The sequence below is a fragment of the Lutaonella thermophila genome (genome assembly GCF_055387725.1).
In genome coordinates, this window is sequence record NZ_AP043783.1 from 1,482,705 (window position 1) to 1,540,375 (window position 57,671).

53 protein-coding genes, 3 tRNA genes, 1 other RNA gene and 1 pseudogene (2 of these 58 cut by a window edge) are annotated in these 57,671 nt (G+C 34.0%); 31 read left to right on the forward strand and 27 right to left on the reverse strand.

The genetic code is table 11. The features are described from left to right. A protein-coding gene (cmk, locus tag ACZ5CF_RS06990) for a (d)CMP kinase (protein WP_464578485.1) crosses the window boundary here: on the forward strand, positions 1–696 show its 3' portion. Its footprint begins 3 nt before the window's first position; 696 of the gene's 699 nt are visible here — the last part of the coding sequence; the start codon falls outside the window, past its left edge; the stop codon is at positions 694–696. A gap of 35 nt (positions 697–731) precedes the next feature. On the opposite strand, the gene ACZ5CF_RS06995 is transcribed toward cmk, so the two are convergent. Further along, the gene (locus tag ACZ5CF_RS06995; protein WP_464578487.1) at positions 732–1,109 is read right to left on the reverse strand and encodes a LysM peptidoglycan-binding domain-containing protein; all 378 of its coding nucleotides are present in this window, start codon (positions 1,107–1,109) and stop codon (positions 732–734) included. Between the two features lie 368 nt (positions 1,110–1,477). On the opposite strand from ACZ5CF_RS06995, the gene rpsA reads away from it, so the two are divergent. From rpsA to ACZ5CF_RS07040, 9 genes are all read left to right on the forward strand, one after another. Next, a complete protein-coding gene (rpsA, locus tag ACZ5CF_RS07000; RefSeq protein ID WP_464580842.1) occupies positions 1,478–3,304 on the forward strand; it encodes a 30S ribosomal protein S1 in 1,827 nt (608 codons plus the stop codon). A gap of 149 nt (positions 3,305–3,453) precedes the next feature. Next, positions 3,454–3,993: a bifunctional pyr operon transcriptional regulator/uracil phosphoribosyltransferase PyrR gene (pyrR, locus tag ACZ5CF_RS07005; protein WP_464578488.1), complete on the forward strand. Its 540-nt coding sequence runs from the start codon at positions 3,454–3,456 to the stop codon at positions 3,991–3,993. Between the two features lie 48 nt (positions 3,994–4,041). Next, positions 4,042–4,971, forward strand: a complete 930-nt coding sequence (locus ACZ5CF_RS07010) for an aspartate carbamoyltransferase catalytic subunit (protein WP_464578489.1) — start codon at positions 4,042–4,044, stop codon at positions 4,969–4,971. Positions 4,972–4,974: 3 nt separating this feature from the next. After that, a complete protein-coding gene (locus ACZ5CF_RS07015) occupies positions 4,975–5,307 on the forward strand; it encodes a ribonuclease Z (RefSeq protein WP_464578490.1) in 333 nt (110 codons plus the stop codon). A gap of 30 nt (positions 5,308–5,337) precedes the next feature. Next, complete coding sequence (locus tag ACZ5CF_RS07020) at positions 5,338–6,243, forward strand: ribonuclease Z (protein ID WP_464578492.1); 906 nt, start codon at positions 5,338–5,340, stop codon at positions 6,241–6,243. A 66-nt stretch (positions 6,244–6,309) separates the two neighbouring features. Continuing rightward, positions 6,310–6,957, forward strand: coding sequence for a pyridoxamine 5'-phosphate oxidase (gene pdxH / locus ACZ5CF_RS07025; protein WP_464578493.1), 648 nt, complete (start codon positions 6,310–6,312; stop codon positions 6,955–6,957). A 1-nt stretch (position 6,958) separates the two neighbouring features. Beyond that, complete coding sequence (locus tag ACZ5CF_RS07030; RefSeq protein ID WP_464578495.1) at positions 6,959–7,444, forward strand: SixA phosphatase family protein; 486 nt, start codon at positions 6,959–6,961, stop codon at positions 7,442–7,444. Further along, complete coding sequence (gene ppk1 / locus ACZ5CF_RS07035; protein ID WP_464578497.1) at positions 7,445–9,571, forward strand: polyphosphate kinase 1; 2,127 nt, start codon at positions 7,445–7,447, stop codon at positions 9,569–9,571. Between the two features lie 24 nt (positions 9,572–9,595). Then, positions 9,596–10,504: a Ppx/GppA phosphatase family protein gene (locus ACZ5CF_RS07040; protein WP_464578498.1), complete on the forward strand. Its 909-nt coding sequence runs from the start codon at positions 9,596–9,598 to the stop codon at positions 10,502–10,504. Between the two features lie 4 nt (positions 10,505–10,508). Here ACZ5CF_RS07040 and ACZ5CF_RS07045 read toward each other — a convergent pair whose 3' ends face one another. From ACZ5CF_RS07045 to ACZ5CF_RS07055, 3 genes and pseudogenes are all read right to left on the reverse strand, one after another. Then, on the reverse strand, positions 10,509–11,090 hold the full coding sequence (locus tag ACZ5CF_RS07045; RefSeq protein WP_464578499.1) for a MiaE family protein: 582 nt from the start codon (positions 11,088–11,090) through the stop codon (positions 10,509–10,511). A 24-nt stretch (positions 11,091–11,114) separates the two neighbouring features. Further along, positions 11,115–11,663 (reverse strand): DUF1697 domain-containing protein, encoded by a 549-nt coding sequence (locus ACZ5CF_RS07050; protein WP_464578501.1) that lies wholly within the window; start codon positions 11,661–11,663, stop codon positions 11,115–11,117. A 1-nt stretch (position 11,664) separates the two neighbouring features. Further along, a pseudogene (locus ACZ5CF_RS07055) lies at positions 11,665–13,477 on the reverse strand (DNA polymerase III subunit gamma/tau). Between the two features lie 233 nt (positions 13,478–13,710). Here ACZ5CF_RS07055 and rnpB point away from each other — a divergent pair. Then, positions 13,711–14,003, forward strand: an RNA gene (rnpB, locus tag ACZ5CF_RS07060) — RNase P RNA component class A. Here rnpB and ACZ5CF_RS07065 read toward each other — a convergent pair. From ACZ5CF_RS07065 to ACZ5CF_RS07075, 3 genes are read right to left on the reverse strand one after another with little or no spacing between them, the layout of a single operon-like run. Next, a complete protein-coding gene (locus ACZ5CF_RS07065; RefSeq protein ID WP_464578502.1) occupies positions 14,001–14,543 on the reverse strand; it encodes an RsmD family RNA methyltransferase in 543 nt (180 codons plus the stop codon). The two genes, rnpB and ACZ5CF_RS07065, sit on opposite strands and share 3 nt — an antisense overlap. Beyond that, on the reverse strand, positions 14,543–15,373 hold the full coding sequence (locus ACZ5CF_RS07070; protein ID WP_464578503.1) for a DUF3822 family protein: 831 nt from the start codon (positions 15,371–15,373) through the stop codon (positions 14,543–14,545). Before ACZ5CF_RS07070 ends, ACZ5CF_RS07065 begins: the two co-directional genes overlap by 1 nt. After that, the gene (locus ACZ5CF_RS07075; protein ID WP_464578504.1) at positions 15,348–16,001 is read right to left on the reverse strand and encodes a hypothetical protein; all 654 of its coding nucleotides are present in this window, start codon (positions 15,999–16,001) and stop codon (positions 15,348–15,350) included. The genes ACZ5CF_RS07070 and ACZ5CF_RS07075 overlap by 26 nt, the downstream gene beginning before the upstream one ends. Positions 16,002–16,122: 121 nt before the next feature. Here ACZ5CF_RS07075 and ACZ5CF_RS07080 point away from each other — a divergent pair, with 121 nt between their 5' ends. The 7 genes from ACZ5CF_RS07080 (at position 16,123) to ACZ5CF_RS07110 (ending at position 21,939) form a co-directional block, all read left to right on the forward strand. Beyond that, complete coding sequence (locus ACZ5CF_RS07080; RefSeq protein WP_464578506.1) at positions 16,123–17,547, forward strand: ATP-dependent DNA helicase; 1,425 nt, start codon at positions 16,123–16,125, stop codon at positions 17,545–17,547. A gap of 88 nt (positions 17,548–17,635) precedes the next feature. After that, entirely contained in the window at positions 17,636–18,202 is a 567-nt protein-coding gene (locus tag ACZ5CF_RS07085; protein WP_464578508.1) for a DUF4126 domain-containing protein, read from the forward strand. 47 nt (positions 18,203–18,249) lie between these two features. Next, positions 18,250–18,978: a 3-deoxy-manno-octulosonate cytidylyltransferase gene (gene kdsB / locus ACZ5CF_RS07090; RefSeq protein WP_464578510.1), complete on the forward strand. Its 729-nt coding sequence runs from the start codon at positions 18,250–18,252 to the stop codon at positions 18,976–18,978. Continuing rightward, positions 18,969–19,667 (forward strand): HAD family hydrolase, encoded by a 699-nt coding sequence (locus tag ACZ5CF_RS07095; protein ID WP_464578511.1) that lies wholly within the window; start codon positions 18,969–18,971, stop codon positions 19,665–19,667. Before kdsB ends, ACZ5CF_RS07095 begins: the two co-directional genes overlap by 10 nt. Beyond that, on the forward strand, positions 19,664–20,329 hold the full coding sequence (locus ACZ5CF_RS07100) for a CatA-like O-acetyltransferase (RefSeq protein ID WP_464578513.1): 666 nt from the start codon (positions 19,664–19,666) through the stop codon (positions 20,327–20,329). Before ACZ5CF_RS07095 ends, ACZ5CF_RS07100 begins: the two co-directional genes overlap by 4 nt. Then, positions 20,319–21,398: an iron-containing alcohol dehydrogenase family protein gene (locus ACZ5CF_RS07105; RefSeq protein ID WP_464578514.1), complete on the forward strand. Its 1,080-nt coding sequence runs from the start codon at positions 20,319–20,321 to the stop codon at positions 21,396–21,398. The genes ACZ5CF_RS07100 and ACZ5CF_RS07105 overlap by 11 nt, the downstream gene beginning before the upstream one ends. Before the next feature lies 1 nt (position 21,399). Next, complete coding sequence (locus ACZ5CF_RS07110; RefSeq protein ID WP_464578515.1) at positions 21,400–21,939, forward strand: 1-acyl-sn-glycerol-3-phosphate acyltransferase; 540 nt, start codon at positions 21,400–21,402, stop codon at positions 21,937–21,939. A 9-nt stretch (positions 21,940–21,948) separates the two neighbouring features. Here ACZ5CF_RS07110 and ACZ5CF_RS07115 read toward each other — a convergent pair whose 3' ends face one another. From ACZ5CF_RS07115 to gcvT, 5 genes are all read right to left on the reverse strand, one after another. Further along, positions 21,949–22,335 carry a hypothetical protein gene (locus ACZ5CF_RS07115; RefSeq protein WP_464578516.1) on the reverse strand — a complete coding sequence of 129 codons (387 nt, stop codon included), beginning with the start codon at positions 22,333–22,335 and terminating at the stop codon, positions 21,949–21,951. Positions 22,336–22,400: 65 nt separating this feature from the next. Then, complete coding sequence (locus ACZ5CF_RS07120; RefSeq protein ID WP_464578517.1) at positions 22,401–23,123, reverse strand: YebC/PmpR family DNA-binding transcriptional regulator; 723 nt, start codon at positions 23,121–23,123, stop codon at positions 22,401–22,403. A 76-nt stretch (positions 23,124–23,199) separates the two neighbouring features. After that, positions 23,200–23,484 (reverse strand): 4a-hydroxytetrahydrobiopterin dehydratase, encoded by a 285-nt coding sequence (locus tag ACZ5CF_RS07125; protein WP_464578518.1) that lies wholly within the window; start codon positions 23,482–23,484, stop codon positions 23,200–23,202. Positions 23,485–23,527: 43 nt separating this feature from the next. Next, positions 23,528–24,346: a sugar nucleotide-binding protein gene (locus ACZ5CF_RS07130; protein WP_464578519.1), complete on the reverse strand. Its 819-nt coding sequence runs from the start codon at positions 24,344–24,346 to the stop codon at positions 23,528–23,530. Positions 24,347–24,352: 6 nt separating this feature from the next. Continuing rightward, the gene (gene gcvT / locus ACZ5CF_RS07135) at positions 24,353–25,444 is read right to left on the reverse strand and encodes a glycine cleavage system aminomethyltransferase GcvT (protein WP_464578520.1); all 1,092 of its coding nucleotides are present in this window, start codon (positions 25,442–25,444) and stop codon (positions 24,353–24,355) included. A gap of 142 nt (positions 25,445–25,586) precedes the next feature. On the opposite strand from gcvT, the gene ACZ5CF_RS07140 reads away from it, so the two are divergent. Then, on the forward strand, positions 25,587–27,137 hold the full coding sequence (locus ACZ5CF_RS07140) for an NAD(P)H-hydrate dehydratase (RefSeq protein ID WP_464578521.1): 1,551 nt from the start codon (positions 25,587–25,589) through the stop codon (positions 27,135–27,137). Positions 27,138–27,221: 84 nt separating this feature from the next. After that, complete coding sequence (gene hutH / locus ACZ5CF_RS07145; protein WP_464578522.1) at positions 27,222–28,727, forward strand: histidine ammonia-lyase; 1,506 nt, start codon at positions 27,222–27,224, stop codon at positions 28,725–28,727. 11 nt (positions 28,728–28,738) lie between these two features. Here the strand turns inward: hutH and ACZ5CF_RS07150 are convergent, their stop codons facing one another. The 5 genes from ACZ5CF_RS07150 to ACZ5CF_RS07170 form a co-directional block, all read right to left on the reverse strand. After that, the gene (locus ACZ5CF_RS07150; RefSeq protein WP_464578523.1) at positions 28,739–29,137 is read right to left on the reverse strand and encodes a hypothetical protein; all 399 of its coding nucleotides are present in this window, start codon (positions 29,135–29,137) and stop codon (positions 28,739–28,741) included. Between the two features lie 59 nt (positions 29,138–29,196). After that, complete coding sequence (locus ACZ5CF_RS07155) at positions 29,197–29,340, reverse strand: hypothetical protein (RefSeq protein ID WP_464578524.1); 144 nt, start codon at positions 29,338–29,340, stop codon at positions 29,197–29,199. 361 nt (positions 29,341–29,701) lie between these two features. Continuing rightward, positions 29,702–30,115, reverse strand: coding sequence for an STAS/SEC14 domain-containing protein (locus ACZ5CF_RS07160; RefSeq protein WP_464578525.1), 414 nt, complete (start codon positions 30,113–30,115; stop codon positions 29,702–29,704). Between the two features lie 94 nt (positions 30,116–30,209). Continuing rightward, a complete protein-coding gene (gene rimK, locus ACZ5CF_RS07165; RefSeq protein WP_464578526.1) occupies positions 30,210–31,580 on the reverse strand; it encodes a 30S ribosomal protein S6--L-glutamate ligase in 1,371 nt (456 codons plus the stop codon). Between the two features lie 157 nt (positions 31,581–31,737). Next, entirely contained in the window at positions 31,738–34,284 is a 2,547-nt protein-coding gene (locus ACZ5CF_RS07170; RefSeq protein WP_464578527.1) for an ATP-dependent Clp protease ATP-binding subunit, read from the reverse strand. A gap of 262 nt (positions 34,285–34,546) precedes the next feature. On the opposite strand from ACZ5CF_RS07170, the gene gyrA reads away from it, so the two are divergent. Continuing rightward, positions 34,547–37,069: a DNA gyrase subunit A gene (gene gyrA, locus ACZ5CF_RS07175; protein ID WP_464578528.1), complete on the forward strand. Its 2,523-nt coding sequence runs from the start codon at positions 34,547–34,549 to the stop codon at positions 37,067–37,069. A gap of 29 nt (positions 37,070–37,098) precedes the next feature. Beyond that, on the forward strand, positions 37,099–38,361 hold the full coding sequence (locus tag ACZ5CF_RS07180) for a tetratricopeptide repeat protein (RefSeq protein WP_464578529.1): 1,263 nt from the start codon (positions 37,099–37,101) through the stop codon (positions 38,359–38,361). A 48-nt stretch (positions 38,362–38,409) separates the two neighbouring features. Here ACZ5CF_RS07180 and ACZ5CF_RS07185 read toward each other — a convergent pair whose 3' ends face one another. Then, positions 38,410–39,162, reverse strand: a complete 753-nt coding sequence (locus ACZ5CF_RS07185) for a C40 family peptidase (protein ID WP_464578530.1) — start codon at positions 39,160–39,162, stop codon at positions 38,410–38,412. Between the two features lie 18 nt (positions 39,163–39,180). Further along, entirely contained in the window at positions 39,181–40,356 is a 1,176-nt protein-coding gene (locus ACZ5CF_RS07190; RefSeq protein WP_464578531.1) for an acetyl-CoA C-acyltransferase, read from the reverse strand. A 119-nt stretch (positions 40,357–40,475) separates the two neighbouring features. Between ACZ5CF_RS07190 and ACZ5CF_RS07195 the strand changes: the two genes are divergently transcribed. The 5 genes from ACZ5CF_RS07195 (at position 40,476) to ACZ5CF_RS07215 (ending at position 43,710) form a co-directional block, all read left to right on the forward strand. Next, a complete protein-coding gene (locus ACZ5CF_RS07195; RefSeq protein ID WP_464578532.1) occupies positions 40,476–42,524 on the forward strand; it encodes an HD family phosphohydrolase in 2,049 nt (682 codons plus the stop codon). A gap of 112 nt (positions 42,525–42,636) precedes the next feature. Beyond that, positions 42,637–42,720 (forward strand) — tRNA-Ser (locus ACZ5CF_RS07200). A gap of 8 nt (positions 42,721–42,728) precedes the next feature. Further along, a tRNA-Pro gene (locus tag ACZ5CF_RS07205) sits at positions 42,729–42,803 on the forward strand. A 5-nt stretch (positions 42,804–42,808) separates the two neighbouring features. Next, positions 42,809–42,882: transfer RNA gene (locus tag ACZ5CF_RS07210), tRNA-Arg, on the forward strand. Between the two features lie 117 nt (positions 42,883–42,999). Continuing rightward, complete coding sequence (locus ACZ5CF_RS07215; RefSeq protein ID WP_464578533.1) at positions 43,000–43,710, forward strand: M15 family metallopeptidase; 711 nt, start codon at positions 43,000–43,002, stop codon at positions 43,708–43,710. Here the strand turns inward: ACZ5CF_RS07215 and ACZ5CF_RS07220 are convergent. The 6 genes from ACZ5CF_RS07220 to tsaD all read right to left on the reverse strand — a co-directional run bounded on the left by ACZ5CF_RS07220 (position 43,707) and on the right by tsaD (position 49,203). Then, on the reverse strand, positions 43,707–44,888 hold the full coding sequence (locus ACZ5CF_RS07220) for a THUMP-like domain-containing protein (protein ID WP_464578534.1): 1,182 nt from the start codon (positions 44,886–44,888) through the stop codon (positions 43,707–43,709). The two genes, ACZ5CF_RS07215 and ACZ5CF_RS07220, sit on opposite strands and share 4 nt — an antisense overlap. Positions 44,889–44,895: 7 nt before the next feature. Further along, entirely contained in the window at positions 44,896–45,984 is a 1,089-nt protein-coding gene (locus tag ACZ5CF_RS07225; RefSeq protein ID WP_464578535.1) for an AI-2E family transporter, read from the reverse strand. 4 nt (positions 45,985–45,988) lie between these two features. Then, positions 45,989–46,630: a DUF4159 domain-containing protein gene (locus ACZ5CF_RS07230; RefSeq protein ID WP_464578536.1), complete on the reverse strand. Its 642-nt coding sequence runs from the start codon at positions 46,628–46,630 to the stop codon at positions 45,989–45,991. A gap of 2 nt (positions 46,631–46,632) precedes the next feature. After that, a complete protein-coding gene (locus ACZ5CF_RS07235; protein WP_464578537.1) occupies positions 46,633–47,337 on the reverse strand; it encodes a 16S rRNA (uracil(1498)-N(3))-methyltransferase in 705 nt (234 codons plus the stop codon). A 73-nt stretch (positions 47,338–47,410) separates the two neighbouring features. Further along, a complete protein-coding gene (locus tag ACZ5CF_RS07240) occupies positions 47,411–48,079 on the reverse strand; it encodes a hypothetical protein (protein WP_464578538.1) in 669 nt (222 codons plus the stop codon). 101 nt (positions 48,080–48,180) lie between these two features. After that, the gene (gene tsaD, locus ACZ5CF_RS07245; protein WP_464578539.1) at positions 48,181–49,203 is read right to left on the reverse strand and encodes a tRNA (adenosine(37)-N6)-threonylcarbamoyltransferase complex transferase subunit TsaD; all 1,023 of its coding nucleotides are present in this window, start codon (positions 49,201–49,203) and stop codon (positions 48,181–48,183) included. Positions 49,204–49,309: 106 nt separating this feature from the next. Here tsaD and ACZ5CF_RS07250 point away from each other — a divergent pair, with 106 nt between their 5' ends. The 4 genes from ACZ5CF_RS07250 to ACZ5CF_RS07265 all read left to right on the forward strand — a co-directional run bounded on the left by ACZ5CF_RS07250 (position 49,310) and on the right by ACZ5CF_RS07265 (position 56,865). Continuing rightward, positions 49,310–53,746 carry a translocation/assembly module TamB domain-containing protein gene (locus tag ACZ5CF_RS07250; RefSeq protein WP_464578540.1) on the forward strand — a complete coding sequence of 1,479 codons (4,437 nt, stop codon included), beginning with the start codon at positions 49,310–49,312 and terminating at the stop codon, positions 53,744–53,746. A gap of 159 nt (positions 53,747–53,905) precedes the next feature. Beyond that, entirely contained in the window at positions 53,906–54,892 is a 987-nt protein-coding gene (gene pfkA, locus ACZ5CF_RS07255; protein WP_464578541.1) for a 6-phosphofructokinase, read from the forward strand. Positions 54,893–54,927: 35 nt separating this feature from the next. Further along, positions 54,928–55,929, forward strand: a complete 1,002-nt coding sequence (gene gap / locus ACZ5CF_RS07260; RefSeq protein WP_464578542.1) for a type I glyceraldehyde-3-phosphate dehydrogenase — start codon at positions 54,928–54,930, stop codon at positions 55,927–55,929. 63 nt (positions 55,930–55,992) lie between these two features. Further along, positions 55,993–56,865, forward strand: coding sequence for an N-acetylglucosamine kinase (locus ACZ5CF_RS07265; RefSeq protein ID WP_464578543.1), 873 nt, complete (start codon positions 55,993–55,995; stop codon positions 56,863–56,865). On the opposite strand, the gene ACZ5CF_RS07270 is transcribed toward ACZ5CF_RS07265, so the two are convergent. Together ACZ5CF_RS07270 and ACZ5CF_RS07275 are read right to left on the reverse strand one after the other, a co-directional pair. Next, complete coding sequence (locus ACZ5CF_RS07270; RefSeq protein WP_464578544.1) at positions 56,866–57,246, reverse strand: RidA family protein; 381 nt, start codon at positions 57,244–57,246, stop codon at positions 56,866–56,868. It lies immediately after the preceding gene. Between the two features lie 15 nt (positions 57,247–57,261). Beyond that, positions 57,262–57,671, reverse strand: the 3' end of a protein-coding gene (locus tag ACZ5CF_RS07275; protein ID WP_464580843.1) for a putative LPS assembly protein LptD. It continues 2,188 nt past the right edge of the window; only the last 410 of its 2,598 coding nucleotides appear in the window; its start codon lies off the right edge, out of view; its stop codon occupies positions 57,262–57,264.

Below are 57,671 nucleotides of genomic sequence, written 5' to 3' on the forward strand. Positions count from 1 at the left end.
AGCAGCAATAACAAAATCACTATAGCTATAGATGGTTACTCATCTACCGGTAAAAGTACTATTGCAAAACGTTTAGCAAAAGCTTTAGGGTATGTGTATGTAGATACGGGTGCTATGTACAGAGCGGTAACGCTTTATGCAATGCAAAATAACCTTTTAAATAATCCTAAAGCACTAATTAAAGCATTACCAAACATAGATATTGCCTTTAAATTTAACGAAGAATTAGGCTTTGCCGAAATGTACTTAAATGGCAATAATGTAGAGAGAGAAATAAGAACTTTAGAGGTTTCTAAACAGGTAAGCAAAATTGCTGCGATCTCAGAAGTTAGAAGAAAGCTAGTAGAGATGCAGCAAGAAATGGGGAAAAATAAAGGGGTTGTAATGGATGGCAGAGACATTGGTACAGTAGTATTCCCGGATGCAGAGCTCAAATTGTTTTTAACAGCATCGCCAGAAATTAGAGCTAAACGTAGGTACAAAGAACTTTTAGACAGAGGAGATAAGGTAACCTATCAACAAATATTAAAAAATGTACAAGAAAGAGATTTAATAGACTCTACCCGAGAAGATTCTCCTTTGGTTAAGGCTCCTGATGCCATAGAATTTGATAATACAGATATGGGACTTCAAGAACAGTTTGAGCGTATTTACGGTTTTGCAAACAGAATTATAAAAAATAAAGCTTCTGATTAATCAGAAGCTTTATTTTTTTAGGGCAAAAGAGGTGGTTAATTAGGAATAGCCAAAACTTGTCCGGGGTAAATTAAGTTAGGGTTTTTAAGCTGGTCTGTATTAGCATCAAAAATCTTCATGTATTTAGATGCATTACCATAATACTTTTTAGCAATTTTACCCAGAGTATCTCCTTTTGCCACTAAATGCCTATGAAAAACAGAGGTGTCTGCAACGGTAATATTAGCTTTAATGTCTGAAGGGTGCTCTCCACCAATCTCTTTAATTTTATCCCACAAAAGGTTTTTCTCGTACTGTGTTCCTGCTTCACCTTTAACTTTCAAAACGCCATCCTCAACGTTCACATTTCCGTCTTTAATTTTTAATGCTTCACCCAAATCTAAAACGGGCTGGTACTTTTGTTTTACACTCATAATAATAGTAATAGTTAATAAATATGTATTTCTTAAATATACGTAAATAAAAGGGGTTTTTAAAGCGATGTAGGTTAAAAGAAATCCACAAAATCCGATTAACAGTTTTAAAACAAGACAAACAGCATAAAAACAGCTCTGTTAAAGTGTTGCAATAGCAATCAAACTAAATAAATTACTTTTTTAAAAGCTGCTAGTATAATTTTTTTCTAAATGCTTGTTAATCATACATTATAGTTGTACTTTTGCACACCTTTTTTAGCCTAACAAGAGAAAAAAGGTAAAAGAGTGTAATTTAATGTTTAAACTCTTCTGTGTGTATGGCTGTAAACTCTTGTGTACGTGCAGAATACAAATTAACATCAGCAATGGCTGAAACTAAATCTAAAAAAACTGCAGCTAAAGCAGAAAAAGAAGAAAAAGTAGCACAAGAAGCTACACAAGTAGAAAATGCTCAAAATACTGAAGCATTTTTAGAAAACTTTGACTGGGAAAAATACGAAGAAGGTATTGAGAAGGTTGAAGACGATAAATTAAAAGAGTTCGAAAAACTCGTTGAAGAAAATTTTGTAGACACAGACAACGAAGAAGTAGTAGAAGGAACGGTTGTACACATTACAGACCGTGAAGCTATTATAGATATTAATGCCAAGTCTGAAGGGGTTATTTCTTTAAACGAATTTCGTTACAACCCTGATTTAAAAGTAGGAGATAAAGTAGAGGTATTAATTGATGTTCGTGAAGATAAAACCGGACAATTAGTACTTTCTCACCGTAAGGCTCGTACTATTAAAGCTTGGGATAGAGTTAATGCTGCACACGATAAAGGAGAAATTGTTACCGGATACGTTAAGTGTCGTACCAAAGGAGGTATGATTGTAGATGTATTTGGTATTGAAGCATTCTTACCAGGTTCTCAAATAGATGTTAAGCCAATTCGCGATTACGATGCTTACGTTGGTAAAACTATGGAGTTTAAAGTGGTTAAAATTAACCATGAATTTAAGAACGTAGTTGTATCGCACAAAGCATTAATTGAGGCCGATATAGAAGAGCAAAAGAAAGAAATTATCAGCCAATTAGAAAAAGGTCAAGTATTAGAAGGTGTTGTTAAAAACATTACTTCTTACGGAGTATTTATAGACTTAGGCGGTGTAGACGGATTAATTCATATTACAGACCTTTCTTGGAGCAGAATTAATCATCCGAATGAGGTAGTAGAATTAGACCAAAAATTAAACGTTGTAATCTTAGACTTTGATGATAACAAGTCTAGAATCCAATTAGGATTAAAACAATTACAAGCACACCCATGGGATGCTTTAGATCCTAACTTAAAAGTAGGAGATAGAGTAAAAGGTAAAGTAGTTGTAATTGCAGATTACGGTGCGTTTATTGAAGTTGCAGAAGGTGTAGAAGGATTAATTCACGTATCAGAAATGTCTTGGTCTACTCACTTACGTTCTGCACAAGATTTTGTTCAGGTAGGTGATGAGGTAGAAGCTGTAATTTTAACATTAGATAGAGAAGAGCGTAAAATGTCTCTTGGTATTAAACAGCTTACCCCAGACCCATGGACAGATATTACTGCAAAATATCCTGTAGGCTCACGCCACAAAGGTATTGTTAGAAACTTCACCAACTTTGGTGTATTCGTAGAGTTAGAAGAAGGTATAGATGGTTTAATTTACATCTCAGACCTTTCTTGGACTAAGAAAATTAAGCACCCATCTGAGTTTGTTTCTGTAGGAGATGAGCTAGAGGTAGAAGTTCTTGAGTTAGACGTAGAGGGTAGAAAGTTAAGCCTTGGTCACAAGCAAACTACAGAAAACCCTTGGGATAAATACGAAACTGAATTTGCAGAAGGAACTGTTCATACTGCAGAAATCAGTGAAATGGTAGACAAAGGTGCTACAATTGCATTTAACGAAGACATTGTTGCTTTTGTGCCAAGCCGTCACTTAGAAAAAGAAGATGGTAAGAAACTTAAAAAAGGAGATACTGCAGAGTTTAAAATCATAGAATTTAATAAAGAATTTAAGCGTGTAGTAGCTTCACATACAGCAGTGTTCAGAGACGAAGAGCAAAAGAACGTAAAAGCTGCTGCTAAAAAAGCAAGCAACAATGCAGAGAAAACCACTTTAGGTGATTTAGATGCATTACAAGAATTAAAAGACAAGATGGAAGGAAAATAATTTTTCCATACGTTTATAACCAAAAGCCTCCTCAATTTTTTGAGGGGGCTTTTTTTTTAGCACAAAGTATTCTAAAACAAAAAGTAACTAAACTAAATTTATTTACCAGAAATATATACCTTTGCATAACTACCTTTCTCTTGTAGCGTATGAGTCAAAAAGTGCTGCTTTCGGCAAAAGAAATTAACATTATCCTTCACCGTTTGGCTTGCCAGCTCATTGAAAACCATTTAGATTTTAGTAATACCGTATTAGTAGGAATACAGCCCAGAGGTGTGCATTTAGCCGAAAGACTAGCTACAATTTTAAAAGAAGATTACGCGGTAAACAATATAGTATTAGGGCATTTAGATATTACTTTTTTTAGAGACGATTTTAGAAGAAGTGATAAACCCTTGCAAGCAAACTCTACCAATATTAATTTTATAGTAGAAGATAAAAAAGTTGTATTTATAGACGATGTGCTCTACACAGGAAGAAGTATTAGAGCAGCGCTAACAGCAATCCAGTCGTTTGGAAGGCCGCAAGAAATTGAGCTTTTAACACTAATAGACAGAAGGTTTAGCAGGCATTTACCCATTCAACCAAATTACAGGGGCAGGCAAGTAGATGCTATAAACAAAGAGCGTGTTAAAGTTTGTTGGAAAGAGCACGATGGCGAAGATGCCGTATATTTAGTAAATAAGTAAAGTTGTGATTACAACAATAACCCTAACATCGCATCAAAAAAAAAGGCAATGAGCGAACTAAGTGTAAACCACTTATTAGGAATTAAATATCTTACAGAACAAGATATTCAGTTAATTTTTGAAACTGCAGACCACTTTAAAGAAGTTATTAATAGACCAATTAAAAAAGTACCTTCTTTACGCGATATAACCATTGCCAATTTATTTTTTGAAAACAGTACACGAACAAAACTTTCGTTTGAACTTGCCGAAAAACGCTTATCGGCAGATGTTATAAATTTTTCTGCCTCACAATCATCTGTAAAAAAGGGAGAAACACTTATAGATACCGTAAACAACATACTTTCTATGAAGGTAGATATGGTTGTAATGCGCCATCCTAATCCCGGTGCAGGTATCTTCTTATCTAATCATGTAAAAGCAAGTATTATAAATGCCGGAGATGGTGCACATGAACACCCCACACAAGCCTTGCTTGATACGTATTCTATTCGAGAAAAGTTAGGAGACGTTGCCGGTAAAAAAGTAGTAATAGTTGGAGATATTTTACACTCCAGAGTAGCGCTTTCTAATATTTTAGCACTGCAACTACTTGGAGCACAAGTAAAAGTTTGCGGGCCAAAAACGCTAATTCCTAAATATATTAATAAATTAGGGGTAGACGTAGAAACCAATTTACGAAAAGCATTAGAGTGGTGTGATGTAGCCAACATGCTTAGAATTCAAAATGAGCGCATGGATATTAGCTATTTTCCTACCACAAGAGAATATGCACAACAGTATGGTGTAAACAAAAGCTTATTAGATTCTATAGATAAAGATATTGTTATTATGCACCCCGGACCAATTAACAGAGGTGTAGAAATTACTAGTGATGTAGCCGATTCTAAACAAGCTATAATTTTAAATCAAGTAGAAAATGGCGTAGCAATTAGAATGGCAGTTATATATTTATTAGCTTCAAAAATAAAACAGTAGATTATGATTTTCGATAAAAAAGATAACACCACAATAGTAACTCAAGAAACAGTTTCTTTACCAACTTTTGTAAAAAAACTGAACGAGCAATACCCTAAAGTAAAAAACGATAATTTAATTGTAAATCTTTTTTCGTTAAACAAATTATCTGTTAACGATTTATTAGAGTTCTTACAATTATCTAACACGCATAGAGCTAACAAAAAATCGTTTGTTATAGTAAGTGATGCAGTTTCTTATGATGATATTCCGGACGAATTGGTAGTAGTACCAACACTTCAAGAAGCTTTTGATGTTATAGAGATGGAAGAAATAGAACGCGATTTAGATTTTTAATCGTGTTACGTTTATAGATTAAACTTTTTTATGAAAATTACAATTCTGGGCTGCTATTCTGCTACGCCACGAACTTTTAATAATCCCACAGCACAAGTATTAGACATTAGAAACCGATTGTTTTTAATTGATTGCGGTGAGGGAACCCAAGTACAGCTCAGAAAACAACGCATAAAGTTTGCGCGCATTAAGCATATTTTTATTTCGCATCTGCACGGAGATCATTTTTATGGTTTACCTGGCTTAATTTCTACCTTTAGATTGTTGGGTAGAGAAGAACCTTTACATATTTACGGCCCGAAAGGAATTAAAGAAGCAATTACTCTTTTCTTAAAACTAGGTGATTCTTGGACCAACTTTCCATTACTGTTTCATGAGCTAACTTCTAAAGAACAAGAATTGCTGTACCAAGACGATAGGGTAACTGTACATACCATACCATTAGATCATAGAGTTTATACTAATGGTTTTTTGTTTAGAGAGAAACCCAAAGAAAGAAAACTTAACATTGAGGCTGTGCAAAAATATGGTATAGAAATATGCTACTATCAAAACATAAAAAACGGTAAAGACATTGTGTTAGATGATGGTACAGTAATACCTAACAAAGAGCTTAGTTTTAATCCGCCACCTCCCAAAAGTTATGCTTATTGTTCTGATACAGCATATAACACTTCAATAATTCCACTCATAAAAAAGGTAGATGTATTGTACCACGAATCTACATTTTTAGACCAACATGCCCACTTAGCTCCAAAAACAAAACACAGTACAGCAAAGCAAGCAGCTTTAATAGCAAAAGAGGCTAATGTAGAGCACTTAATATTAGGGCATTTTTCTACTCGTTATGGTGATGTTAATTTATTTAAAGAAGAAGCCCAAACCATTTTTAATAACGTATATGTAGCAGAAGACGGAAAAGAATTTGAATTTTAAGTAATTTTAAAATTATTCTTTTTCACATCGAAATTTTATCTTGTAACTTGCAAAAAACAAGAATGCATGCAGCAAGATTTAGGCAACTATAGAAAAAACTACGAAAAAAGCGAATTGCTGGAAAATAATATTCCAGACAATCCAATGCAGCTGTTTCAAACCTGGTTTTATGAAGTAGAAAAAAGCAACGGAGTAGATGAACCCAATGCAATGACTTTGGCTACCATTGGTTTAGATGGCTTTCCTAAATCTCGTGTTGTACTACTAAAAAAATACACGTACGAAGGATTTATTTTTTACACCAATTACAACAGTGAAAAAGGTAAAGCAATTGCAGCAAACCCAAACGTTTGCTTATCGTTTTTTTGGCCTTTTATGGAGCGACAAGTAATTATAAAGGGAATAGCAGAAAAAGTACCTGAAAATTTATCTGACGGATATTTTGAGTCTAGGCCCGAGGGTAGTAAATTGGGAGCATGGGTCTCTAATCAAAGTAACGTAATACAATCACGAGAAGAGTTAGAAAAACAATTAAAACAACTGGAAGAAACCTATAAAAATAAGCCTATCCCAAGACCTCCGTATTGGGGTGGCTATTTGGTTAGGCCTAATTGTATAGAATTTTGGCAAGGCAGACCTAATAGATTGCACGACAGAATTCTATATTCTTTACAAAAAGATTATAACTGGAAAATAGAACGTTTAGCACCATAATATGAAACGATTAATTTTAGTAAGGCATGCAAAATCTTCCTGGAATTACGAAGTAGGAGATAAAGATCGCCCGTTAAAAGAACGAGGTATAAATGATGCTTATTTGGTAGCCAACCATTTAAGTAAGAAAGGTTATAATATAGAAGCCGTTTTCTCAAGCCCGGCAAACAGAGCATTGCATACCTGCATTATATTTTTAAGAACTCTTGGAGTAGATTTTAACGTATTAACTGTTACTAATAATTTGTATGATTTTAGTGGTGGGAGTGTGCTAAACTTTATAAAATCATTAGACAATTCATTACAAACAGTTATGATTTTTGGTCATAACCATGCATTTACCAGTGTAGCAAACCAATTAGGGAATGAGTATATAGATAATGTTACAACAAGTGGCACAGTAGTTATAGATTTTGATGAAGATAATTGGGAAAACATAACAAAAGGTAAAACCAACCAAATAATTTTTCCAAAGCATTTAAAATAAATGAAAAAACACAACAATAAGTATATAAACAGAGAAATAAGCTGGTTGCATTTTAATGCCAGAGTGTTGCAAGAAGCAGCAGACGAAACAGTACCCTTAATAGAACGTTTACGTTTTCTGGGTATTTTTTCTAACAATTTAGATGAGTTTTTTAAAGTACGCTATGCAACCGTAAAGCGTATTGTACTTTCAGGTAAAAAGGGAAAACGTGTACTTGGTGGAACAAATGCAAAAGAACTCTTAGAGCAAATCACGCAAATAGTAATAAAACAACAAGCAGAAAGCCTTCAAATTTTAAGTGACATTGAAAAAAAATTAGAAGAAGAGAACATTTTTATAATAGACGAGACCGAAGTAAACCAAGAGCAGGCCAACTTTATAAAAAACTATTTCATTCAAAAAGTTAGTCCGGCTTTAGCAACCATAATGTTAAACGAGCTTGCCGAGTTTCCTATTTTAAAAGACAGCGCTGCATATTTAGCTGTTAAAATGGTAATGAAAAATGGCGAAAATATTAATTACAAAAACACCAATAGTAAGGCGCTAAGCTCTAAAAATATTAATTATGCATTAATAGAAATACCTAAAACTATAGATCGTTTTGTGGTTTTGCCTAAACAAGGCGACAAGAACTACATTATTATGTTAGACGATTTAATTAGGTATTGTTTAGATAGTATCTTTTCTATTTTTGATTATGAGTCTCTAACGGCCCATATGATTAAAATAACACGAGATGCAGAGCTAGATATTGATACCGATTTAAGTAAAAGCTTCATAGAAAAAATATCAAGTAGTGTTAAAGGGCGTAAAATGAGTGAGCCGGTTAGGTTTGTGTACGATAAAAATATTGATAAAGACACGCTCTCTTTCTTGATGGATAAAATGGGTATAGATGATGTAGATAGTGTTATTCCTGGCGGAAGATATCATAATCGTAGAGATTATATGAACTTCCCAAGCTTAGGAAGAACTGATTTACTTTATGAAAAATACCCACCTCTGCCCATAAAAGGATTAGATTTAGAAGGTAGTTTACTCGAAAAAATTGCACAAAAAGACTATTTGCAATTTACCCCATACCATACTTTTTCTTACGTTATTAGATTTTTAAGAGAAGCTGCATTAGATCCAAAGGTTAAATCAATTAAAATTACAGTTTACAGATTGGCTAAAAACTCTCAAATAGCCAGCTCTCTAATAAATGCAGTTAAAAACGGTAAACAAGTAACTGTACAGATAGAGCTTCAAGCACGTTTTGATGAAGAAGCTAATATTGAATACGCAGAGCAATTAGAATCAGAAGGGGTAAAACTTATTGTAGGGGTTCCGGGATTAAAAGTACACAGTAAAATTTGTGTTATAGAACGCGAAGAAAACAATAAAATTAAGAGATATGGTTTTATAAGTACCGGAAACTTTAACGAGTCTACAGCCAGAATTTATACAGATTACACGTTGTTTACTGCTCATCAAGGTATTTGTAAAGAGTTAAATAAAGTGTTTGGTTTTTTTGAAACCACCTATAAAATAAACAAATACAAACATTTAATAGTATCACCACATTATACCCGAAGCACCTTTTTTAAACTCATTAATAACGAGATTAAAAATGCAAAAGAAGGGAAAGAAGCCTACATAAAATTAAAAATGAATAGTCTTACCAGTTATGATATGGTAGATAAACTTTATGAAGCAAGTAGGGCAGGAGTTAAGATTAAAATGATTGTTAGAGGTACTTGTTGTTTAATACCAGGAATACCCGGAATGAGCGAAAATATAGAAGCCATAAGCGTTGTAGATAAGTATTTAGAGCACCCAAGAGTTTTTATTTTCTGTAATGATGGCGATACCAAAGTATATATATCGTCTGCAGATTGGATGACCAGAAATTTAGATTACAGAGTAGAAGTAGGATGCCCAATTTACGATGAAAACATAAAGCAAGAACTCATAGAGAATTTTGAAATTTGTTGGAGCGACAACGTAAAAGCCAGATTGTTTACCGAAAAACAAGACAATGCATACAGAAGAAATAACAAACCAAAAGTACGCTCACAATTTGCTTTGTACGATTATTATTTAGCAAAATTAAAAGGACTAGAAGAGCCCGTTAAACAATATTAACTATTAAAACTTCCTGTACACAAAGTGTTAAAAATAAGGAAATTTGCAGCTATAGATATAGGCTCTAACGCCATAAGGCTGTTAGTGAATAATGTAATTGAAGAAAAAGGAAAAGAAACTCAATTTAGAAAAAGCTCTCTGGTTAGAGTGCCTATTAGATTGGGGCAAGATTCTTTTACTTTGGGAGAAATATCTGATACAAATGCCCAAAGAATGATAGATGCCATGAAAGCATTCAAGCTGCTTATGAATGTTCACGGAGTAGAAAAGTACATGGCATGTGCTACATCGGCAATGAGAGAAGCTAATAACGGTTATGAAATAGCAGAAACCATTCACAAAAAAACGGGTGTTAAAATTGATATTATTGATGGAAAAAAGGAAGCTGCCATTATAGCATCAACCGATTTACACCAACTAATAGAAAAAGATAAAGCATACTTATATGTAGATGTAGGTGGCGGAAGCACAGAATTCACTATTTTTTCTCAGGGTAAAATAGTAATATCTAAATCGTTTAAAATTGGTACTGTAAGGCTATTAAATAAAATGATAGAAGATACTGTTTGGACAGAAATAGAGCGTTGGATTAAAACTCAAACTAAGCCTTACAACAAATTATCTATTATTGGCTCTGGAGGGAATATTAATAAACTACATAAATTGTCCGGCAGAAAACCCGGACAGCCTTTATCGTATATATGGTTAAATGCTCAATACCAATTTCTACAAAGTTTAACTTACGATGAAAGAATTTCTGAATTAGGTTTAAACCCTGATAGAGCAGATGTAATTATACCAGCTACAAGAATATATCTTTTAGCTGCAAAATGGAGCGGAGCTAAAAAAATTCATGTGCCTAAAATAGGCCTGTCTGACGGAATAATTAAGCTATTGTATTATACAGAGAAAAAGAAACCTGTTGTAAAATAACAGGCTATCCATGCATAGTTTCTTTTTTACCTAAGTTGGCCATAAGTTTAGCTTCGTATTCTAAGAGCGCCTCCCACTTTTTATCAACTTCTTCTCTGTTGCCATATTTTCTGGCAAACTTTAAAAACATTGTGTAGTGGTTGGCTTCAGAAACCATTAGATTTCTATAAAAATCTGCTAATTCTTTATCCTGAATATTTTCAGATAATAGTCTAAAACGCTCACAACTTCTGGCTTCTATTAAAGCTGCATACAAGAGTCTGTGCACTAAGTGTGTTTCTCTACTGCCCCCCTTAGGGAAAAATTTCATTAAATCTACAACATACTCGTCTTTACGTTCTTTGCCTAACACCCAACCTCGAGCAATAATTTTATCGTGTACCATTTTAAAATGGCTAATTTCTTCTTTAACTAAAGCGGTCATAGCTTGTACCAGCTCTGTTTTTTCGGGGAAACTCACAATTAGTGAGATGGCTGTACTTGCAGCTTTTTGCTCACAATAAGCATGGTCTGTTAAAATTTCTTCAATATTTTTTTCAACAATATTAACCCATCTTGGGTCTGTAGGTAATTTTAAACCGAGCATGATAAAAAGTTTTCGCAAAAATAACTAAATATTATTAGCCAACGAAAGCAGCTTGTTTGCGCTGTTCCAGTTTCTGGTGGTAGCTTTCAATTTTAACTTGTTTTCAAAAAAGTTGTTAGATAGCTTAGTACGGCCGTATCCGTTGGGGCAGTACAAGTAAATTATATTGTCTTTAACCAAAAACTGATCGGCTTCAGATTTGTATTTTTCTAAAGATGCTATAAAGTGAGGTAGCGGTTTTTTTGATAAGAAAGTAATATGCAGTCGTTTAACATCTACTGTTTTATCTTTTAAAAAAGGATTGTTGGCGATGTAATATTGTAATTGTTTAGGTGTAAAAACAAACACAGTTACATCATCATAACCAAACTCTTTAGCTATACCTGCTTGAATTTTTTCTTGTAGTATTTTGGTACTTTTATCGGTAGAAGTAAAAATTACATTTCCGCTTTGTATGTAAGAGACAACTTGGCTAAAGCCTAAAGAGGCATAGCATTCTCTTAGCTCTTGCATGCTTATTTTACGGTGTCCGGTAACATTTATTCCTCTAAGTAACGAGATGTATGTAGGCATATTAAAGATCTAAGTCAAATTCTTTTTTTAATAGTGCTAAATTTGGGTTTTTTTCGAGCAGTTTTGCAAATTTTTCTTGTGGTGTAAACGCATATTTTTGAGCTTCTTCTTCGTTTACGGTAATAGTTAGAGAGAGGTGAAAGTTGTTAAGTTCTTTCTTTAAAAATTCTAACAGCCCCCTTTGATCTCTTATAATTTCTTGTTTCATAGTATCGTTTGGTACTTCTAACGATATTATGCTTTTGTCTATAAGCTTTGGAAGGCTTGTAGACAGGTTAGAGGCAAGCAACTTTTTACCTCTGTTTTCTAACGTTTTTACATAAGTTGTCCAAGCTGTTTGTAAAGCACTTTCAGTAAAAACGTCTTCAGGTAAGACTGTATCTGTAACTTTAATTTCTTGCTTTTTCTTTTCAAGCTCTTTTTTAACCTTTATACTAGAAATAGATAAGCCCGATATTTTTTTAGAACCAATATTTAATTTTGTTTTAACCTCTGGCTTATTTTCTTCTTTAGCGCTGGTAATTGTTGCAGTTGTACTCTCTTTAACCCTGTTTGTGTTTGCAACAACATTAGAATTTGTAGCAATTGTTGTGCTTACAGGCTCTTGTTTTGAAGAAATAGCAGCTTCTTCATTTATAACTTGTTGAGCCAGATTATTTGGTACTGCCGATTCTGGATTTTTTATTTCTTTTTTAGTAGTAGTTTCTTTAAATGTTGAAGCCGGAATTATAAAAGGTTCTTCATTTTTTTTTTTCTCCATCAAAATTGATAGAGGCCAGTTGCATTAAACACAATTCAACTAATAAACGCTGATTTTTACTGGCTTTATAATTTAAATCGCATTCGTTGGCAAGTTCAATAGCTTTTAGTAAAAAAGCAGTATCTACTTGCTGAGCTTGCTCTTTATACTTTTGCTGAGTATCTGGAGAAACTTCTAAAAGCGAAACGGTAGTTTCGTTTTTGCATACCAATAAATCTCTGAAATGAGATGCTAAGCCGGTAATAAAATGATGTCCTTCAAATCCTTTAGATAAGATTGTATTAAAGTAAACTAAAAGCTCCGGTATGTTATGTTGTAATATAAGGTTGGTAACCTCAAAATAGGTGTCGTAATCTAAAATGTTTAGGTTTTCTGTAACTGCCTGTCGTGTTAGCTTATTGCCCGAGTAGCTAACAACACGATCAAAAATAGAAAGCGCATCACGCATAGCACCATCTGCTTTTTGAGCAATTATATGTAGTGCTTCTTCTTCGGCTTCTATGCCTTGGTTTTCTGCTATGTACTTTAAATAAGCAGCTGCATCTTTAACGGTAATTCGTTTAAAATCAAAAATTTGACACCTCGATAAAATAGTTGGTATAATTTTATGCTTCTCTGTAGTAGCTAAAATAAAAATGGCATGCTTTGGAGGCTCCTCTAAGGTTTTTAAAAACGCATTAAAAGCAGCTGAGGAAAGCATGTGAACCTCGTCTATTATATAGACTTTATATTTACCCACTTGAGGCGGAATTCTAACTTGGTCTATAAGATTCCTTATATCGTCTACAGAGTTATTAGAAGCAGCATCGAGTTCAAAAATATTAAACGAAAAGTCTTGATCTGGGCTATCTGCACTATCTTTATTAATCTCTTTAGCTAAAATTCTGGCACAAGTAGTTTTGCCAACTCCTCTCGGACCACAAAAAAGGAGTGCCTGCGCTAAATGATTGTTTTCTATAGCATTTAGTAATGTATTAGTAATGGCTTCCTGGCCAACAACATCTTTAAAAGTTTGTGGTCTGTATTTACGTGCTGAAACTACAAAATGCTCCATAACACAAAGATAAAAATACCACCAAAATTTTAGCTTTTGCAGGTGGTATTTTACCATGAGTTATTAACAATTTTTTACTATTTGAATAGGTTTAAAAGGAATAGTTTTTGCATAATTAGTAATAGTTGTTGTTACAGCAAATTGAAAGCTTTAATTTTGTAAAGCTAATATGTTTAAGTGTTGTAATTAAGGTGTTAAATTGCGCCAATAAACTTTAAATATTAAAAGATAAAAAAGCAGGCTGTCTTATCGCTCTGCTTTGCAGAGAGGAAAGTCCGGACACCATAGCGCAGTATAGCGGGTAACGCCCGTCCGCCGTGAGGCGAGGACTAGTGCAACAGAAAGTATGTACAGGTAATGCTGTAGTGAAATCAGGTAAACTCTATACGGTGCAACGCCAAGTAAACCGGCGCTTTAGGGTTGCGCGCCCGATGCCGGAGGGTAGGCGGTTAGAGACTACGGGTAACTGTAGTCCTAGATAAATGATAAGACTAGACAGAATCCGGCTTATAGGCCTGCTTTTTTATTTTTTATGTTCAAAAAAGCTAAACGTACTACTACCGTAACTTTTGGCAAAGCTAAAATTGGGCAAATGCTCTAACGAAGTGTGTTTAGCATGCTCTATAATTAAAAAACCTTCTTCAGACAGTAAGTTATTTTTAAAAACTAAATGTTCAATTTCGGCAAATTTTGCTTCATCTAAATCATAAGGAGGGTCAGCAAAAATAATATCTGATGGCTGTTTGTAAAGGTTTAAAAACTTAAACACATCACTTTTTACGGTTTGTAAAGATAAGCCTAACTCTTTAGCAGTTTTATTTAAAAATTGTATACATCCGGCGTGAGCATCTACACTTGTTATGTATTGGCAACCTCTTGAGGCAAATTCTAAGCTTATACTGCCAATACCGGAAAACAAATCCAATAGTGTAACTTCATCAAAATAAAAGTGATTGTTTAAAATATTAAATAACGATTCTTTGGCCATGTCTGTAGTTGGCCTTACTGGTAATTTTTTAGGCGCTATAATCCTTTTTCCTTTGTATTTACCGGATATAATTCTCATTAAAATGAATGGGTTAGTAAAAAGGTGCTATACAAGTCTGTATTTGTAATATGTTCTTGCAAAGGTACGCCTGTTTTTTGTTCTACAGAAACGTTTCTGATGTAGTTATAGGCTATTTCAAACAAAGCACTTTCTTTGGTTATGTTTCCGGTAAGATTTAATACAAATGTTTCTGGGTTTAGACCAAGTTGCTCGGCAGTAAATAAAATGTAGTAAATAAAGTCTTCCGGGGTGTTATATGTAAAAGTATTATAAAATAACAGTTTTTTTTGTGCGGTTACAACCAACTCAAAATGAGTATTGGCTATAACGGCAAACATGGTTTTTTCTTGGTGGTTTTGTTGTAAAAAATGTTGTACCATTACAGTAGATGCGTGCTTGTAGTTAAACTCACCAAAGCAATCAAAAAAGTAGTTGTTTAAGTTAGTAAAAGGCACATAAACATTAACTAGTGCATTGGTTGTCAACGTATCATAAGCAATTTCATCGGTTTCAAAAATTTTAACCGAGTATTTTAAATAGTTAGATAGTTTGTCTTTATCAAACAAAGAAGCAGGCACCCAGGCAGACAACTCATTTTCATGAAGTACTTGCACTTGTTTAAATTTTTTGTTGGCAAGTTGTGTTTGCTCAAAAATGGCTTTAGTGTGTTTTAATGCTTTTTCGGGTGAGACTTGTTTATTAAAGGAATGATGCTCTAATGCAATGATTTCTTGCTCTAAAGTATCTAAAACACAAAAAGAAAGTCCATTCAGGCTTACCTGAATGGACAATTTAGAAAATGTTGTATTAGGAATAGTTATACTATTGCTGGTCTTTTTTAGTGTCATAAATTGTTGGCCAGTTACCGTTAGTGCTCACATCTGTAAGTGAACCTACTTTAATTTCTGCACCGTTTACTTCATCAACATCAATAATTTCTTTTTCACGAGCCACTAATTCTTCAGGTTGATCGTATAAAATCACGTCTTTAGCAACTTTAGCTTCAAAAACAGCAGCTTTGTAGCCGTTTTTATCTAAAATATCTGCTTTCATAGTAAAGGTCTCGTTGTTAGGAGCTCCAGGAACTTTCATTAAATCTTTATAATGGTCAGAACCTTTAAACAAAGAGTCTTTAACTTTAACAAAACCAAGGGTATCTATAATTTTTACTTCACGAAGCATGTCAATTCTATACACTTTGTCATACTCCATGTAAGAAGAGTCTCTTTGCTGAGTTATAGTAAACTCTGCAGTATCTATAAATTTTATTAGCGATTCAAAATCATTTGCATATCGTCCTGTTACTGTTCTGTGTGCTTCTTGAGCATCTCTAATGTCTTTTAGTCTTTCAATAACTTTAGCGTAACGCTCTTTTTTAACCTTTTCAAACTGAATAGGTTCGTTAATAGATTGGTAAATTTTGTACGCAAAGAAAATGCTTAATAACCATAGAACAATTTGTATTGCCGTCTTCATTTTTTGAGTAGTGTTAGTTAAATTATTTTACGTGGTTTACGCAAATCTACAATTTTTTTTTATTCAGAAAAGTATTTGCCCTTAAAAAACATTATTAACTTTAGCCTTGAATTAGGCCCTTATGAATACTACCGATTTTTATAAATTATTACGCGAAAAATTTCCTCATAATCCTACAGTCAAACAAGATATATTGCTTCAAAAACTATCCGATTTTGTGTTTTCGGATACTACAAATGAGGTTTTTTTATTAAAAGGATATGCCGGTACCGGTAAAACTACAATAATTGGAACGTTAGTTAATAATTTATGGAAAGTATATAAAAAAGCCGTTTTAATGGCACCAACGGGTAGGGCAGCAAAGGTAATGGCAAACTATTCGGGTAAAGAGGCATTTACAATTCATAAAAAAATATACTTCCCCAGAAAAACTAAAAGTGGTGGCGTTCAATTTGTTTTAGCACCTAATAAGCACAAAGACACAATTTTTATTGTAGACGAAGCATCTATGATACCCGATGTAAGTTCAGATTCTAAATTATTTGATAATGGTTCTCTATTAGATGATTTAATGATGTATGTGTATTCCGGGCATAATTGCAAGTTGCTTTTAATTGGAGACACCGCACAATTACCTCCTGTAAAATTAGATGTGAGCCCTGCCTTAAACGAGCAAATTTTACATCTTAATTATAATAAAGACGTAGCACTTATAGAATTAGATGAAGTAATGCGTCAGGCTCAAGATTCAGGAATTCTTTATAACGCTACCCTTTTGCGAGAGCAATTGCAAACAGCTTTTTTTGATGCTTTTACTTTTTCTTTAAATGGATTTACAGATATAGTTAGGCTTATTGAGGGAAATGAAATTTTAGATGCATTAAACCAATCATATAGTGAAAATGGTAAAGAAGAAACAGCTATTTTAGTTAGATCTAACAAACGAGCCAATTTATATAACCAACAAATCAGAAGCAGGGTTCTTTTTTTAGAACACGAACTTGCTACGGGCGACTACTTAATGGTAGTTAAAAACAATTACTTTTGCCTAAAACCTAACTCTGCAGCAGGTTTTATTGCTAATGGTGACATTATAGAAGTATTAGAAATTTATGCTTTTAAAGAGCTTTACGGGTTTAAATTTGCCGAAGTAAAAGTACAAATGGTAGATTACCCCAACCAAAAACCATTTGAAACAGTATTGTTATTAGATACACTCTCTGCAGAAACCCCATCACTTTCATATGAAGACAGTAACAGGCTGTACCAAGAAGTTTTAAAAGACTATGAAAACGAAAGTTCTAAATACAGAAAGTTTTTAAAGGTTAAAAACAACAAGTACTTTAATGCGCTTCAGGTAAAATTTAGCTATGCTATTACGTGCCATAAAAGTCAAGGAGGGCAATGGCATACGGTTTTTGTAGAGCAGCCTTATGCTCCCAATGGTATAGATAAAGAATATTTAAGGTGGTTGTATACTGCCGTTACAAGAGCCAAAAACAGACTATATTTAATAGGTTTTAAAAAAGATTTTTTTGAGGAATAGTTTGGTTTTAAACCTCCATGCTTAAACCCACACTAAATTAAATAAACAAGTAAAAAATCCGTACATTTAATAAAACCCTTTTGTTTTCATGTCTTCAGAAACTATTATAAGTATTTTTTTAGGGATTGGCCTTGCGGCATCGGTTGGATTTAGAGTGTTTGTTCCGTTATTTGCATTAAGCATGGCTGCTTATTTTGATGTATGGCAGTTAAATCCAAATTGGCAATGGATTGGAAGTATGCCGGCACTTATAACCTTAGGTGTAGCAACTTTACTGGAAACCTCTGCCTATTTTATTCCTTGGGTAGATAACTTATTAGATGCCATTGCAACACCACTTACAGCAATTGCCGGAACTGCAGTTGTTGTTAGTACAGTAGCCAATTTAGATCCTGTTGTAACGTGGTCTTTAGCCATAATAGCAGGAGGAGGTACTGCTACAGCTATTAAAGGGGCTACATCGTCTACCCGTTTAGCCTCAACTACTACAACGGCTGGTTTAGCAAACCCGCTTTTTGCTACATTAGAAACAGCAACCTCAATGCTCATCTCTATTTTAGCAATTTTCCTTCCGGTTTTAGCTATTGTATTAGTTATAGTTGTATTACTGTTTGTGTTTAAATTTTACCGAAAAATACGCCCAAGAAAATCGTAAGAAGTGTATCATAAACCTTATTTTTGGGGTTCAAATTCATTGTTAGTATGAAAAAAATCGCAATGATTCCTGCCAGGTATGCGGCTTCAAGGTTTCCGGGTAAACTAATGCAAGATTTAGCCGGAAAGCCGGTTATTTTAAGAACATACCAAGTAACTAAAGCTACCGGTTTATTTGATGATGTTTATGTTGTTACAGATAGTGATGTTATTTATAATACAATAACCAACAATGGCGGTAAAGCCATTATGAGTAAAAAAGAACATGAATGTGGCAGTGATCGAATTGCAGAAGCTGTAGAGCACATGAATGTAGATATTATTGTAAATGTTCAAGGAGATGAACCTTTTACTGATAAAGAAAGCCTACAAAGTGTTTTAGAAGTATTTAACGATGACCCAAATAAAGAAATAGATTTAGCATCGTTAATGACAGAGATTACAGATTGGGACGAAATAGCAAACCCAAATACTGTTAAAGTAATTACAGATAACAGAAACTTTGCCCTATATTTTTCTCGTTCTCCAATACCGTATCCAAGAGCCAAACAAACCGGCGTTCGTTATTTTAAACACAAAGGAATTTATGCTTTTAGAAAAGAAGCACTAATGGATTTTTACAGACTACCAATGCTCCCACTAGAAGCAACTGAAAAAATAGAGGCTATACGATATTTAGAATACGGCAAAAAAATAAAAATGGTAGAAACTACTGTTACCGGAATAGAAATAGATACTCCTGAAGATTTAGAAAGAGCTAAGAAAATATGGAAATAGATTACAGTAATATTAAGGTGATTGGCTTTGATGCCGATGATACACTTTGGGTTAACGAAACCTATTTTAGAGAAACAGAACACAAGTTTGCCAAGCTTTTATCGGGGTATGAAACCGAAAACAAAATAGATCAAGAGTTATTTAAAATGGAGATGAAAAACCTTGATCTTTATGGCTACGGGGTTAAAGGTTTTGTTTTATCTATGATAGAGTCTGCAATAGACCTATCTAATGGCAAAGTAGGAGCAGATGTTATCTCTAAAATAATAAACCTCGGAAAAGACATGATAACTAAACCTGTAGAGGTGTTAGATGGAGTAGAAGAGGTGTTAGAAAAATTAAGTAAAAAATACCGGCTTATTGTTTTAACTAAAGGAGATTTGTTAGACCAAGAACGAAAACTAGACCGCTCTGGTTTAACAAAATATTTTCATCATGTAGAGGTTTTAAGTGAGAAAAAAGAAGAGAATTATGCTAATTTATTAGAACACTTAGAAATACCTGTTTCTGAATTTGTAATGATAGGAAACTCCTTAAAATCTGACGTATTGCCGTTGCTAAAAATTGGCGCAAAAGCAATACATGTACCTTTTCATACCACTTGGGCACACGAAGAAGTTAAACAGCATAACCATAATGGTCAGTATCATAAACTTAATAAACTAACCGATATTTTAGAGTTATTGTGAGCTACAAAAAATTAGACATAGAGAACTGGAGCAGAAAAGAACATTTTAACTTTTTTAAAACGTTCGATGAGCCTTTTTTTGGTGTTACGTTTAATGTAGAAGTTACCGCTCTTTACAGTTATTGCAAAAATAACAACCTCTCTTTTTTTATCAGCTACCTTTATGCTGCATTAAAAGCAGCCAATAGCGTTGAGAATTTTAAATACAGAATTAAAGATGATAACGAGGTAAGAGTTTATGATGTAATTAATGGCTCGCCAACAATTAATCGTCCAGATGGCACTTTTGGCTTTTCGTATATTAATTACAGCGACGATTTTTTAACTTTTTATAATAATGCAGAAGAAGAAATTAACAGAGTGCGATCAGAAAAAACACTTGTACCATCTAGTGACGATGATAACACGATACATTTTTCTGCATTACCATGGGTACAATTCACAGCATTAACGCATGCCAGAAAATATGGGTATGTAGATTCTGTTCCTAAAATTTCGTTTGGTAAAGTGTTTACGCAAGACAATAAATTATTTATGCCCACTTCTGTTCATGCAAATCATGCAGTAGTAGATGGGTATCATGTTGGGTTATTTTCAAATAGGTTTCAAGAAAATATAAACACATTAACAGAATTTAAAACAGTAAAAAGCAATGATGTTTAAGAACTTTCCAATGGTTCCCAGAGTTATGTTTGGCAGAGGAAGCTTTAAAGAGCTTCATAATATTTTAATGCCTAAACGTAAAAGCTCAGAGGCGCCATTTATTTTTTTGGTAGACGATGTTTTTGAACAAAATAATACATTAATAAACGCAATACCGCTTTTATTTACCGATCAAATTATATTTATTTCTGCAGCCGAAGAGCCTAAAACTTCTCAAGTAGATGCTATTGTTGCTAAAATAAAAGAAAACTTTGCCGAAAAACCGTCCGGTATTATCGGTATTGGTGGTGGCACTTTGTTAGATTTAGCTAAAGCAGTTGCTATAATGCTTAATAATCCGGGCAGTGCTGCAGATTATCAGGGTTGGGATTTAGTAAAAAATCCTGCAGTTTATCATGTTGGTATTCCCACCATTAGTGGTACAGGCGCAGAGGTTTCTAGAACTACCGTACTCACAGGACCTGATAAAAAGCTAGGAATAAACTCAGATTACACACCTTTTGATCAAGTTATTTTAGATCCTGAATTAACAACCGGAGTGCCTAAAGACCAATGGTTTTATACCGGAATGGATTGTTTTATTCATTGTGTAGAATCACTTAATGGCACATATTTAAATGCTTTTAGTCAGAGTTATGGCGAAAAAGCTTTTGATTTATGTAAAGAGGTGTATTTAAACGATTTGCCGGAACAAGAAGCACAAGATAAACTAATGATGGCTTCATGGCATGGTGGTATGAGTATTGCTTACTCGCAAGTTGGTGTTGCACATGCATTAAGCTATGGGTTATCTTACGTACTTGGTACTAAACATGGTGTTGGTAATTGTTTGGTTTTTAATCATTTAGAGGAGTTTTACCCTGAAGGAGTTACTTTGTTTAAACAAATGAAAGAAAAGCATAATATTACCTTACCTAAAGGTGTTTGTAGTAACTTGTCTGAATCTCAATTAAACACCATGATAGATGTAGCTTTAAGCTTAACTCCTTTATGGGAAAATGCTATTGGAAAAAATTGGGAAAAAATCATAACAAGAGAAAAAATTAAAAGCATTTATAAAAAAATATAATATGAGAGCATTGGCCAAATTCATCTACTTTACACTTATGGGGTGGACGATTAAGGGCCGTTTCCCCGATGTAAAAAAATGTGTTATAATAGTAGTGTCACATACACATTGGATGGACTTTTTTATAGGTTTACTTGCCCGAAAAATTATAGGTAAAAAAATGCATTATGTGGCCAAGAAAGAACTTTTTAAGCCTCCGTTTGGATGGTATTTTAAATGGATGGGAGGAGCGCCTATAGACCGAAGTAAATCTATGGGATATGTTGAAGCAATTTCAAAAATATTTAGCGAAAGAGAAGAGTTTAGGCTTACCATTGCTCCGGAAGGAACCAGAAAAAAAGTAACCGAATGGAAAACCGGATTTTACTATATAGCTAAAGAAGCCAAGGTACCAATAGTAATGGTGGCTTTTGATTATGCTACAAAAACTGTAAAAATAGCCGAAACACCATTTTACCCAACTGATAATAAGGAAGCAGATTTTGCTTTTATGCGTTCTTTTTATGAAGGTGTAGTAGGTAAAATACCAGAGTACACCTAAATGGGCTCTTTAGTAGTTAAAAAAACCAAAGTATAAAAAGAAAAGGCCAACTGCTAATACCAGTATAGTAAGCCATTTAATACTTTTAGGTGTAAATATTTTTTTAGAGACTTTTAAATACACTTCAGGAAGAGCCAAAATAAAAACCCCTTTAAACAAGGAAATCCAACCTATAATAGTTATTGAAATTAACCAGTTTGCTTGCCAAACATTGTGGTAGGTAATTAACACAACACCTAAAACAATGGCGAGTAAACTCCCCATAACTAAAAAAGTTTTGCTGGTAATTAATTCTTGCAATGTTGCTTTATAATAAGAAGGCTGTAAAAGCATGCCAAAACCAAAAGATAGGTAAATAATAGCTGCACATTTAGCAACAAGTAAAGATGTATCCATAAAAAAAATAGTTGTATCTGTTTTTAGAAAGATACAACTATTTTATAAGGAATATTAGTTATGCTTTAATTACTTGAAGACTCATCCATTGTATGGTATACATTCTGTACGTCATCGTCTTCTTCAATTTTTTCAAGTAGTTTTTCTACATCGGCTGCTTGTTCTGGAGTAAGTTTTTTTGTTACCTGAGGAATCCACTCAAAACCAGATGATAATATTTCTATATTACGTTCTTCTAAAGCGGCTTGTATAGCTCCAAAACATTCAAAAGGAGCATAAATTAAAATACCGTCATCATCAACAAACACTTCTTCTGCACCATAATCTATCATTTCTAACTCTAGCTCTTCAGCATCAATTCCGTCTGCTTTTACTCTAAAATTACAAGTATGGTCAAACATAAACGATACAGAGCCTGAGGTTCCTAAGCTACCATTGCACTTATTAAAATAACTTCTAATATTAGCAACGGTTCTTGTGTTATTATCTGTTGCAGTTTCTACTAATATTGCAATCCCGTGTGGGGCATAACCTTCAAATAAAACTTCTTTATAATCTTTTTGCTCTTTGTCTGTGGCTCTTTTTATGGCACGCTCAATATTATCTTTAGGCATATTTACTGCCTTAGCATTTTGTATAACAGCGCGCAAACGAGCGTTGGTATCTGGGTCTGGGCCACCTTCTTTAACTGCAATTACAATATCTTTACCAATACGAGTAAATGCTTTAGACATTGCTGCCCAACGCTTAAACTTTCTTGCCTTCCTAAACTCAAAAGCTCTTCCCATAGGTTTTGATTTTGACACGCAAATTTATGAAATATTACCACACAGTAGCGCCCAAAATTAGTGTTTAGTTACAATTTTATTCGGCAATAATTTGCTCTATTATCAAAGCTAAATCTATATCTTTTTCGGTTACGCCTCCGGCATCGTGTGTAGATAATTTTATGGTAATTTGGTTGTAAACATTAGTCCATTCAGGATGATGCTGCATAGCTTCTGCCTCAAAAGCAATGCGTGTCATTACGGTAAAAGCTTCTTTAAAATTTGTAAACTCCAAGGTGGTTTCTATTGCATTATCTACAAATTCCCACCCTTCTAATTTTTGTAGTGCTTGGTTTATTTGAGTATCTGTTAATAGTTTCATGATATTTAATTTGCTGTAAAATAGCAAATTATGTTATAACAGATTACTCTACTTTGCTTTTAATTAGCTCTAAAACTTGATTATAGTTAAATTGAAGATGTTTTGGCAGCTTATTGTCTTTAGGTAAAACAGCCAAATACCTATCAGAGTTAGATGTGTAAACGTTTTTGTAAATGGGTTTGTTCCCACCGAGTTTATCTACTACTAACTTTATAAATTCATCATGATGTATTAAATCTGTACTGCCTAAATGAAAAATTCCACTTTTTTTTCGATTAATAATATAGTGTATTTGTTGGGTTAGTAAAAAATCGGCAGTAACATTCATTACTAAATTAGGGAATACTTCTATGGCTGCTTTGTCTTCTATGGCGCGTTTAATTTCTTTAATTCTGGGCGAAGCATTCCCAAAAACCATAGGAATTCTAGCTATAACATATTTGTGTTTGGGTAACTTTAAAAGCCTGTTTTCTATTTTAATTTTTAGCTTACCGTAAATACTTTCAGATAGCGTTTTATCAAACTCATACGATGGGTAATTGGTAAAAGCATCGAACACATTAGCAGAGGATAAGAATATTATTTTACCTCTTCTTTTTTCTAAATAATCTGCTATTTGATTATGAGTTTCTATTTGCCAATCAAAATCTCCTCTAAGTGCAGAAATTATAATAGAAGGTCTTAAATCTTGCAGCAACTGATAAATATCGTCTCGCTGCATACTAAAGTTAAAATAATGCTGATTGTCTGAGTAAATTTTACCCGTAAAATAAGTCCCGTATGTATCAAAATACGGACAGAGTTCTCTGTAGAGAGCACCTCCAATAAAACCACTTGCTCCTAAAATGAGAACTCTACCCACCGAAGTTTATTTTTTGTAAAAAGGCAATTTTATAACCTTAGCCGGCACGGCTTTTTTACGTATTTGAATTAAAATTTCACTATCTGCAGTAGCAAGCTCAGTAGGTACATACCCTAAACCAATACCTTTACCCAACGATGGAGACATAGTGCCACTGGTAACATTACCAATTACAGTACCATTACTATCTACAATATTGTAACCATTTCTGGGGATGGCTCTTTCTAACATTTCAAAACCTACTAACTTTCTGGCTACGCCTTCTTCTTTTTGCTTTTTTAAGTTTTCAGAATTTATAAAGTCTTTAGTGAATTTAGTAATCCAGCCTAAACCTGCTTCTATTGGAGAAGTTGTATCGTCTATATCATTACCGTACAGACAGTATCCCATTTCTAATCTAAGTGTATCTCTGGCTGCTAGACCTATTGGTTTAATACCAAAATCTTTACCGGCTTTAAAAACTGCTTCCCAGATGGTTTGGGCATCATTGTTAGAAAAATATATTTCAAATCCTCCAGAACCGGTGTAACCCGTTGCAGAAACCATTACATTATTTACACCTGCAAATGTGCCAACCTGAAAGGTGTAGTATTTCATGTTTAACAAATCTATATCTGTTAAAGATTGCATGGCTTCTGCTGCTTTTGGTCCTTGTATGGCCAGAAGAGAAATTTCATCAGATTGGTTTGTCATTTTTACATTAAAACCACCTTCTTCATTGTGTTTAGCAATCCAATTCCAATCTTTATCAATATTAGCCGCATTAACTACTAACAAATATTTGTTTTCGTTAAATCTATATATAATTAAATCATCAACAATTCCTCCATCATAATTAGGTAAGCAGCTGTATTGCGCTTTCCCATCAACTAATTTAGAGGCATCGTTAGAACTTATTTTTTGAATAAGAGCTAAGGCGTTTTCACCTTCTAATAAAAACTCTCCCATATGAGATACATCAAACACTCCAACACCATTTCTAACTGTTTCGTGCTCTTGGTTTACACCTTCGTATTGTACAGGCATATTGTAGCCGGCAAACGGAACCATTTTAGCTCCTAATTCTACATGTTTTTGAGTTAATGCGGTATTTTTCATAGCCTTATTTTATAGATAGCGCAAATGTATGTAAAATTAGGTAGACACACTTATACAGCCCTCTTACTTTTTTAACGTGTATTTAATGTGAATAGTTTAAAAGTAGTACATTTAAAAACTGATAGTTATAACACATTTTTCTATGAAGATTTTTGATGCCTATACCATTAAAAAAATTGATGAAGCTACCGTTGCAAGACAACAAATTAAAAGCGATGAGCTAATGGAGCGGGCTGGAACACAAGTGTTTAATTGGTTGCATTCCAGGCTTCAAGGAGCTAACGTACCAATAAAGGTTTTTTGTGGTGTAGGTAATAATGGGGGAGATGGTTTGGTTGTTGCCAGGCACTTAGTAGAACATGGCTACCATGTTACCGTTTATTTAGTAAACTATAGCGAGAAGCGTTCTAAAGATTTTTTGTTGAATTTAGATAGAATAAAAGATCGAAAAATTTGGCCACAATCTATAAATACAGAATCTGATATTCCGGAAATTACTTCTGAGGATATTATAATTGATGCTGTTTTTGGTATTGGGCTTAACAGAGCACCAGCCAAGTGGTTAGTTAGTTTGTTTAAAGCTTTTAACCAAAGCGGTGCTTTTGTGCTCTCTGTAGATATTCCTTCGGGAATGTTTATGAATACTGTTCCAGAAAACCCGGATGCAGTTGTTAAGGCTACATACACACTTACTTTTGAGGCTGCTAAACTCCCATTTTTTTTACCGGATACCGGCAAATACGCTCCACAGTTTGAAGTTGTTCCAATAGGTTGGGATGCAGAGATTAAGCTACAAGCAGATTCTAAAATGTACTTGGTAGAAAAACAAGAAATACTACCAATGTATATACCCAGAGATAGGTTTTCTCATAAAGGCACATACGGACATACGTTAATTATTGCAGGAAGTTATGGTAAAATTGGTGCAGCAACATTAGCAGCAAAATCTGCTTTAAAAGCTGGTTCCGGTTTAGTAACGGCTTACATTCCTAAATGCGGTTATACCACATTACAAACCTCAGTACCGGAAGCTATGGTAATAACAGATAATGACAATAATATAATCACAGAAATTAAATACAATATTACTCCTTCTGCAATTGCTATTGGTATGGGTATCGGAACCGAAAAAACTACCGAAAAAGCATTAGAAAATTTTTTAAAGCAAGCAAAAGCACCTTTAGTTATTGATGCCGATGCACTAAACATTATAGCGGCAAATAAAACTATGTTAAAATTACTTCCTGAACACACAATTTTAACTCCGCATCCGGGAGAATTAAAACGTTTAATAGGAGCATGGAAAGATGATTTTGATAAGCTAAAAAAAACAAAAGCTTTCTCTAAAAAATATAATTGCATTGTAAATATAAAAGATGCTTATAGTATTGTGGTGTATAATGACACGCTGTATGTTAACAGTACCGGAAATCCCGGAATGGCAACCGGAGGAAGTGGCGATGTACTTTCCGGAATAATTGCTGCCTTAATTTCACAAGGGTACACTCCGTTACAAGCAACCATATTTGCAAATTACTTACATGGTAAAGCCGGAGATATTGCTGTAAATAGTACGAGCTATCAAGCATTAACAGCGCAAGATATTATACTGCATATAGGAAGCGCTTTTATAGATTTATTTACCCCAGAAAATAATTCTGCTGCAAGAAATAATGGGCAAGAACAAAATTAGCATGTTGTGAGTAACATAAAATATCAAGTTAATGTTTGGTTTATTTACTTTGATTAATGAATTTTGGGGCGCAAATAAGATATTATGAGCAATATTCACTATATAAGCAGTAAGCCACTTACCTTAGCAAAGATTAAAGAAATTGTAGACAACAATTACTCTCTTGCATTATCTGATGAAGCAGAACAAAAAATTATAAGCTGTCGTGAGTATTTAGACCAAAAACTTAAAAGCCAAGAAAGTCCTATTTATGGCATTAATACCGGTTTTGGTGCTTTACATAATATTAAAATTTCTAAAACACAGCTTGCAGAACTTCAAGAAAACTTAGTGATGTCTCATGCTTGCGGTACGGGAGATAAAGTCCCTGTGCCAATAATAAGGCTTATGCTATTGCTCAAAATTCAATCTCTAAGCTATGGGCATTCAGGAGTGAGCCTGCAAACAGTAACCCGTTTAATAGATTTTTACAACAATAAGGTATATCCTGTTGTTTATACTTTGGGCTCTTTGGGAGCATCAGGCGATTTGGCTCCGTTAGCACATTTATCGCTTCCGCTTTTAGGAAAAGGAGAGGTGTATTTTAACAATACCATAATTAAATCTGAGGATGTTTTAGAGCAATTTGGATGGCAGCCTATTAAGCTTCAATCTAAAGAAGGATTGGCGTTATTAAACGGCACACAGTTTATGAGTGCTTACGGCACGTACATGCTTTTGTATAGTGAACGACTTTCGTATTTAGCTGATTTAATTGGAGCATTGTCGTTAGAAGCTTTTGATGGTAGGATAGAACCTTTCTCACATTTAATTCATGAAATCAGACCACATAAAGGGCAGATTGAAACAGCAAAAAACATTTCATCTTTTTTAAACGGAAGCGAACTCATAAATCAACCAAAGGCACATGTTCAAGATCCATATTCTTTTAGATGTATTCCACAAGTTCATGGAGCAACAAAAGATGCTATACAATATGTAAAACAAACTGTTACAACAGAAATTAATTCTGTTACAGATAATCCTAATGTTTTTAAAGATGAAGATGTGATTTTATCTGGTGGCAACTTTCACGGACAAACATTAGCCTTAGCTTTTGATTTTTTAGGAATAGCCATTGCCGAACTCGGTAATATTTCTGAGCGTAGAATTTTTCAGCTCTTATCCGGTAACAGAAATTTACCTGCCTTTTTAGTTGATGACCCGGGGTTGCATTCCGGCTTAATGATTCCGCAATATACGGCAGCAGGTATTGTTAGCCAGAATAAACAGCTTGCAACTCCTGCCAGTGTAGATAGCATTGTATCATCTAACGGGCAAGAAGATCATGTAAGTATGGGGGCAAATGCCGCTACCAAGTGTTTAAAGATTTTAGAGAATGTAGAATGTGTATTAGCTATAGAGCTTATAACAGCATCACAAGCTATTAGATATAGAAGACCATTAAAAACTTCAGAAACCTTAGAGCAGCTAATTGCTAACTTTAGGGAGAAAGTGCCTTTTATAGATAAAGACAGAGTTTTGCATGTTGACATAGAAAATGCCATTAGCTTTATAAAAAAGCTACCTATAGACGAGCTAAAAAGATAATACAAAGTAAACTAAGCCGATTGGCTTTTAGCAGTAATTACTTTTTCTGAAACCCAAGCTTCTGCTTCTTCTATTGTATTAAATTGTTTAAAAAAGTTTTTAAAGAACAGCTTTTCTGTTTTTGCGGTAAGTTCATTTAAAGGATTTTTAGATACTACTGCAAAAGCAATAAAAGTTCGTCTGTCTTCTTCAGAGAAAGCATTATAAATTGTTGGATTTACAGAATACGAATTAATTCTGTACGAAATGTAACCATAAGGTTTTCCTGCAAAATGTTCTCGGCAAAGGTCTAAAAGTGTATTGTTTTCTTCTTCGCCAAGAGTAATTCCTTCGTTCATTACGCCAATTGCAAAATGCTCAAAAAAGTAGAGCGTTCCAAAAGGCAATTCATGTTCGTGTAACGCATTCATACTTTGGGGCATTAATTTAAGGGCGCAAATTTAATAATTTTAAAGCAATCTTTAAAACGTTATGCGCTTTTACTCAATAATTTAACTTTTTCTTCTATCCAAAGTTGTGCGTCTTCTACATCAATAAAATGTTCAAACTCTCGCTCCCAAAAAAGTTTTTCTACTTCTAAACTTAACTTATTAAGTAGATTTTCTGAAACCACAGCAATAGCTACAAGATTAGTTTCTTGTGCTGTATCTATGTAAACATGAGGATCTACAGAATATGAATGAATTCTGTACGAAATATAACCATAGGGTCTATCGCTAAAATGTTTTCTTGAAACTTCTAATAGTTTTGATTTTCTTCTTTACGAAGCGCTACGCCTTCATTCATAATACCCATGGCAAAGTGTTCAAAAATAAACATTGTACCGAAATCAAATTCATATTTTGCTACCATAGTTTAAAAGGGTATTATAGTGTTTTTGTTTAACTAAATACAAAATACCATTTAGTATGTTGGTTAAAAAATAAATGATGTGAACAAGCAATAAAGTGTTGTGAATGTAAAAAGAATGTAGGTTAGTTTAAGAGGCTTTGTGCCCAAGACACTGCTTCATGTAAAGTTTTATGAAGTGTCATTGGCTTTTTAAAAAAGTGTTTTTCAATAATAATATTGTGGGCATCTACTTCTTTATCTGAGACAATGGCAATGCCTTTTAAATTTTCTAATAAAAATATTTGAGTATATAAAGTGGGATCTACAGCGTACGAATTTTTTCTAATAGTAATGTACACAAATGGTCTATATCTAAAGTGGATTTCAGATATGCCTACGAGCTCAAAAGCACGTTCTAGAGTTAGCGTAATACCTTCGTTTAAAATGGCAACCATGTAGTTATCATAAACAGTTACTTTGCCAATATCAAGCGTATAGGTTTTTACTACTCCATTACCATGTGAAGCAGCAACTTGCATCATTTTAATAGTGTTCATTAACGTAAATTAAAAATACTACTAAAAGCTACCTTGCTGAAAAAAATTAGATTAACGGCAGTTTTATAGTTTGCAATACCTTTTTTAACAATAATTAAGACCAATTTAATTTTTTCTCAATGGCTTTAATCATAAGCTCTGCAATGTCTTTTTGTGTAGCACGTTCAATTCCTTCTAACCCAGGAGAGGAGTTTACTTCGAGTAAAAGCGGACCTTTATCTGATCTGATAATATCTACACCGGCAACTTGCAAACCCATTGCTTTGGCTGCCATGACGGCAACTTTACGCTCTTCTTTGGTTATTTTAATTACAGATGCTGTACCACCTAAATGTATATTTGCTCTAAACTCTCCCGGAGGCGCTTGCCGTTGCATTGCAGCTACTACTTTACCATTTATTACAAAACACCTAATGTCTTTACCGTTGGCTTCTTTAATAAATTCTTGAACCAAAATGTTGGCATTTAAGCTTTTAAAAGCATTTATAACACTCTCTGCTGCTTTTTTGGTTTCTGCTAAAACAACACCTTTACCTTGTGTTCCTTCTAATAGTTTTACTATTAAAGGAGAGCCACCAACCATTTTTATTAAATCATTGGTGTCTAGTGGAGAATTAGCAAAACCGGTTGTTGGTATTTTAATACCGTGGTTTAAAAGCAACTGTAATGAAAAAAGCTTGTCTCTAGATTGCCCGATGGCTTGCGCATTATTTAAACAGTATACATTTAACGATTCAAACAAACGTGTAAGGGCACAGCCATAAAACGTCATGCTTGGTCTAATTCTGGGTATTACGGCATCTAAATCGTTAAGAATTTTGCCGCCTCTGTAATGTATTTCTGGAGTTACGGCATCTAACTTCATGTAGCACTGTTTTATATTAAAAAAGTGCATATCGTGTCCTAAACGTTCTCCGGCTTCTATAATTCTTTTATTACTATATAATTCCGGATTACTGGCTAAAACACCAATTTTTAACCCTTGTTTTTTGGTAGGTTTTAATTTGTATTTACTGTCTATTTCTTCGTCAGAAAAACTACCTTGTAAAAAACTACTTTCGGGGTCTACCAGCATTTTCCCTACCATTGCCTCTCTACCCAAAAGCATTCTGTACCCCATAGAATCTCTATTGGTTAATGAGATTTCTATATCTGTGGTAAGCTCATTTAGTTTAAGAGTAGTTTTTATTATGTATCTGTTTTCCTTGTTTCCGGTAGAGCTTTTTATAATTCGTTTATCTATAACGGGGGCTTCGCATCTGATTGCTTTTTTCCCGTTATTCTGAATTGGGTACACATCAAAACTAACCCAAGTTTCATTGTTTTTTTGAAAAGGCTGAATGTTTACAGCATGTAGCGCAGAGGTTTTAGCACCGCTATCTACTCGAACTTTTATGGCAGGAATGTGTAATTCGGGTAACGAAACCCATTCTTCACTTCCAACAATTATTTTGTTTTGAAGCATGAAACTATAAAATTCTTAATTGCACCACGAAAGTAGAAAACAATTAGGTTTGTATGTTAATTTAGAATAAAAAAATTAGCAAGTTTTTTAAAGTTTAAATTTTACTAAATAAAAAAGGGCGATTTTAAATCGCCCTTTTTAAACTAAATGTTAGTATTTACGATTCGGTTTTTTTACCGGCTTTTTGGATATCTATTGTAAGCTCATCGGCTTTTTCATCTAAATCCATAAAAATACTATCGCCTTCTTCAAGTTTTGCATTTACAATTTCTTCAGCTAATGCATCTTCAATGTATTTTTGGATTGCTCTTTTAAGCGGACGAGCACCATATTGTTTATCAAATCCTTTTTCGGCTATGTAATCTTTAGCTTTATCACTAAGTGTTAAGTTATAGCCTATGTCTTTAATGCGAGCAAATAACTTTTCTAACTCAATGTCAATAATTTTATGAATATGTTCTCGCTCTAAAGGATTAAACACAATCACATCATCAATACGGTTTAAAAACTCTGGAGCAAAAGCTTTTTTAAGTGCATTTTCTATAACGCTTTTTTGGTGATCTGCTGCTTGTGCTTTTTTAGCAGCTGTACCAAAACCAACTCCTTGGCCAAAGTCTTTAAGTTGTCTTGCACCAATATTAGATGTCATTATTATAATGGTATTCCTAAAGTCTATTTTTCTACCAAGGCTATCGGTTAAATAACCATCATCTAACACCTGAAGTAACATGTTAAACACATCAGGATGGGCTTTTTCTACTTCATCAAGCAATATAACGGCATAAGGTTTTCTTCTAACTTTTTCTGTTAGCTGTCCGCCTTCTTCGTAACCAACATAGCCCGGAGGAGCTCCTATTAATCTGGAAACAGCAAACTTCTCCATGTATTCACTCATATCTATTCTAACCAAAGCATCTTCTGAGTCAAACAGCTCTCTAGCTAATACTTTAGCTAATTGCGTTTTTCCAACGCCGGTTTGCCCTAAGAAAATGAATGAGCCAATGGGTTTATTAGGATCTTTTAAACCGGCACGGTTACGTTGAATGGCTTTAGAAACTTTTTCTACTGCTTCATCCTGACCAATAACTTTACCTTTAATTAAATCCGGTAGATTTGCCAGTTTATTACTTTCTGTTTGTGCTATTTTGGTAACTGGAATACCGCTCATCATAGAAACTACTTCTGCAACATTCTCTTCAGAAACAATTTCTCTATGGAGCTTACTTTCTTCTTCCCATTTTTCTTGTGCTGTAGCTAAATCTTTTTCAATTCGTTTTTCATCGTCTCTTAGCTTAGCAGCCTCTTCGTACTTTTGCTTTTTAACTACCGAATTTTTTAGCTCTCTAACTTCTTCTAATTGTTTTTCTAGTTCTAAAATTTGTTTTGGCACTTCCATATTGGTAATGTGCACTCTAGAACCTGCTTCGTCTAAAGCATCTATCGCTTTATCAGGCAAAAATCTATCGGTAATATAACGGTTTGTTAGTTTTACACAGGCTTCAATAGCTTGGTCTGTGTAATCTACATTGTGGTGCTCTTCGTACTTTTCTTTTATGTTATGTAATATCTCTATTGTTTCTTCTATGGTAGTAGGTTCTACCATTACTTTTTGAAATCTACGCTCTAAAGCACCGTCTTTTTCAATATACTGTCTGTACTCATCTAATGTTGTTGCGCCAATACATTGTATTTCGCCACGTGCTAAGGCCGGTTTAAACATGTTAGAGGCGTCTAAACTTCCGGTAGCACCACCGGCACCAACAATAGTGTGAATCTCGTCTATGAATAAAATAATATCGTCATTTTTTTCGAGCTCGTTCATTACGGCTTTCATGCGCTCTTCAAACTGACCTCTATATTTTGTGCCTGCTACTAAAGAAGCTAAATCTAAAGTTACAACACGCTTACCGTAAAGAATTCTAGAAACTTTTTTCTTTACAATTCTAAGTGCTAAACCTTCAGCAATAGCGCTTTTACCCACACCTGGTTCACCAATTAATAACGGGTTGTTTTTCTTTCTACGGCTTAATATTTGAGAAACACGCTCAATTTCTTTTTCTCTACCTACTACGGGATCTAACTTTCCTTCTTCGGCTAGTTGAGTTAAATCTCTACCAAAATTGTCTAAAACCGGAGTTTTAGATTTTCTGGCAGGTTTGCTGCTAGAGCTACCAAAGGGGTTTTCACGACTTTCGTCTCCTGTATCAGGATCATCTGAGAATGATTCTGCAGTTGGAGGTTCTATAAAGTCGTCTTCGTTAGTTATCATAGATTTAAATTGTTCCTTCACAGCGTCGTAATCTACTTTAAGTTTGTTAAGTAATTTGGTTGTGGGGTCGTTTTCATTTCTTAAAATACAAAGCAATAAATGCGCTGTATTAATAGAAGAGCTTTGAAAAAGCTTAGCTTCTAAAAAAGTTGTTTTAAGGGCTCGTTCTGCTTGTCTGGTTAAATGTAGGTTCTTTTTTGTGTTTGCAATAGCGCCAACATTAGGGTTTGCCGGGCTTAATATTTCAACTTTTCTACGTAAAGTGTCTAAATCTACATCCAGAGCATTTAAAATGTTAATGGCTTTACCATTACCATCTCTTAGCAGGCCAAGCATTAAATGTTCGGTGCCAATAAAGTCGTGGCCCAGTCGTAAAGCTTCTTCTTTACTGTAGGCTATAACGTCTTTTACTCTTGGTGAAAAATTATCATCCATAAATAATACTCCTTTCTGCTATTAAAAATACTAAAACTACAACTAGTTAGACAAAAACCATACCCGAATTCGACTAACTGTAGCTAATAGACAAAAAAAAACGTCATTTTCAAAAAAATTAACATTCTATTTATTAACGAAAAAGCAAATAAAATATGTTGATAAAATGGTTAAATTTTTGAGTTAAAATAGCTTTTAAAAGCTGATAAAATGCGTATATTGGCTCGATTTGTAAACAAAACTTTTTTTAAAAAAGATTCGTATGGCAGAAGGAGAAAAACTTATTCCTATTAACATTGAAGATGAAATGAAATCGGCCTACATTGATTATTCAATGTCGGTCATTGTGTCACGTGCATTACCCGATGTGAGAGATGGTTTAAAACCGGTTCACAGAAGAGTTTTATATGGTATGTACGAACTTGGGGTTTTAAGCAACAGACCCTACAAAAAGTCAGCAAGAATAGTAGGTGAAGTGTTGGGTAAATACCATCCGCACGGAGACACTTCTGTATATGATACTATGGTACGTATGGCTCAAGAATGGAGCCTTCGCTATATGTTAGTAGACGGGCAAGGAAACTTTGGCTCTGTAGATGGAGACAGCCCGGCAGCAATGCGTTATACCGAGGCCAGAATGCGTAAAATATCTGAAGATATGCTGGCCGACATTGAGAAGGAAACGGTAGACCATCAGTTAAATTTTGACGACTCTCTTCAAGAACCTACAGTACTGCCAACCCGTGTACCTAATTTATTAGTTAACGGAGCTTCTGGTATTGCTGTTGGTATGGCAACAAATATGCCACCCCACAACCTATCTGAAGTAATAGATGGTATTGTTGCTTATATAGATAACCACGATATAGAAATAGACGAATTGATGGAGCACGTTAAGGCTCCAGATTTCCCTACCGGAGGTATAATTTATGGTTATGACGGAGTTAGAGAAGCATTTAAAACCGGTAGAGGAAGAATTGTAATAAGAGGTAAAGCTACCTTCGAAGAAGTTCAGGGTAGAGAGTGCATTGTGGTAACAGAAATTCCGTATCAAGTTAACAAGGCAGACATGATTAAAAAGACTGCCGACTTAATTAACGATAAGAAAATTGACGGAATTGCTACCATCAGAGACGAATCAGATCGTAACGGAATGCGCATTGTATATGTGCTTAAGCGCGATGCTATACCAAACATTGTACTTAATACTTTATATAAATATACTGCTTTACAATCTTCATTTAGCGTGAATAATATTGCGCTTGTTAATGGTAGGCCTCAGCTTCTTAACCTTAAAGATATGATTCATCACTTTGTAGACCACCGTCATGATGTGGTTGTAAGACGTACAAAGTATGAGTTAAGAAAGGCCGAAGAAAGAGCCCATATTTTAGAAGGATTAATAATTGCTTCAGATAATATAGACGAAGTAATTGCCTTAATCAGATCATCATCTAATGCAGACGAAGCTCGTCAAAAACTAGTTACGCGCTTTGAGCTGACAGAAATTCAGGCGAAAGCCATTGTAGAAATGCGCTTACGCCAGTTAACCGGCTTAGAGCAAGATAAATTAAGAGCAGAATACGAAGAGTTAATTAAAACCATAGAAGACTTAAAAGATATCTTAGCTCGTAAAGAGCGTAGAATGGAAATTATAAAGCAAGAGCTTCTTGAAATTAAAGATAAGTATGGTGATGAAAGACGCTCTGCTATAGAGTATGCCGGAGGCGATTTAAGCATTGAAGATATGATTCCGGATGAGCAGGTGGTAATTACCATTTCTCATGCTGGTTACATTAAAAGAACACCACTTACAGAGTACAAAACTCAAAATAGAGGAGGAGTTGGGCAAAAAGGCTCTTCTACCAGAAACGAAGATTTCCTTGAGCATTTGTTTGTGGGAACAAACCACCAATATATGCTTTTCTTCACGCAAAAAGGAAAATGTTTCTGGATGCGTGTTTTTGAAATCCCTGAAGGAAGCAAAACATCTAAAGGGCGAGCCATACAAAACCTTATAAATATTGAACCGGACGATAAGGTTAAGGCATTTATTTGCACACAAGACCTTAAAGACCAAGAGTACATAAACAGCCACTATGTAATAATGGCAACTAAAAAGGGTACTGTTAAGAAAACTCCGTTAGAGCAGTATTCACGTCCGCGCCAAAATGGTATAAATGCCATTACAATTAAAGATGGCGATGAGCTTTTAGAAGCTAAACTAACTACCGGTAACAGTCAGATTTTATTGGCTGTAAAATCAGGAAAAGCCATTAGGTTTGAAGAAAGTAAAACCAGACCTATGGGCAGGAACGCATCAGGAGTTAGAGGTATAACCCTGGCGCATGAAAACGATGAAGTTATAGGCATGGTTTCTGTAAATAATTTTGAGGATGATATTTTAGTGGTTTCTGAAAACGGATACGGAAAGCGTTCAAAATTAGATGATTACAGAATTACAAACCGAGGTGGTAAAGGCGTTAAAACTATCTCTATAACCGATAAAACCGGAGAGTTAGTGGCAATTAAAAACGTATCAGACTCAGACGATTTAATGATTATTAACAAATCTGGTTTAACCATTAGAATGTCTGTAGAAGATTTACGAGTAATGGGTAGAGCCACTCAAGGAGTTAAGTTAATCAATTTAAAAGATGATGATTCTATAGCTGCTGTAGCTAAGGTAATGCGTAATGAAGATGATGTAAAAGATATAAATGAGATAGAAGTAAACGATCCTGGCACAGCTCTTGATAATGATAGTGTCGAATCAAATAATTAAATTTGCAAAAACAAACAGAAAAAAAGAAAATGAAAAGAGTTTTAGTTGTAGCTACGGCTATGTTAATTTCAGTAGCAACATTTGCACAAAAAAGTGAATTAAAGGTTGCAGAGAAGGCGTTAAAATCTGGTAAATCATCTGAAGCTAAAGCAGCATTAGAGAGCATTTCGTCTTCTATAGAAAGTGCAGACGATAAGTACAAAGCACAGTACTATTTTTTAACCGGTAAAGTATACCAAGACATTGCAGCAAAAAGTGGAGATGAAACTGCTTTTGATCAAGCAATCTCATCATACAAAAAGCTAATAGAGTTTGAAGCCAACACAAAAAAGCGTTACACAGACGATGCTAAAGAAGCGCTTCAGGCTATGACTGCAGATTTAGTAAACTCTGCTGTAGATGATAACAAGCAAAAAAAGTTTGACGCTGCTGCTAAGAAACTTTATTTAAGCTATACTTTAAGCAAAAAAGATACTATGTACTTATACTATGCAGCTGCAAGTGCTGTAAATGGAGGTGATTATGAGTCTGCATTAAAGTATTACACAGAGCTTAAAGATTTAGGATATGATGGTAGTGAGACTACTTATACTGCTGTTAATGTAGAAACCGGCGAGCGTGAAGCAATGCCAAAATTACAGCGTGATTTAATGGTTAAGTCTGGAAGCTATAAAGATCCTAAAGACGAAAAATCTCCGTCTAAAAAAGCAGAAATCATTAAAAACATTGCTTTTATTTACCAACAACTTGGTCAAGATGAAAAAGCTAAAGCAGCTTTTGATGAAGCAAGAGCAGCTTACCCTGACGATGTAAACTTAATTTTAAATCAAGCAAACTTATATTTTAAGCTTGGAGATAAAGACAAGTTTAAAGAGTTGATGCAAGAGGCAGTAGAAATGGCTCCAGATAACCCAGATTTACATTACAATATAGGTGTAATTAATATGGAACAGGGGAATTATGAAGAGTCCAGGACAGCCTACAGAAAAGCTATAGAATTAAATCCTGAATATGTAAATGCAATTTTAAACTTATCTACATCGTACGTTAACGAAGGAAACTCGTTAATAGACCAAATGAACTCATTAGGAACCAGCAGAGATGATATTAAAAAGTACGATGAGTTAAAGGCTAAAAAAGATAGTTTATTTAAAAGTGCAGCCGAAGTGTTAGAACAAGGATTAGAAAACAATCCTAACAACACTAGCATGTTAGAGCAGCTTAAAAACATATATGGTGCACTTGGTGATACCGAAAATTATAAAAGAATAAAGGCTCTTTTAGAGCAATAATAAAAAAGTATATAGTTTAAAAAAAGGCGCTTTTAAAAGCGCCTTTTTTTATGGGATTATTTTTTTAATTACTCTTAGTTTATGTGAGTATAGTTTGGTATCTACATTAAAAATGCCTGTATGGTCTATTCTATCTATCCTAACTTTTTCTTGACAATGAATCACATAATTGTCTGCCATAATAATACCAACATGAACAATGTTGCCTTCGGCATCATCAAAAAAGGCTAAGTCGCCGGGCTCACTTTCTTCAATAAAACTTAAAACTTCTCCTTGTGTTGCTTGTTCATTTGCTTGGCGTAGTAAGCCATAGCCACTTAAGCTATAAACCAATTGGGTAAAACCTGAAGCATCTATTCCGAAAGGAGTTTTACCTCCAAGCAAGTAGGGTGTATTAACTAAAAGTAGTGCAGAGCTAATTAAATCTTGTCTTGATTTTTTATCTGAAGTGCTTTCGCCTTCAAAGGTATGTTGTAGCAAATCAGTATTACTAATTACACTGCCCATTGGTATAGGCATTAGCCTATTGTTTTCATCAGAAATATAATCTACTAAATTGGTGGTAAGTTGTTTAGAAGCAGTATTAATTGTATTATAGCTATCTTCATCAATTTCTTTATATTGGCTATTACTAATCCAACCCTCACAATTATCAAAAGCAATACGAACTTTACTCCAGTGTTTTCTTTTTTCTAAAACTTTAAAGTGTTCACCGTAAAGAAGTTGCGTGACCAGTTGGGTGGCATGGTCTGCAGCCACCCTAACCGGTACAATACTTAAATTACAAATTCCGTATTGCATGAAAATTATAGAAACTTACTAGCGTTCTAATACAATAGCCGAAGCACCACCACCACCGTTACAAATAGCAGCAGCACCAAATTTGGCATTATTTTGTTTTAATACATTTAAAAGTGTTACTACAATTCTGGCACCAGAACATCCTAGCGGATGACCTAAAGAAACAGCGCCACCGTTAACATTAACTTTACTGCTGTCTAAGCCTAAAATTTTCATGTTAGCTAATCCAACAACAGAGAAAGCTTCGTTAAACTCAAAGTAATCAATATCGTTAATGCTTAACCCTGCTTTGTCTAAAGCCTTAGGTAGTGCCTTTGCGGGTGCGGTAGTAAACCATTTTGGTTCTTGGGCAGCATCTGCATAACTTTTTATAGTTGCCAGTGGTGTTAAGCCTAATTCTTGCGCTTTTTCTTTGCTCATTAAAACAACGGCAGCTGCTCCATCATTAATAGTAGATGCATTTGCTGCTGTTACAGTACCGTCTTTTGTAAATGCGGGACGAAGATTTGGTATTTTCTCCAGAATTACATTTTTGTATTCTTCGTCTTCAGAAACTACAACCGGATCACCTTTACGTTGAGGCACTTCAACCGGTACAACCTCGTCATTAAATTTTCCAGCCTCCCAAGCTGCTGCAGAACGTTTGTAGGATTGTATTGCAAAAGCATCTTGGTCTTCTCTAGAAAAATCATGCTCAACAGCACATAAATCGGCGCACACACCCATTGCGTTTTTATCGTATGCATCAACTAAGCCGTCTTTTTGCATTCCATCTTCTAAAGTGGTTGGGCCAAATTTAAGACCACGGCGCATATAAGTGTAATGCGGAATAAGACTCATATTTTCCATTCCTCCGGCAACTACAACATCTGCATCGCCAAGAGCAATGGCTTGTGCTCCTTGCATAATAGCTTTCATACCAGAAGCACATACTTTATTTACTGTAGTACAAGGTACAGTATCTGGAATACCGGCATAAATTGCAGCTTGTCTTGCTGGTGCTTGTCCTTCTCCGGCTTGCACCACATTACCCATTAAAACCTCATCTACATTTTTAGGATCTAAACCAATTTTTTGTAAAGCTCCTTTAATGGCAACAGCGCCTAATTTTGGAGCAGGTATCGTAGAAAGCGCTCCCATAAAGCTACCTATGGGGGTTCTTGCTGCAGATACAATAACTACTTCTTTACTCATTTTATAAAATTTTCTGTTTGCGAATTTAGGTATTTTATAGTGATATTCATAAAACAACAAGAGCTATGTAGTAGCTACCCGGCTATTTTTTCTATTTTTGAGAAGGTTAATTTTAAACAATGCAAAAAACACTCGATAAAGTTTACCGTAACCAGTCGTTTATTTACAAAGTATTTCTGTACGTTGCCTCAATATTTTTAATTGTTTACTTATTTCCTAAGGGAGGTAAGTTTAAGTACGAATTTCAGAAAGGAAAACCATGGCAATATGAAAATTTTTACGCTCCTTTTGACTTTGCTATTAAGAAATCTGAAGAAGAGATAGCTCAAGAAAAAATTAATATTAAAAACAATTTAATACCCTACTATACGTATCAAAAAGAGGTTGTTACAAAGGTTCAACAAAATTATGAAAACCAATTTGAATCTGTTTTTTCTGCTTCTGAATTAACCGGAATTGAACAACAACGCCTTTTTACTGCCGGCCAAGAAATAATTAATACCGTTTACAAGTATGGAATGCTTGCAGATGCTTCGGGTTTTAACAACCAAACACATGTTTATTTGCTTAAAGGTAATGAAGCTGTTTTAGTGCCGGTTGAAGAATTTTTTACTATGAGCAAGTTAGAAAAGGTGCTTCAGGAGGTGTTGTCTGCTTATAATTTAACATCATACAAACAGCCGTTTTTTAATATATTTTTTCAACTTTTAAAACCTAATGTAGTTTACGATGATACGCTTACTCAACAAGAGTTAGACGAAGAGTTAGCTACGATTTCTACCATTAGAGGAAATGTAGATGCCGGAAAACTCATAATCGCCAAAGGAGAAGTAGTAGAAGGTGAACGCTATCAAATGCTGGTTTCTCTAAAAGAAGAATTTGAGTCTGAGCTTTGGAGCGACACCAATTACACCGTTATTTTAATTGGTTACACGCTACTGGTGGCATTGGCATTAATAATGTTGTTTTTGTTTTTAAAAAAGTATCGTCCTAAGATTTTTGAGCACAACACCAAAGTAACATTTATATTCGTAAACATCATGCTAATGGTGTTTTTAACTACACAAATTGTTAAGTTTAACGCTAATTATGTTTTTGTAGTACCACTCTGTATTTTACCCTTAATCTTAAAAGCATTTTTTGATGCCAGATTAGGATTGTTTGCTCATGTACTTACCGTGCTCATTTTAGGGTTTGTAGTACCAAATAGTTTTGAGTTTATTTTCTTGCAGATTATAGCAGGTATCGTAACTATATTAACGGTTTCTGAGCTTTATAAAAGAGCTAATCTATTTATATCGGTAGGGCAAATTACCTTTATTTACATTGTTTCTTATTTTGCGTTTCATGTAATTCAGGAGGGAACATTTAAAAATATTGAGTGGATTGTTTTCGGATATTTTATTTTAAACGGATTAGCAACACTATTTGCACAACCTCTTATTTACATTTATGAAAAAATATTTGGATTAGTTTCTGATGTTTCCCTTTTAGAATTATCAGATACCAACTCTAAACTATTAAAAGAATTAGCAAATAAAGCTCCGGGAACGTTTCATCACTCTTTACAAGTAGCCAATTTAGCCGAAGCAGCAGCAAATGAGGTTGGAGCCAATGCAATGTTAGTTAGAGTAGGAGCACTTTACCATGATATTGGTAAGATGAAAAACGCTCGATATTTTACAGAAAACCAAGCAACTAATATTAATCCGCATGATGAGCTAGACCCTTCAGAGAGTGCCAAAATTATAATTAACCATGTAATAGAAGGAATAGAAATTGCACGAAAAAACAAGATTCCTGATAGGGTTATAGATTTTATAAGAACACATCATGGCACATCTGTAGTATACTATTTTTACAAAAAAGAAGAGGCAAACAAAAGTGATGTTAATATAGAAAACTTCAGATATCCCGGGCCTATACCTTTTTCTAAAGAAACTGCAATTTTAATGATGTGTGATGCAGTAGAAGCCGCATCTAAAAGCCTAAAAAATCCAACGTATCCTGTAATTGATGAATTTGTTGAGAATATTATAGACAATCAAATTAATGACGGACAGTTTCTGAATGCTAATATTACTTTTAAAGAAATACAAGCCATAAAAAAGGTATTAAAAAAGAAACTTACCAATATCTATCATTTGCGAGTAGAATATCCTGAATAACAGAAAGTATAGGTTTTTAGGATAAAAAAATTAAAAAAATAGTTGCGTTCTTTAAGTTGAACTACTACATTTGCATCCGCAAATAAAAACTGTACGTTCTAATAACAAAATAGGAGAGGTGCCAGAGTGGTAATGGAGCAGATTGCTAATCTGTCAACGCGTAAGCGTTGCCCGGGTTCGAATCCCGGTCTCTCCGCTGTTTTACGGGGTGTAGCGTAGCCCGGTTATCGCGCTTGGTTTGGGACCAAGAGGTCGCAGGTTCGAATCCTGCCACCCCGACAAATGGTTGCGTAGCTCAGCTGGATAGAGCATCTGCCTTCTAAGCAGACGGTCGCAGGTTCGAATCCTGCCGCAATCACAGAAAACCTCAGCATTTGCTGAGGTTTTTTTGTTTGTATACACAAGTTTACTTTCATTATCAGCTAAAAGCTTCCTTTAAAATTTAAAAAACCTTCTGTTTTTGTATTTTTAATGTATGAGATTACTTGTAATATTTTTAATAGGCGCGTTGTTGCTTTCTTGTAAACAGTCTAATTCAAAAAAAACAAAAAACACAAACACACTACAAATTAATGAGGTTAAGAGCGATTCTGCAGCTAATAAAAAGAGTAAGAGCTTAGATTTATATTCGCTTCCAGATACATTGTTTGTAAAACTTTCAGATTATAGTGATGCTTTTGTATACGATTTACGTTATGCAACAACCAATAATTTTTTAAAAACCAAAGTGTACGATTGTCCGGAATGTTATGTGAGGGTAGCTACTGCTAAAGCACTGCTTAATGCAGCTAAAGATTTTGCTGATAAAGGACTAAAAATTAAGTTTTTTGATTGTTACAGGCCCAATAGCGTACAATGGAAAATGTGGGAGATTGTGCCAAATCCGCAATATGTTGCAAACCCTGCTAAAGGATCAATTCATAATAAAGGAGGCGCTGTAGATATTACTTTAGTTGATGAAAAAGGAGATGAGTTGCCTATGGGAACTGATTTTGATTATTTTGGACCTCTGGCTCACCATGACTACAAAAACTTACCGAAAGAGGTGTTAGCCAATAGGAAGTTGCTAAAAACTACAATGGAAAAGCATGGTTTTTGGAGCATCAGAACAGAGTGGTGGCATTATAACTTACATGCAGCTTCTAACTATAGTGTTGCCGATTTTAAGTGGGAATGTGCTGATTAAGCTTTTTGACAAATAATGATTATTTTCTGGTTGTTTGCATTGGTAGTAAAAAACAGATAATTGCTACCACCATCTTTAATTTTAAGCTTTTTTTTAAGTACATCTGCTCGTTCAGGGAAGTTCCTTGTGGTAATATTGGCTTGCTTTGGCAGTTGTTTTAAGTTCTTTTTTTTATACTCAAGCACATCTAATATTTTAAAAATTCTTCCCGGAAAATCTGTTAGTATTATGTTGCTTGTGTATAAGTGTGAATGTTTATGTAGTTTATTTAATTTGTAGGATATGGCGATACTGTTAAAAGCTCCGGCTTTTAAAATTGCTGCATTGGGCTCATATAAATATGTTTGTGGTTGGCTGTATTCTGGTGTATATTGAGCTTCGTTTAACAGCGTAAACGCAAATGTTTTGGGTGTAGCGTTTTGTTGTAATTGTACAGCATGAATTGTTATATGCTCCGGGGTGTTGTTAGAAAGTATCCAAAGCAACTCTTTTACTTCGTTTTTTAAAGCAATAATATAAACACTTTCTACATGTTTAAGTTTATTAATTCCTTCTTTAATATCTAATAAAGGAGCAGTTTTTATAATTATTTTAGTTGCTTTCTTTAAAAATATAGTAGTGTTTGCTAAAACATCCGGCTCGCAATCTTCTAATAAAAAAACACGCTTTTTAGTTTTACTTCTTCTTGAGGGGTCTATGTAAATAACATCAAAATTTGCAGATGTATTTTTTAAATATTCTAAACTGTTTTGCTTAATACAACTTACATTTTTTACACCTAAAACATTAAAATTATGCTCTGCTATTTCGGCTAAATGTAAGTTAGCTTCGCAATAAATTACTTCGCTAAATTGGTTTGAAAAATAATAACTATCTACACCAAAACCACCGGTGGCATCAAGCAAGCTTTTTCCAGGTACTAATGCTGCTTTAAATTGTGCAGTTGCTTCAGACGATGTTTGCTCTATAGAAAGTTTAGGCGGGTAGTAAATATTACTTTTACTAAACCAGGTAGGCAGCTTATTTTTGCATTTTTGTTTAGATTCTAATTGTTCTAAAACTTCTTGCTTTGTAACACCGTTAAAAGACCATTTTTGTAGCGCTACTGACGAAATGTCAGCATTAATATTTTTTTGTATAAAATCCTGAATACCAGTATTTAATAAGTTTTTATTCAAAGTTTTACTATAAGTTTTTTGTGAGCGATTTCACAATCTTGTTTTCGGCTAAAAAAGCTTTTAAAATTACTTTAATTACGGTATAACTTGGCACAGCTACTATCATTCCGACAACACCAAACAGTAATCCCCCAATAATTATTATCAGAAAAATTTCTAACGGATGTGATCGCACGCTATTAGAAAAAATTAATGGTTGACTAAAGAAATTATCAACTAACTGACCAATTAAAAAACCTATAAAAACATAGATTGTTTTAGGTAAAATAACACTGCTAAAATCACTGCCTAAATTGCTGGTCATGGTTAAAACTATCATTAAAAAACCACCCACTAACGGACCCACATATGGTATTAAATTTAATAGGGCACATAAAAATGCAATCACAACGGCATTGTTAATTCCAAAAATTAGTAAAACAATGGTGTAAATAATAAACAGAATTAAAATCTGAAATAGTAACCCGATAAAATATCTAGACAACAAATCTTTAATTTTTGTAAACGATTGTTGTAGCTTTTTTTCTTTATTATCCGGAACAAACACTAAGATACTTTCTTCAAAAAGTTTACTGTCTTTTAAAAAGAAAAATGAAATAAAAATCACAGAAAATAATCCTACACTAAAATTGCCAAGAGCACCTACCAGTGAGTTTAAAAAATTTGGAATTGTATTAAGGTTAAGCCAAGAGAATATATTGGTATTTTGTAAAGTCTCGTTTAAATTTATTTGTTTGCTTTCAAAATAGGCTACTATTTGTTGGTATAAATGCTCTAAATTGGCTTGCATTTCTTGAACATTAAGCAACGAGAGGTTTTTTCCTTGTTGTATCAGTAGCGGTATAAAAAGTGCAATAATTCCGGCTAAAATAGCTACCATCACTACCATGGTTGTAATTACTGCCGGTGTATTTTTAAATTTTAACTTTCTTCTTAAAAACAACACAATTGGTCTGCCAATTAAAGAGACAACAACTGCAATAGCAATGTAGGTTAATACGGCTCTTATTTGATATAAAAAGTAGAGTAAAAGTGCTATTCCGGCAATTATGGCAAAAGCTCGTAATATTCCGTTTGCTATTGTTTTAGAATTCATGCTCCTAATTTAAAAATACATATTGAATTATGTTTGCTCCCATTTGCAACGCTTTTAACCTAACCTCTTCGGGATCATTATGAATTTCCGGATTTTCCCAGCCATCTCCTAAATCACTTTCGTAAGTAAAAAGTAGCAATAACCTGCCGTTATGGGTTATCCCGAAGGCTTGAGGACGTTTACCGTCGTGCTCATGTATTTTTGGCAGCCCATTATTAAAAGTAAACTTTTGATTAAATATTGGGTGGCTTGCAGGTAACTCTTCTAATGTTTTATTCGGAAAAACTTTTTTTAGGGCTTCCTCTAAGTAAGGTCTCATACCGTAATTGTCGTCAATATGTAAAAAACCTCCGGAAAGTAAATAATTCCTTAGATTTTTAGCTTCTTCATCAGAAAAAAATACATTTCCGTGTCCGGTCATGTGAATAAATGGATACTGAAAAATAGCAGCATCACCTACAGCAACAGTTTCGGGTTTGGGTTCTATGGTAGTGCTAATATTGTTATTACAAAAAGCAATTAAATTCGGCAATGCAGTAGGATTTGCATACCAATCTCCGCCACCTCCATATTTTAAAACAGCAATTTTTTGAGCATGTATAGTGCTAACACTAACTAAAAGTATAATTTTTAAAATTGTTTTCATTGTTATTGGTTAATTAAAGCTACGGTGTGGCATGCTACTATGGCTGCTGTTTCTGTTCTTAATCTTGAGTTGCCTAAGGTAACCGGAAGGAATCCTTTTTGTTGAGCCAAAGCAATCTCTTGCTCAGAAAAATCACCTTCAGGACCAATTAAAATAGTGATTTTATGATCTGCTAAAGCTTTTCTTTTTAAAGGTGTTTTATAAGATTCTTCGCAATGCGCTATAAATAATTGCCCTTTGTGTGGTGCAGAAACAAACTCTGCAAAAGGAGTTAATGGGTTTAATTTTGGTAGTTTGCACTGTAATGATTGTTTCATTGCAGACAGTAAAACTTTTTCTAACCGTTCGTGCTTAATCACTTTTCGTTCAGAATGATCACAGAGTATAGGAGTAATTTCATCGACACCAATTTCGGTAGCTTTCTCTAAAAACCACTCAAACCGATCGTTCATTTTTGTAGGTGCTACCGCTAAATGAAGATAGTAATTACGTTCATACTTTTTCTCTGATTTTAGCAGTTGCAACATACACTTTTTTTGGTTGTTGTCTACAATTTCAGTAGTAAACAACCAACCATCGCCATTTGTTACATAAACAGTATCGCCAACATTTTTGCGTAATACTTTTACCAAGTGATTACTTTCTTCTTTGCTTAGAAAAAAAGTTTTAGTATTTGAGTTGATTTCAGGATGGTAAAAGAGCTGCATAGTTAACCCTTGAGTTTTTAGTTTTTTAGCTTATTGCAAAAATAAAATTACTTAAATATTTCTATTTACAAGACTAATTAGAAGAAGTAGCTTCTTTAACTACCACAACGGTTGCTTTATAGCCGGTTGCAAGTAACCATCGTTTAGACGAAATTAAATTCCCTTGGTCATCAAAAACATGAAATTCTGCAGTGTTTGGGCCGGATGTGCCTTGGTTTAGCGCTTCGAAATCAATTTTATTAAACCCGGGCTCTAAAGGCACATTAAAACTGTAAAACTTACCTTGAAGCATTATTTGAGGTTTAACAACCTTGTCGTTAACCAACACCCGAATCATATCTCCGTCTACATACTCGTGATCTCTACACAAAATGTTTACAAACTTACCGTTGCTTTTAATATCTCCTAAAAATTGATTTCCTCTAAAATCAAAATTCACTTGGCTTTCGTGCGTTCTACTTTTAAGCTTTTTTTCTAATTCTTTGCCTCTGTCTCCATATTTAATATCGGGGACAAATTGTATAACATTAGGAGTCTCTAAGGATATATCTATTAGTTTTTTTCTATCGGTATTTGTGTTTGGAAAACCGGAAGGTAAAGTAGTTTCTGCCGGAATTTTAGTGTCTTTCTTTAAGGTATTGGCTTTGGGCAGTTCTTGTGCATAGGAATAAAAAATGTTTCCTAAAACAAAAACAAATAAACAAAGCAGGTCTTTGCTTTTTTTAACACCTAAAACCAACATTTTTTTTAAATTATTTATGTAAAGATACAAGTAATAGTATTGTAATGCTGTTAATAAAATGCAAAGTTCATGCCAATAGTATGACTTTAAAAACGGGAGTGTTAAATTTTATACCGAGCAGTAGCAGTGACTTTCTGATCGGTAAAATTACCCTCTAAATATTTTAAATAACCCACAATTGCAATCATCCCTGCATTATCTGTACAATATTCAAACTTTGGAATGTAGGTTTGCCATCCAAATTTTGTTTCGGCTTCTTTTAAAACTTTTCTTATGCCGGAATTAGCCGATACGCCACCTCCAATAGCAACTTGTTTAATACCGGTTTGGTTTACAGCTTGTTTGAGCTTATCCATTAAAATTTCTATAATGGTGTGTTGTACAGAAGCACATAGGTCTGCAATATTATCTTTAATGAAGTCAGGATTTTTTTGTTGCTCTTTCTGTAAAAAGTAAAGAATAGCAGTTTTTAATCCGCTAAAACTAAAATTTAAATCAGCTACTTTTGGTTTTGGGAAATTAAAAGCTTTTGGGTTTCCTTGTTGCGCATATTTATCTATAAGTGGTCCTCCGGGATAGGGTAAACCTAATAATTTTGCAGTTTTATCAAAAGCTTCTCCTACGGCGTCATCTAAAGTTTCGCCAATTACGTACATATCAAAGTAGTTGTTTACTTTGACAATTTGTGTGTGCCCACCACTTATGGTCATCGCTAAAAATGGGAATGAAGGTTTTTTAAAACCTGGCTCATCTATAAAATGGGCTAAAATATGAGCTTGCATATGATTTACTTCAATAAGAGGAATTTGCAAACTCAGAGCTAACGATTTGGCAAACGATGTTCCCACAAGTAAAGAACCTAATAAACCAGGGCCACGAGTAAATGCTATGGCAGATAACTGTTTTTTGTCGATATTTGCTTTAGCCAACGCTTGGTGAACTACGGGCACAATGTTTTGTTGGTGTGCTCTTGATGCTAATTCAGGAACCACACCACCGTATTCTTCGTGTATTTTTTGGCTTGCAGTTACGTTAGAAAGCATTTTACCATCTAACAAAACAGCAGCAGAAGTATCGTCGCAAGACGACTCAATTGCCAATATATATACGTTTGTTTTTTGCATAAGTGCCCGATTGGAATAAAAATTGTTGTGCAAAGGTAAAACATTAGAGCATATCAAAAAATTTAGAAAAATACTGCTAAGAGTACTGCTCTCTGTAATAGGGTTAATGCTCCTTATTACGCTTATTTTATCGTTGCCCGGAGTACAAACTTCTCTCGCAAAATGGGCAACCAACAAGTTAAATACTACCTTTAATACTAATATAACAATAGACCGTTTAAGTGCATCTTTATTTACAGGAAATATGCACTTAAAAGGGGTGTATATAGAAGACTACAAGAAAGATACCCTTATTTATATTGATAAGTTAACTACCTCTTTGGTTAGTGTAAAAAATGCAGTAGATGGCAAGTTAAATTTTGGAAAAATAAAAATTAAAAAACTAAAACTTAATATTAAAACATACCAAGGAGAAACTGATACAAATTTAGACGTTTTTATAGCTAAGTTAGACGATGGAAAACCTGCTTCCGGCGATCCTTTTTTATTAACAGCTACCTCGGTACTTATAGACGATGGTATTTTTAAACTTTATGACGAGAATTTAAATGAACCTCAGATTTTAAACTTTACAAAACTTAATACAGAAGTAACAGATTTTAAGATTTTAGGCCCGGATGTAACAACACAAATAGAACGTTTGTCTTTTTTACATCAAAACGGATTACCGGTAAACAATTTATCAGCCCAATTTGCGTATTCAAAAAAGAATATGATTTTTAATAATTTGTTTATTGTTACTCCGGAATCTAACCTAAAAGGAGATTTAATTTTTTCGTATAACAGAGAAGATTTTAAAGATTTTGTAAACAAAGTACACCTCACCGGAAATTTTAAAGAGTCTGTATTATCGTTTAACGAAATCAATAAATTTTATAACGAATTTGGAGCTACCAAAAAAGTAGCGTTTTCTGCTAAAATAGATGGTGTTTTAAACAATTTTACAGCAACTAATTTAGATTTAACCTCAGAAAACACTCAAATTAAAGGAGACTTTATCTTTAAAAATATTTTTAAAGATGCAGACAACTTCTCTATGCAGGCAGACATTAAGTACTTGTCTTCTAACTACTATCAATTAAAAGAGCTTTTACCTAATATTTTAGGAAATACACTACCTACATCGTTCGAGAAATTTGGTCAATTTAGCATATCCGGTACAACCTTAGTTACTACACACAATATAAATGCCAAATTAAATCTGTTTACAGACTTAGGAACCTGTTTTTCTGATTTGTCGCTTACTAATATAGACAACATAGATAACGCCACATATGTAGGGTACGTTTCTATGCAAGACTTTAATATTGGGGCTTTTATAAACGATGAAAACTTAACTTATGCGAGTTTTGATTTTGAAGTAGATGGAAAAGGATTTACCCAAAAAACACTAAATACAGAGGTTGTTGGAAAAGTTTATAGCCTTGTTTGGAGAGGGTATGATTATAATAACATTGAGGTTTCGGGAGTATTAAAAGATCAGCTTTTTGATGGAAATTTAGTGGTAGACGATTCAAATTTTAAAATGAATTTTAAAGGGCTGGCCGATTTATCTCAAGAAAACAACAAATTTAATTTCATTGCTCAGGTAGATTACGCTAATCTTAAAGCAATGAACATTATTAAAAAAGATAGCGTTGCTGTTTTTAAAGGTAATGTACAAATGGATATAGTGGGTAACTCTATAGACAATACAGCCGGTACAATAACTTTTAAACAAACTAATTATACCAACCCAAACGACAGCTATTATTTTAATGATTTTAACGTTGTTTCTACTTTTAAAGAAGACGGAAGCAGAGAAATTGTTATAAACTCACCAGATATAGTAACCGGAACCATAAAAGGAAAATTTAGCTATAAAGAAATTGGTAAACTGGTTCAGAACTCAGTAGGAAGTATTTATACCAACTACAGTCCGCATAAACTATCTAAAGGGCAGTATTTAGATTTTAATCTAAAAATTTACAACAAGATTATAGAAGTTTTTTATCCTGAATTAGAATTAGGAAAAAATACTGCAATAAGAGGAAGCATGAATGCAGATTCCGGCGATTTTAAATTAAACTTTAAATCGCCAAACATACAATGGGAAGGTAATAAGTTTGAAGTTGTAGATGTTAAAATAGACAATAAAAACCCAATTTTTAACACCTACGTTGCCGTAAATACTATAGATACAGATTATTACAAGGTTTCTGATTTTAATTTAATCAATACCTCATTAAAAGATACACTGTTTTTTAGAACAGAATTTAAAGGAGGCAATAATTTAGAAGATGTTTATAATCTTAACTTTTACCACACTTTTAATGAAAATAACAGATCGGTAGTAGGATTAAAAAAATCTGACGTAACCTTTAAAGGTTTTAAATGGTATTTAAACAAAAACAACGATAGTAAAAATAAGGTTGTATTTAATAAAACGCTAGATTCTATTAAAATAGAGCGTTTAGTTTTAAGTCATAATAACGAACAAATAGATTTAAAAGGTGAGCTTGTTGGTAAAGAATATAAAAATATAGAGCTTCTATTTAATAGTGTATCACTCAATAAAATTACACCGACAATAGAAGGATTGGCTTTAGAAGGATTGATAAACGGTAAATTTAGCCTTTTACAACAAGAAGAAAACTATTTACCTGCCGGAAACCTTAGCATACAAAACTTAGAGGTTAACCAAGCTGTAATGGGTAACTTTAATATGGGTATAGTAGGTAATCAAACCCTGTCTAGTTATGTAGTTAATGCACAGTTAGAAAACAACAACAAGATTAATTTAAGTGCAATAGGCACAATAGAGTATCAGGCAGAAGAAAGCAACAGTAACTTATTATTATCTTTTAATGAGTTTAATATTGCTCCATTTTCTTTATTAGGAGAAGATGCAATTTCAAATATTAGAGGATTTGCTTCCGGTAATGTTAATGTTAGTGGTCCGTTAGGAAGCCCTAAAATGAAAGGAAGTTTAAACTTATTTGAAGCCGGGTTAAAAATACCGTATTTAAATACAGATTACAATTTTCTCTCTCCGGCTAATGTAAATTTATATGATCAAACATTCGAGTTTAACAATATTGTACTTTCAGATGTAGCACATAAAACTAATGCCACCGTAAATGGCACAATTTCTCATACCGATTTTTCTGATTGGTTTTTAAACTTAAGTATAGACACAAATAACAACAGGTTTTTAGTATTAAACACCACGGCATCTGAAGATAAATTGTATTATGGTACTGGTTTTATGAACGGTACAGCCGAAATTTTTGGCGCTACCGATGCACTAACAATTACCGTAAATGCATCAACATCAGAAGGGACATCTTTAAAAATTCCGGTTAGTGATGTTACTGCAATTGGAGACTACTCGTTTATAAACTTTATAAATAAAAATGAGCAGCCCGAAGTTCAACAAGAAAGAGTTTTACAAGATTACCCGGGGTTAGAACTGTATTTTGATTTAGATGTACAACCCAATGCCGAGGTAGAAATTGTAATAGATCAACAAAGCGGAAGCTCTCTAAAAGGTACCGGAGCCGGTAACTTGCTAATAGAGATTAACACCAAAGGTAAATTTAATATGTATGGTGACTTTATTACGTTTACCGGAGAGTATAATTTTAAATATGGTGGTGTAATAGATAAGAAGTTTAAAGTTCGCCCTGGTGGTACTATAAACTGGGAAGGAGATCCGCTTGGAGCTCGTGTAAATATGCAAGCAGTGTATTCGCTTACTGCAAATCCGGCTATATTATTAGAAAATCAAAATTATACCAGACGTATCCCTGTAGATGTTGTTATAAGTTTACAAGAAGAACTTATGCAGCCAGAGTTAGATTTTTCTATAGAGTTTCCGGGCACAAGTAGTATTTTGGTTTCAGAAATGCAATATCAATTAGAAGACCCAGACCAAAGAGAGCGACAAGCATTTTCGTTATTGTATCAGGGTACATTTGCTAATCAATCTATTGTAAATCAGCAAATTGTAGCCGGTAATGTGGTAGAAACAGCAAGTAGTATGGTAAACCAAATGCTATCTACCAATAATAGCAAATTTAATGTAGGATTTAATTATGAGCTCGGGTACAGAGATATTCGTTCAGATATACAAACACAAGATAGAGTTGGGGTTACTTTCTCTACGCAACTAAATGATAAAATTGTAATAAATGGTCAGGTTGGTGTTCCGGTTGGTGTAACAGAAACTGTTGTAGCAGGCGATGTAGAAATGCTTATCAGACTAAATGATGATGGAACACTCAATGCTAGAATATTTAATAAAGAAAACGAGATACAACAGTTTTTGGCAGACAGGCAAGGCTACACACAAGGAGTAGGTTTATCATATCAGGTAGATTTTAATACTTTCCAAGAGCTGTTAGATAAAATATTTATCTCTAAAAAGAAACGAGAAGAGAAGATTAAATTTCAAGAAAAACAAGACTCCCTTACTAAATCACAAGAACCGGACGTTGTAAAAACCATTGGCAATAATTTAATTAAAATTAAAAGCAAAAAAGGCAATCAAAAAGACAACTAGGGTCGGGTTTTTACACTAATAACATGTTTTGATTTTAAAAAATCGTTAAAATTTATTAACGAAAACGTTTGAAAAATAAAACCTTATCCAATTTAGCTTCACAGGTATTACATTTTTAAAATAAGTTTGATAGCTTTACTTTTTTAAATTTTAAAATAGATGTCTAAAAGTATAAAACGAATTGGCGTTTTAACTTCCGGAGGAGATGCTCCGGGGATGAATGCAGCCATCAGATCGGTAGTTAGAACATGTGCCTACCATAATATAGATTGTGTAGGTATTTATAGAGGATACCAAGGAATGATCGAGGCCGATTTTAAGTTAATGAATGCCAGAAGCGTTAATAACATTATAAATAAAGGCGGAACCATTTTAAAATCAGCTCGCTCACAAGAGTTTAGAACCAAAGAAGGAAGAAAAAAAGCCTACAATAATTTGCTTGATTTTGAGATAGATGCGCTTGTGTTAATAGGTGGAGATGGTACATTTACCGGAGGGATGGTTTTTAATAAAGAATTTAAATTTCCGGTTATAGGAATCCCCGGTACAATAGATAACGATATTTACGGAACAAAACACACCTTAGGGTATGATACAGCGTTAAATACTGTTGTAGAAGCTATTGATAAAATTAGAGATACAGCCAGCTCTCATAACAGATTGTTTTTTGTTGAAGTGATGGGAAGAGACGTTGGGCATATAGCATTAAATGCCGGTGTTGGAGCAGGAGCCGAAGAGATTTTAATTCCTGAAGAAGATATGGGCGTAGAGCGTCTGTTAGAATCATTAAAACGAAGCAGAAAATCAGGAAAAACATCAAGCATTGTTGTTGTAGCCGAAGGCGACAAAACCGGTAAGAATGTATTTGAATTAGCTGAATATGTAGAGAAAAATTTACCCGATTACGAGGTAAGAGTTACAGTATTAGGCCATATACAAAGAGGAGGTTCCCCCTCTTGTTACGATAGGGTTTTGGCAAGCCGAATGGGTGTTAAAGCAGTAGAATCTTTATTGGCCGGCAAAACTAATTATATGGTTGGTGTAGTTAACGATCAGATTGTGCTAACACCATTAGACCAAGCCGTTAAAGGCAAATCAGAAATAGATAAAGAACTTATTCGCGTATCAGATATAATGACTACTTAATCAACTTTAAAAATTTTTAAAACAGATAAAAAAATATGTCGACAGTAAAAATTGGAATTAACGGATTCGGAAGAATTGGACGTTTAGTGTTTAGAGCTATTGCACAACGTGATAATGTAGAGGTTGTTGCAATTAACGATTTATTAGATATAGAACATTTAGCATACTTATTAGAGTATGATTCTGTACACGGTAAATTTAACGGTACAATAGAGGTAAAAGATAACAACCTTGTTGTAAATGGTAAACCCATTAGAGTAACTGCAGAGCGCGATCCTAAAAACTTACAATGGGATCAAGTAAATGTAGATGTAGTTGCAGAATGTACCGGTATTTTTACAACACTAGAAACTGCACAACAGCACATAGATGCAGGGGCTAAAAAAGTTGTTATTTCTGCGCCCTCTAAAGATGCTCCAATGTATGTAATGGGAGTGAATCATTTAGAGGTTAAGCCATCAGAAACAATAATATCTAACGCTTCGTGTACAACTAACTGTTTAGCGCCATTAGCTAAAGTATTGCATGATAATTTTGGCATAGAAGAAGGGTTAATGACTACCGTTCATGCAGCTACAGCATCACAACTAACTGTAGATGGCCCATCTAGAAAAGATTACAGAGGTGGACGCAGTGCTTTACTAAACATTATACCGGCATCTACCGGAGCAGCAAAAGCTGTAGCAAAAGTAATTCCGGCCTTAAACGGCAAACTAACCGGGATGGCATTTAGAGTTCCGGTAGCCGATGTATCTGTGGTAGATTTAACAGTAAGATTAGAAAAAGAAACCTCTTTAGAAGAAATAAAAAAGGTAATTAAAGAAGCTTCAGAAACCACCATGAAAGGTATTCTTGGTTTCACAGACGAAGCTGTTGTTTCTCAAGATTTTGTTGGAGAAACAAGAACGTGTGTTTTTGATGCAGAAGCTTGTATAGAGCTAAATAGTAAGTTTTTTAAATTGGTTGCTTGGTATGATAATGAGGCGGGCTACTCTAATAAATTAGTTGATTTAGCAACTTATTTTGGAACACTCTAAAAATTAACTACTTTTAAAAGCTTCAACCCATCGGTTGAAGCTTTATTTTTTAACGTATAAAACATGATTTTAATAGTTGATAGCGGATCTACAAAGTGCGATTGGATTGCTGTAAATAAAGAAGGGCAACAGCTTTTTGAAAAAATTAGAACAAAAGGAATGAATCCAGCTATTTTATCTAAAAAAAAGCTGTTAAAAACCATTAAAAAAAACGATATCCTAAATGATAACAGAACGCAAGTAACTCATGTGTTTTTTTATGGTGCAGGATGCGGCACTGAGCGCCCCAGATTAATGCTTAAAGAACTATTAGAATCTTTTTTTGAAAATGCCAAAGTAGAAGTTAAAGAAGATACATATGCTGCAGTATTTTCTACAATAAGTACTGAAAATGAAGCTGCTGTAGTATGTATTTTAGGAACAGGCTCTAATTGTAGTTATTATGATGGCAACACAATACACCAAAGAGTACACTCTTTAGGATATTCTGTGATGGATGATGCTTCAGGGAATTATTTTGGCAGACAACTTTTACGAGATTACTTTTTTAAACATATGCCGGAGGCCTTGCGTGTTTCTTTTGCAGACCGTTATAATGTAGATTCAGATTTTATAAAGTATAATCTATATAAACAGCCCAACCCTAACGCGTATTTAGCTTCTTTTGCAGAATTCATGTTTTTAAATAAAGATTCAGATTATGTAAAAAACTTAATTCTTAGTGGGATTAGGCTTTTTACTAAAAACATGATTATGCAATTTAAAGATGAACTGGTAACTGCTCCAGTTCATTTTGCTGGTTCTATAGCCTTTTTCTCATCAGATGAAATTAATCAAGTTGCCAGAGAGTTTAATTTTACTGTAGGCAATATAGTTAGAAGACCAATAGAGAAACTGGTAGATTATCACATAAAAAAGCTCAAAGCAGAGTTGTAGTTATTTTACAGCTATCATACTAATTTCTACATTCACAAACTTGGGTAAATTAGCAACTTCTACCGTTTCTCTTGCCGGAGCTGTTGTTTCGTTAAAATAAGATGCATATACAGCATTTACCTCGTTAAAATTATGCATATCGCTTAAAAATATGCTTGTTTTAACTACATTCTCGAAGGTAAGTTCGGCAGCATTTAAAATAGCTTTTAGGTTTTCCATTACCTGTTGGGTTTCTTGTGCTATAGTTTGGTTGTTTAATTGCCCTGTTTTAGGGTTTATGGCAATTTGCCCAGAAATATATAGGGTGTTGTTTGCCCAAACAGCTTGGTTATACGGACCAATAGGAGCAGGAGCTTTATCTGTTTTTATAATTTTTTTCATACTGTAGAATTTAAGTTATAAACGTCTATCGGGTTCGCTTCTTTTTTCCCATTTAATATCGCTAAGTATAGCACTCTTTATTCCTATAAAAAAGAACCAAGAGCTTCTTGCGCTAAACGGCACCCAGTTAAAATTCATTCGCCAACTATCTAAATCACGCTCAAATCTAAATTGTGTATATGTAAAACCTTTGCTTTTAAAATCGTATCCGGATGATATTCCAACACGCCATTTTGGAGCCAGCTCTATATTACCACTAAACATTAGAGAGTTAGTAGAAATTTCGTTTTGTCGTTGAGCGTTACTATATGTTAAGGAGTAAGCAAAACGTAAATCCCAAGGCAGTTTTGTTCTGTAGTATGGGTATTCTGCTGTTTCTCTATCGTCATCGCCCATAGCGGTTTGGTTACTAAAATCTTGAGCTT

Excerpts from the sequence above, each read along its gene's own strand:
- ACZ5CF_RS07270 (WP_464578544.1), bottom strand. The coding sequence starts at position 57,246 with ATGAAAAAAATTATAAAAACAGATAAAGCTCCTGCTCCTATTGGTCCG.
- ACZ5CF_RS07045 (WP_464578499.1), bottom strand. The coding sequence starts at position 11,090 with ATGCTCGGTTTAAAATTACCTACAGACCCAAGATGGGTTAATATTGTT.
- ACZ5CF_RS07195 (WP_464578532.1), top strand. The coding sequence starts at position 40,476 with ATGCAAAAAACACTCGATAAAGTTTACCGTAACCAGTCGTTTATTTAC.
- ACZ5CF_RS07190 (WP_464578531.1), bottom strand. The coding sequence starts at position 40,356 with ATGAGTAAAGAAGTAGTTATTGTATCTGCAGCAAGAACCCCCATAGGT.
- gcvT (WP_464578520.1), bottom strand. The coding sequence starts at position 25,444 with ATGAAAAATACCGCATTAACTCAAAAACATGTAGAATTAGGAGCTAAA.
- gap (WP_464578542.1), top strand. The coding sequence starts at position 54,928 with ATGTCGACAGTAAAAATTGGAATTAACGGATTCGGAAGAATTGGACGT.
- hutH (WP_464578522.1), top strand. The coding sequence starts at position 27,222 with ATGAGCAATATTCACTATATAAGCAGTAAGCCACTTACCTTAGCAAAG.
- ACZ5CF_RS07080 (WP_464578506.1), top strand. The coding sequence starts at position 16,123 with ATGAATACTACCGATTTTTATAAATTATTACGCGAAAAATTTCCTCAT.
- ACZ5CF_RS07265 (WP_464578543.1), top strand. The coding sequence starts at position 55,993 with ATGATTTTAATAGTTGATAGCGGATCTACAAAGTGCGATTGGATTGCT.
- pyrR (WP_464578488.1), top strand. The coding sequence starts at position 3,454 with ATGAGTCAAAAAGTGCTGCTTTCGGCAAAAGAAATTAACATTATCCTT.
- ACZ5CF_RS07030 (WP_464578495.1), top strand. The coding sequence starts at position 6,959 with ATGAAACGATTAATTTTAGTAAGGCATGCAAAATCTTCCTGGAATTAC.
- ACZ5CF_RS07075 (WP_464578504.1), bottom strand. The coding sequence starts at position 16,001 with ATGAAGACGGCAATACAAATTGTTCTATGGTTATTAAGCATTTTCTTT.
- ACZ5CF_RS07250 (WP_464578540.1), top strand. The coding sequence starts at position 49,310 with ATGCTCCTTATTACGCTTATTTTATCGTTGCCCGGAGTACAAACTTCT.
- ACZ5CF_RS07050 (WP_464578501.1), bottom strand. The coding sequence starts at position 11,663 with ATGCCTACATACATCTCGTTACTTAGAGGAATAAATGTTACCGGACAC.
- ACZ5CF_RS07105 (WP_464578514.1), top strand. The coding sequence starts at position 20,319 with ATGATGTTTAAGAACTTTCCAATGGTTCCCAGAGTTATGTTTGGCAGA.
- ACZ5CF_RS07070 (WP_464578503.1), bottom strand. The coding sequence starts at position 15,373 with ATGACACTAAAAAAGACCAGCAATAGTATAACTATTCCTAATACAACA.
- ACZ5CF_RS07185 (WP_464578530.1), bottom strand. The coding sequence starts at position 39,162 with ATGCAATACGGAATTTGTAATTTAAGTATTGTACCGGTTAGGGTGGCT.
- ACZ5CF_RS07020 (WP_464578492.1), top strand. The coding sequence starts at position 5,338 with ATGAAAATTACAATTCTGGGCTGCTATTCTGCTACGCCACGAACTTTT.
- ACZ5CF_RS07110 (WP_464578515.1), top strand. The coding sequence starts at position 21,400 with ATGAGAGCATTGGCCAAATTCATCTACTTTACACTTATGGGGTGGACG.
- pfkA (WP_464578541.1), top strand. The coding sequence starts at position 53,906 with ATGTCTAAAAGTATAAAACGAATTGGCGTTTTAACTTCCGGAGGAGAT.
- pdxH (WP_464578493.1), top strand. The coding sequence starts at position 6,310 with ATGCAGCAAGATTTAGGCAACTATAGAAAAAACTACGAAAAAAGCGAA.
- ACZ5CF_RS07215 (WP_464578533.1), top strand. The coding sequence starts at position 43,000 with ATGAGATTACTTGTAATATTTTTAATAGGCGCGTTGTTGCTTTCTTGT.
- ACZ5CF_RS07010 (WP_464578489.1), top strand. The coding sequence starts at position 4,042 with ATGAGCGAACTAAGTGTAAACCACTTATTAGGAATTAAATATCTTACA.
- ACZ5CF_RS07180 (WP_464578529.1), top strand. The coding sequence starts at position 37,099 with ATGAAAAGAGTTTTAGTTGTAGCTACGGCTATGTTAATTTCAGTAGCA.
- rimK (WP_464578526.1), bottom strand. The coding sequence starts at position 31,580 with ATGCTTCAAAACAAAATAATTGTTGGAAGTGAAGAATGGGTTTCGTTA.
- rpsA (WP_464580842.1), top strand. The coding sequence starts at position 1,478 with ATGGCTGAAACTAAATCTAAAAAAACTGCAGCTAAAGCAGAAAAAGAA.
- ACZ5CF_RS07085 (WP_464578508.1), top strand. The coding sequence starts at position 17,636 with ATGTCTTCAGAAACTATTATAAGTATTTTTTTAGGGATTGGCCTTGCG.
- gyrA (WP_464578528.1), top strand. The coding sequence starts at position 34,547 with ATGGCAGAAGGAGAAAAACTTATTCCTATTAACATTGAAGATGAAATG.
- ACZ5CF_RS07160 (WP_464578525.1), bottom strand. The coding sequence starts at position 30,115 with ATGAACACTATTAAAATGATGCAAGTTGCTGCTTCACATGGTAATGGA.
- tsaD (WP_464578539.1), bottom strand. The coding sequence starts at position 49,203 with ATGCAAAAAACAAACGTATATATATTGGCAATTGAGTCGTCTTGCGAC.
- ACZ5CF_RS07065 (WP_464578502.1), bottom strand. The coding sequence starts at position 14,543 with ATGAGAATTATATCCGGTAAATACAAAGGAAAAAGGATTATAGCGCCT.
- ACZ5CF_RS07140 (WP_464578521.1), top strand. The coding sequence starts at position 25,587 with ATGAAGATTTTTGATGCCTATACCATTAAAAAAATTGATGAAGCTACC.
- ACZ5CF_RS07095 (WP_464578511.1), top strand. The coding sequence starts at position 18,969 with ATGGAAATAGATTACAGTAATATTAAGGTGATTGGCTTTGATGCCGAT.
- ACZ5CF_RS07235 (WP_464578537.1), bottom strand. The coding sequence starts at position 47,337 with ATGCAGCTCTTTTACCATCCTGAAATCAACTCAAATACTAAAACTTTT.
- ACZ5CF_RS07015 (WP_464578490.1), top strand. The coding sequence starts at position 4,975 with ATGATTTTCGATAAAAAAGATAACACCACAATAGTAACTCAAGAAACA.
- ACZ5CF_RS07170 (WP_464578527.1), bottom strand. The coding sequence starts at position 34,284 with ATGGATGATAATTTTTCACCAAGAGTAAAAGACGTTATAGCCTACAGT.
- ACZ5CF_RS07125 (WP_464578518.1), bottom strand. The coding sequence starts at position 23,484 with ATGAAACTATTAACAGATACTCAAATAAACCAAGCACTACAAAAATTA.
- ACZ5CF_RS06995 (WP_464578487.1), bottom strand. The coding sequence starts at position 1,109 with ATGAGTGTAAAACAAAAGTACCAGCCCGTTTTAGATTTGGGTGAAGCA.
- ACZ5CF_RS07120 (WP_464578517.1), bottom strand. The coding sequence starts at position 23,123 with ATGGGAAGAGCTTTTGAGTTTAGGAAGGCAAGAAAGTTTAAGCGTTGG.
- ACZ5CF_RS07230 (WP_464578536.1), bottom strand. The coding sequence starts at position 46,630 with ATGAAAACAATTTTAAAAATTATACTTTTAGTTAGTGTTAGCACTATA.
- ppk1 (WP_464578497.1), top strand. The coding sequence starts at position 7,445 with ATGAAAAAACACAACAATAAGTATATAAACAGAGAAATAAGCTGGTTG.
- ACZ5CF_RS07150 (WP_464578523.1), bottom strand. The coding sequence starts at position 29,137 with ATGAATGCGTTACACGAACATGAATTGCCTTTTGGAACGCTCTACTTT.
- ACZ5CF_RS07240 (WP_464578538.1), bottom strand. The coding sequence starts at position 48,079 with ATGTTGGTTTTAGGTGTTAAAAAAAGCAAAGACCTGCTTTGTTTATTT.
- ACZ5CF_RS07225 (WP_464578535.1), bottom strand. The coding sequence starts at position 45,984 with ATGAATTCTAAAACAATAGCAAACGGAATATTACGAGCTTTTGCCATA.
- ACZ5CF_RS07115 (WP_464578516.1), bottom strand. The coding sequence starts at position 22,335 with ATGGATACATCTTTACTTGTTGCTAAATGTGCAGCTATTATTTACCTA.
- kdsB (WP_464578510.1), top strand. The coding sequence starts at position 18,250 with ATGAAAAAAATCGCAATGATTCCTGCCAGGTATGCGGCTTCAAGGTTT.